The organism is Streptomyces siamensis (assembly GCF_039543605.1).
Lineage (GTDB): Bacteria > Actinomycetota > Actinomycetes > Streptomycetales > Streptomycetaceae > Streptomyces > Streptomyces siamensis.
Map to the genome: position 1 here is coordinate 57,672 of NZ_BAABKB010000009.1, position 56,150 is coordinate 113,821.

Genomic DNA, 56,150 nt, shown 5'->3' on the forward strand with positions numbered 1-56,150 from the left:
ATGAAGGGCGACGACACCGGGACCGTGATGACGGACGCCCCCGGCACGGCGGCGCGGCCCGCGACGGCCCCGCCGCCCGCCGCCCGGGGGCGCGCCCCACGCGGCGTACGCCTGTGGCGCGGCCTGACCCCCTGGCTCTTCCTCGCCGCCCCGCTCGCCCTGCTGATCACCTTCACGTACGCGCCCGTCGCCAACATGATCGCGTACAGCTTCACCGACTGGGACGGCGTCAGCCCCGACCTGCACTACACGGGCGCCGAGAACTACGTCGAACTCTTCACCCGGCCCGAGCTGTTCCAGGTGTTCTTCGTCAGCGGCTACTACCTGGCCGCCTCGGTCGTACAGATCGCCGTCGCCCTCTACTTCGCGACGATCCTGAGCTTCGACGTCCGCTTCCGGAACTTCTTCAAGGGCGTGCTCTTCTTCCCCTACCTCGTCAACGGCGTCGCGATCGGCTTCGTCTTCCTCTACTTCTTCCAGGACGGCGGCACCCTCGACTCCGTCCTCGGCCTGTTCGGACACCACTCCGACCGGGCGTGGCTCGGCACCCCGGTGTCCGCCAACACCTCCCTGGCCGGGGTCTCCGTCTGGCGCTACACCGGTCTGAACTTCGTGCTGTTCCTCGGCGCGATCCAGTCGATCCCGGGCGAGCTGTACGAGGCGTCCGAGCTGGACGGCGCCCATCGATGGCACCAGTTCCGGTACATCGTCCTGCCCGGCATCAAGCCCGTCCTCAGCCTCTCGGTGATCCTCTCCATCTCCGGCTCGCTGTCGGCTTTCGACGTGCCGTTCATCATGACGGGAGGCGCGACCGGCACGGAGACCTTCGTGATCCAGACCGTGAAGCTGGCCTTCCAGTTCAACAAGACGGGCCTCGCCTCGGCGGCCGCGGTCGTGCTGCTGCTCATCATCCTCGCGGTGACGTGGGTGCAGCGGCGCCTCGTCCCGGACGACAAGGTGGATCTCGTATGACACCGCCGGGAACCACACCCGCGGGCCGTCGCCGGGCCGCCCGCACTCTCACGTACCTGTCGCTCGCCGTCGCCTCCGTCGTCGTGCTGCTTCCGCTCGCCGTCGTCCTGCTGACCTCCCTCAAGTCCTCGAAGGAGATGGCGGACGGCAGCGGCGCGCTCGCACCGCCCGACGACTTCCTGAACTTCCACAACTACGTGACGGCGTTCCGGGACGGCGGGATGCCGGCGGCGTTCGGCAACACGGCCTTCATCCTGCTCTTCTCCGTCACCGGCACGGTGATCATCGGCTCGATGGCGGCGTACGCGATCGACCGCTTCACGTTCCGCTTCAAGAAGCTGGTGGTCGCGCTCTTCCTGATCGCCACGCTCGTACCGGGCGTCACGACACAGGTCGCGACCTTCCAGATCGTCGACGGCTTCGGCCTGTTCGACACCCGCTGGGCACCGATCGTGCTCTACATGGGCACGGACATCGTCTCGATCTACATCTTCCTGCAGTTCGTCCGGTCCATCCCCGTCTCCCTGGACGAGGCCGCGCGCCTCGACGGCGCCAACGCCTTCACCATCTACTGGAAGATCATCCTGCCGCTGCTCAGGCCCGCCGTCGCCACGGTCGTGATCGTGAAGGGGATCACCGTCTACAACGACTTCTACCTCCCCTTCCTCTACATGCCGTCCGAGGATCTTGGCGTGATCTCGACGTCGCTGTTCCGCTTCAAGGGGCCGTTCGGGGCGCACTGGGAGACGATCTCGGCCGGCGCGGTGCTCGTCATCCTGCCGACCTTGATCGTCTTCCTGTTCCTCCAGCGGTTCATCTACAACGGCTTCACCCGGGGGGCGACGAAATGAACGCGGGCCGGGCCGCCGTCCGCGGCCCGGCCCGCGGCCCCGGACATCCCCGGGGCCGGGGCGCCTCGGCCCCGGTGGTCGTCAGCCCTTGGGGGCCTTCGCCGAAAGCGCCGTCACCAGCACCGGAGCGACCTGCTCGACCTGCCAGGGCCGCGCCCCGTACCCGGTCAGCGCGGTGGCCACGGACGCCGGGTCCGGCGCCGCGGGCGGCTCCCAGCACACCCGGCGGACCGTGTCCGGCGTGATCAGGTTCTCCTGCGGCATGCCGAGCTCCTCGGCCAGCGCGGACACCGCGGCGCGGGCCGCGGACAGCCGCGCGGCGGCGGCGGGGTCCTTGTCGGCCCAGGCGCGCGGCGGCGGGGGGCCGGTCACCGGCTGACCCGGTTGCGGCAGCTCGGCCTCCGACAGCGCCCTCGCGCGGTCGACCGCGGCCTGCCACTGCTCCAGCTGGCGGCGCCCCATGCGGTGTCCGAAGCCGTTGAGCCCGGCGAGGGCGTGCACGTTGACGGGCATGCCCAGCGCCGCCTCGACGATCGCCGCGTCCCCGAGGACCTTGCCGGGCGAGACGTCCCGGCGCTGGGCGACGCGGTCCCGGGCCTCCCACAGCTCCCGTACGACCGCCATCTGCCGGCGGCGGCGCACCTTGTGCATCCCCGACGTACGGCGCCAGGGGTCCTTGCGCGGCGGGGCGGGCTCGGCCTGCGCGATGGCGTCGAACTCCTGCTGGGCCCACTCCAGCTTGCCCTGCCGGTCGAGCTCCTTCTCCAGGGCGTCGCGCAGGTCGACGAGCAGCTCCACGTCGAGCGCGGCGTAGCGCAGCCAGGGCTCGGGCAGCGGGCGGGTCGACCAGTCGACGGCGGAGTGTCCCTTCTCCAGGACGAAACCGAGCACGCTCTCGACCATGGCGCCGAGGCCCACCCGGGGGAACCCGGCGAGCCGGCCGGCCAGCTCGGTGTCGAAGATCCGGGTGGGGACCATGCCTATCTCGCGCAGACAGGGCAGGTCCTGGGTGGCCGCGTGCAGCACCCACTCCACGCCGGAGATCGCCTCGCCGAGGCCGGACAGATCGGGGCATGCGACGGGATCGATCAGCGCGGTCCCGGCGCCCTCGCGGCGCAGCTGCACCAGATAGGCGCGCTGGCCGTATCGGTACCCGGACGCGCGTTCGGCGTCGACGGCGACGGGGCCGGATCCGGCGGCGAAGGCGGCGATCACCCGCGCGAGCGAGGCGTCGTCGGCGATCACGGGCGGAATGCCGTCTCGGGGCTCAAGCAAAGGGATCGGCGCCGATTCGACGTCGTCCGGAGGGGCGCCTCCGGTGGTTCGCAGTGAGCTGTCTGCTGCGGTCTCTTGGGCGTCGGTCACCTGTCAAGGGTATCCGTGTATGGACAACGCCCGCCGACGGAACGTTCCGTCGACGGGCGTCTGAGGGTCGTAAACCAGTCAGGTCAGTGAAACATCCGGTTCACGGGTGGGGGACGGCTGGGGTCGGGGCGGGGTTCAGTGGATGATGCCGGTCCGCAGCGCCACCGCCACCATCCCGGCGCGGTCGCCCGTGCCGAGCTTGCGGGCGATGCGCGCGAGGTGGCTCTTGACGGTCAGCGCGGACAGGCCCATGGAGACGCCGATGGCCTTGTTCGACTGGCCCTCCGCGACCAGTCGAAGGACCTCGACCTCTCGTCCGGACAGTTCGCGGTAGCCGCCCGGGTGGCTCGGGGCACCCGGGGGGCGGCGGTGCATACGGGCGGCGGCCGAGCCGATCGGTGCGGCGCCGGGCCGGGTGGGGAGCCCGACGTTCGTTCGGGTGCCGGTGACGACATAGCCCTTGACGCCGCCCGCCAGGGCGTTGCGTACGGCGCCGATGTCGTCGGCGGCGGAGAGGGCGAGGCCGTTGGGCCAGCCCGCGGCTCGGGTCTCGGACAGCAGGGTGAGCCCGCTGCCGTCGGGCAGATGGACGTCGGCGACGCAGATGTCACGCGGGTTGCCGATTCGGGGACGGGCCTCCGCGACGGACGACGCCTCGATGACGTCGCGCACTCCGAGCGCCCACAGGTGGCGGGTGACGGTGGAGCGGACCCGGGGGTCGGCCACGACCACCATGGCGGTCGGCTTGTTGGGGCGGTAGGCGACCAGGCTTGCGGGCTGCTCGAGGAGAACGGACACCAGGCCTCCTGGGGTGCGGGACGGGACCGGCTCTGGGGATGGAGCCGGGACGAACCGTGCTTTCAAGGTCACAGACGTCTTCGGCACCAAACCCCTTGTCCTTTAGAGAATGATCACGATTTGGTGAGTAACAATCCGTGCAATTCGGACACGCGATCGATCATCCGAAGATCGAACCGAGTCGATCCGCGTCAAATCACGGCCGAAAGTGGCCGTATCGACAAAGAACCGGTAAGCGTGCGGTGAGAGACGGGCGCGTCGGCGTGCGGGGCCGAGGCCCGGCGGGCAGGGTCACCGCTGACGGCACCGGTACGCACCACGCCGACGGGAAGGCGTGGCGGAGCCGCCCCGAAGCGTGGCACGGCTGCGGAGCCGGCCCCGCGTGGCCGCGGCGCGACGGCTCACGACGAGGGCGGAGACGCACTCAGCGGGACTGCGGGCCCCGGCGCTGCGGAAGGGTGACGATCGACCCGTCGCCCGGCCCGGCCGGCGGGAGCCCGGCGACCTGGCACAGCAGGTCGCACCACGCCGCGAGGTGCGCCGCCGTGTCCGGGACGCCACCTCGTCCCTCGCGGGGCGTCCACGAGGCGCGGATCTCGATCTGCGAGGCGGCGGGGCGCTCACCGAGGCCGCCGAAGTAGTGAGAGCTCGCACGCGTGACCGTGCCGCTCGGTTCGCCGTACGACAGGCCGCGTGCCTGGAGCGCGCCGGTCAGCCACGACCAGCACACGTCGGGCAGCAGCGGATCGGCGGCCATCTCCGGCTCCAGCTCCGCGCGGATCAGGGTCACCAGACGGAAGGAGCCCTGCCAGGCGTCGTGCCCGGCGGGGTCGTGCAGCAGGACGAGCCGGCCGTCCGCGAGGTCCTCGTCGTCCGCGACGACCGCCGCCTCCAGCGCGTACGCGTGCGGAGCCAGCCGCTGCGGGGGACGCGTCGGGTCGATCTCGATCTCCGGCCGCAGTCGTGCGGCCCTCAGCGCGTCGACGGCCGCCCGGAAGGGCAAGGGAGCCGTCTCCACCGCATTCCGGTCCCCCTCCTTCGCGTCGTCCATTCCGCCAGCGCCGTCCGACAGTCGTCCCTGAGCCGCAGCCATGCGGGGAAGATTAAGGGGAACGGAGCCTTCGCGCAGGGAGAGACACCCGTGCGCGGGACCACTGTCCGGATCGTTCCGCGCGAACGCGCCCGCCCGCGCGCCGTGCGCCGGGGACCCGCACCGGGCCGGGGGAGGGCGGAGCCCGGGACCTGGACGCCCGTGCGCCGTGCGAGACTTTCCGTCGTGAGTGCCAACCACAGCCCCGCCGGGCAGCAGCCGACAGCCACGTACGAGTCCGCCTTCCTCAAGGCGTGCAGGCGCGAGCCCGTGCCGCACACGCCGGTGTGGTTCATGCGGCAGGCCGGTCGCTCACTGCCCGAGTACCTCAAGGTGCGCGAGGGCATCCCCATGCTGGAGTCCTGCATGCGGCCCGAGCTGGTCGCAGAGATCACGCTCCAGCCGGTCCGCCGCCACAACGTGGACGCGGCGATCTACTTCAGCGACATCGTCGTCCCGCTCAAGGCCATCGGCGTCGACCTGGACATCAAGCCGGGCGTCGGCCCCGTCGTCCAGAACCCGATCCGCACCCGGGCCGACCTCGCCCAGCTGCGCGACCTGACCCCCGAGGACGTCCACTACGTCACCGAGGCGATCGGTCTGCTCACGGCCGAGCTCGGCCCGACCCCGCTCATCGGTTTCGCGGGCGCGCCCTTCACCCTCGCGAGCTACCTCGTCGAGGGCGGTCCGTCCAAGAACCACGAGCACACCAAGGCGCTCATGTACGGCGACCCGCAGCTGTGGGCCGACCTCCTCGACCGCCTCGCCGAGATCACCTCCGCCTTCCTGAAGGTGCAGATCGAGGCCGGCGCCAGCGCCGTGCAGCTCTTCGACTCCTGGGTCGGCGCCCTGGCACCCGCCGACTACCGCCGGTCCGTCATGCCCGCCTCCACGAAGGTCTTCGACGCCGTCGCCGGGTACGGCGTGCCGCGCATCCACTTCGGCGTCGGCACCGGTGAGCTGCTCGGCCTCATGGGCGAGGCGGGCGCCGACGTGGTCGGTGTCGACTGGCGCGTCCCGCTCGACGAGGCCGCCCGCCGCGTCGGCCCCGGCAAGGCCCTCCAGGGCAACCTCGACCCGGCGGTGCTGTTCTCCTCCACCGAGGCCGTGGAGGCCAAGACCCGCGAGGTGCTCGACGCCGCCGCCGGTCTCGAAGGTCATGTCTTCAACCTCGGCCACGGCGTTCTGCCGAGCATGAACCCCGACGCCCTGACCCGTCTCGTGGAGTACGTGCACACCCAGACCGCCCGCTGACCGGGGGAGCCCCCTTCGGTTCACCGGCCCGCGCTCACGGCCCGCCGCCTCACCAGCTGTGCCGCGCCCGCCTGCCCCACAGCAGGCGGCGCGGTTCGGGCGGCGGCGGTGTGCCGGGACGCAGCGGCCAGGCGAGCAGCATGCCGGTGAGGAAGCCGACCACGTGGGCGGCGTACGCGACCGTTCCCGCCGTCGAGACGCCGCTCCCGGACGAGTACACCGCCTGGAGCACGAACCAGAAGCCCAGCACGAGCCAGGCCGGCAGACGCAGCGGCAGGAAGACCAGGAACGGGACGAGGACCCAGACCCTGGCTCTCGGATAGAGCACCAGATAGGCCCCGAGGACCCCGGCGATCGCTCCCGAGGCGCCGATCAGGGGGTCGCCCGATGCGTCGTTGAGCAGCGCGAAGCCGTAGGCCGCCGCATAGCCGCAGGCCACGTAGAACAGCGCGAAGCGGACATGGCCGAGGCGGTCCTCGATGTTGTTGCCGAAGATCAGCAGGAACAGCATGTTGCCCAGCAGGTGCAGCCAGCCTCCGTGCAGGAACATCGCCGTGAACACCGACAACGGCGGCGACTTGTCGTAGTCCGGCGGAGCCACCACACAGCCCACGCCGTGCGGCCCGGCACCGGTCTGCCCCGTCGGCACCAGCCGCTGCATCTGATGATGGATCAACTCCTGTGGCACCGCGGCGTAGTGGTCCAGGAACGCCTGGAGATGGCACAGCCGCGACAGTCCGCTGTCCCCCGCCGCCGAGCCGGCCAGGCCGGGAGTGTAGAGGAACACGAGGACGTCGGCGGCGATCAGCGCGTACGTCACATACGGCGTGCGGCGCACCGGGTTCACGTCATGGACGGGGATGACCACAAGGAACTAGTGCCCTGGATGCGAACCTCGAATGCGCGCCTCCGGGGCGTCCTGGCTGAACGCCACCGTGTTCTCGTCCGTATGTCTCCTCAACCGCCCGCGGCGCGGTGCAGACGTGACACGCGGAAGACGTGAGGACACAGGCGATGAACGACCGAGTTGCTCCTGCGATGCACGCCCTGCCCGACGGTGAGGCGGAGATCGCCCTGGTGCTGCACCTGCCGTGGGAGGACGTCGCCGCACTCGGCCAGGAGGCGGGTCGGCTCGCGGCGCGGATGCAGCGTCCGGTGACGCTCGACGAGGCCGTCAGCCACCGGTTGCGCAGCAGCAGGCCCGCTGCGCACGCGAAGCCCGCGCAGTCGCCGCCCGCGGTCGGCGCGCCGGCCTCCGTCTCGTCGTCCACGGTGCCGTCCGCGTCCATTTCCTCGCTGCCCGCGAGGCCGCCTGCGGAGCAGGCTCGGCAGGCCATCGACCGGATCAACGGGGGTGCGGGGCACGAGTCCGCGTAGGCGCGGCGCGTCGGGTCGCGGGGCGGGGCGGCGGGCGGGGCCTGGCGTCCGTACGGGACCGCGGGTTGTCGGTGGCTGGGCTTGCGAGCCCCGCGCCGCGGGGGGTGGGGTCCGTTGTGGACCGCGGGGCGGATTGTGGCTGGGCGCGCCGTTCCTCGCGCCCCTGGGGGCTGGCCTCTGTGTGGCTGTGCGGGTGCGTCAGTCCGCGCCGCGGGGGTCCGGTTCGTTGTGGACCGCGGGGCGGATTGTGGCTGGGCGCGCCGTTCCTCGCGCCCCTGAGGGGCTGGCGTCTGTGTGCCTGTGCGGGTGCGTCGTGGCTGGGCGCGCGGTTCCTGGCGATCCTCGGCTCGGGACTATCGGGTGTTGTTGCGTACGGCTGTGACCGCCTTGCGGGCTGCTACCAGGATGGGGTCCCAGACGGGGGAGAAGGGCGGTGCGTAGCCGAGGTCGAGGGCCGTCATCTGTTCCACCGTCATGCCCGCGGTCAGCGCCACCGCCGCGATGTCGACGCGTTTCGCCGCACCCTCACGGCCCACGATCTGCACGCCCAGCAGGCGCCCGGTGCGACGCTCGGCGAGCATCTTCACGGTCATGAGTGCGGCCCCCGGGTAGTAGCCCGCACGGCTCGTGGACTCGATGGTCACGGTCTCGAACCGCAGGCCCGCACGGAGGGCGTCCTTCTCGCGCAGGCCGGTGCGGGCGATCTCCAGGTCGCACACCTTGCTCACCGCCGTACCGACGACACCCGGGAAGGTGGCGTACCCGCCGCCCACGTTGGAGCCGATGACCTGCCCGTGCTTGTTGGCGTGCGTGCCCAGCGCGATGTGCCGTTCGCGTCCGGAGACCAGGTCGAGCACCTCGACGCAGTCGCCGCCGGCCCAGATGTCCGTGTGGCCGCGCACCCGCATCGCCAGGTCCGTGAGCAGCCCGCCGTGCTCGCCGAGCGGCAGCCCGGCGGCCTCGGCCAGGGTCGTCTCGGGACGTACGCCGATGCCCAGCACGACCACGTCCGCCGGGTACTCGGCGTCCTCGGTGGCGACCGCGCGCACCCGACCGTCGTCACCGGTGAGCACCTTGGTGACCTCCGCGTCGTCGACCATGGTGATGCCCAGGCCCTCCATGGCCGTGTGCACGAGGCGGCCCATGTCGGGGTCGAGCGTGGACATGGGTTCCTTGCCGCGATTGACGACCGTGACCTCGTAGCCGCGGTTGATGAGCGCCTCGGCCATCTCCACGCCGATGTAACCCGCGCCGACGACGACCGCCCGCCGGCCCTTTGTGCCGGCCAGCGTGTCCAGCAGGGCCTGGCCGTCGTCGAGCGTCTGCACCCCGTGCACGCCCGGCGCGTCCATGCCGGGCAGGTCGGGGCGGACCGGACGCGCGCCGGTCGCGATCACGAGCTTGTCGTACGCCGTCCACTCCTCGGCCCCGCTGTCGAGGTCCCGGGAGCGCACCCGGGCGCCCGCGACGTCGATCTCCACGACCTCCGTGCGCATCCGCAGATCGATGGCGCGCTCCCGGTGCTCCTCGGGCGTCCGCGCGATCAGTTGGTCCCGCTCGGAGACGTCGCCGCCCACCCAGTACGGGATGCCGCACGCCGAGTAGGAGGTGAAGTGGCCGCGCTCGAACGCCACGATCTCCAACTCGTCGGGTCCCCGCAGCCGGCGTGCCTGCGACGCGGCGGACATGCCCGCCGCGTCACCGCCGATCACGACCAGTCGTTCCCGGGCCCCGCCACTGCTGCTCGTACGGCTCATGTCCATGCGAACACGCTACGGGGGCCGGGCATTTCAGTCCTCCTCGCCACCCTTCGCCGAGCCGTCGGCACCCACCGGACGTGCCACGGGCAGGGATCCGGCGCCCGCCGCCGGGGTCGGGTGCGTGGCGGTGCGGCGCGGCAGCCGGGGCCGCACCAGGCGCACCCACACCAGGACGATCAGCGCCAGGCCCACCGCGAAGGGCAGCACCGCCCCGAACGCCAGGGTGATCCAGCGCAGCATCGTGACCAGCACGTGCCAGCCGCCGGTGAGCGCGTCCACGAAGCCCGGGTCCTCGTCCTTCTTCTCGGCCTTCTTCACCGGCGTCTCGGACAGCGAGAGCGTGATCGTGGCCAGACCGGTGCGGTCCTTCAAGGACGCCTGCCGGGCGAGCAGCGCCTCCAGGTCGGACTCGCGGCTGCTCAACTCCCCCTCCAGGGTCACCACGTCACTGAGCTTGGTCGCCTTGTCCATCAGCTCCCGGACCCGCGCCACGCTGGCGCGCTGGGACTTGATGCGGCTCTCCACGTCCACGACCTGGTCGGTGACGTCCTGCGCCTTGGCGGTCCGTTCGACGACCTTGCCCGTGCCCTCCAGGTCGGCGAGCACCTGCTCGTACCGGTCGGTGGGCACACGCAGGACGACGCGCGTGCGCTCGTGGCCCCGGCCGTCGCGGTTCGTGGTCTCGTTGCCGACGTAGCCGCCCGCGTCCTCCGCCGTGGCACGGGCGTCGTCGAGGGCCTTGGGCACGTCCTTGACCTGCACGGTCAGGGAGGCGGTGCGGATGATGTGGCTCGCGCTCACCTTGGGCGGCGCCGTGGCCCTGGATCCGTTCGAGCCGCCGCGACCCGTGGCGCCCGACTCCTCCTGCCGGGCCTGCTGGGCGGCGGCCTTGTCGTCGGCGGCGGCGCCACCGCCGGCCTTGTCCGCCGAGTCGTCGGCGCCGCTGCATCCCGCCAGGGCGAGCGCGGACGCGAGGAGCACCCCGACCAGGACCTGGGCGGGTCGTGCGGAGCTTCGTATGCGCATGTGGGCCTACCCCCGAGGGTCGTGTCGACTCGACTGACGCTCCTTCGACGCACGACCGGGCAGGGACGTTGGGCCCGGCCGGTCCCGATGCGGTCACGGTCAGGACTCGCGCCGGACACCGGAGGCGCGGCGGGCGGCGTCGGCGCGGTCTGAGAGGGTGGAGGCATGCGCGAAGAGGACACTCGTACGGGTTCGGGACATGTCGTGGTCGTCGGCGGCGGGATCGCGGGTCTGGCCGCCGCCCACCGCCTGCTGGACCGCGGCGCGCGGGTCACCGTCCTGGAGGCCTCGGACCGCGTGGGCGGGAAGCTGCTGCCCGGTGAGATCGCCGGCGTCCGGGTGGATCTGGGCGCCGAGTCGATGCTCGCGCGCCGCCCCGAGGCCGTGTCCCTCGCCCGCGTGACCGGCCTCGCCGACCGCCTCCGGCCGCCCGCCACCGCGACGGCGTCCCTGTGGAACCGCGGCACCCTGCGCCCGATGCCCAAGGGACACGTGATGGGCGTCCCCGGCACCGCGTCCGCGCTCGCCGGCATCCTGTCGGAGGAGGGCCTGCGCCGCATCGGACGCGACGCCGACCTGCCCCGCACCGAGGTCGGCGACGACGTGGCGGTGGGTGAGTACGTGGCGGCCCGCCTCGGCCGGGAGGTCGTCGACCGCCTGGTCGAACCCCTCCTCGGCGGGGTCTACGCGGGCGACGCGTACCGCATCTCGATGCGCCTGGCCGTGCCCCAGCTCTACGCCGCCGCCCGCACCCACACCTCCCTCACGGAAGCCGTCCGCGACATCCAGGCCGAGGCCGCCGCGGCGCAGCAGACCGGACCGGTGTTCATGGGCGTCGAGGGCGGCGTGGGGCAACTACCCCTGGCGGTCGCCGAGTCGGTGCGCGCACGTGGCGGCGAGGTCGTCACCCGGGCCGCCGTGTCGGAGCTGCGCCGGGTCGGCGGCGCAGCGGACGGGGCCACGGCCGGCGGGCCGCACGCCGGCTGGCGGGTCGTCGCCGGAGACCGCGTGCTGCACGCCGACGCCGTCGTGGTCGCGCTGCCCGCCGCGCCCGCCGCCGCCCTGCTGCGCGCCGAGGCACCCGCCGCCGCGTCGGAACTGGCAGCCGTGGAGTACGCCTCCATGGCGCTCGTCACCCTCGCCTACCGCCGCCGGGACGCCGCCCTCCCCGAGGGCAGCGGCTTCCTCGTCCCGCCGGTCGACGGGCACACCATCAAGGCGTCCACCTTCGCGTCCCAGAAGTGGGGCTGGATCGGCGAGGACGACCCGGATCTGCTCGTTCTGCGCACCTCCGTCGGGCGGTACGGCGAGACGGAGGTGCTCGGCCGGGACGACGCCGACCTCGTGCGGGTCTCCCGGCACGACCTGCGGGAGGCGATCGGCCTCGCCGCCGAGCCGGTGGCGACGCGGGTGACGCGATGGGACGACGGACTGCCGCAGTACCCGGTCGGGCACCACGCGCGCGTGGCCCGCGTCCGCGAGCACATCGGCAAGCTCCCCGGCCTCGCCGTGTGCGGCGCGGCCTACGACGGCGTCGGCATCCCGGCCTGCATCGCGAGCGCGTACGCGGCCGTGGACCAGCTCGGCGGCGACCGCGCCGGTCTGGACGCGCTCAGGGCGAACCCGGTGCAGAGCCTGCACGGCGGAGCGGGAGAATAGGCACATGAGTGACGACGCCCCCACCACCGAGCCCGGCAGGATCCCGAACAAGGGCAAGCTGGCCAAGGACCTCAACGAGGTCATCCGCTACACGCTGTGGTCCGTCTTCAAGCTGAAGGACGTGCTGCCCGAGGACCGCGCGGGCTACGCCGACGAGGTCCAGGAGCTGTTCGACCAGCTCGCCGCGAAGGACGTGACGATCCGCGGCACGTACGACCTCTCCGGCCTGCGTGCCGACGCCGACCTCATGATCTGGTGGCACGCGGAGACCGCCGACCAGCTGCAGGAGGCGTACAACCTCTTCCGCCGCACCAGGCTGGGGCGCGCGCTGGAGCCGGTCTGGTCGAACATGGCGCTGCACCGGCCCGCCGAGTTCAACCGCTCGCACATCCCGGCGTTCCTCGCCGACGAGACGCCGCGCGACTACGTCAGCGTCTACCCCTTCGTGCGCTCCTACGACTGGTACCTGCTGCCCGACGAGGACCGCCGCCGCATGCTCGCCGACCACGGCAAGATGGCCCGCGGCTACCCGGACGTACGGGCCAACACGGTCGCCTCGTTCTCCCTCGGCGACTACGAGTGGATCCTCGCCTTCGAGGCCGACGAGCTGTACCGCATCGTCGACCTCATGCGTCACCTGCGTGCCTCCGAGGCGCGGATGCACGTCCGTGAGGAGATCCCGTTCTACACCGGCCGTCGCAAGGACATCGCCGAGCTGGTCGCGGGTCTGGCCTGATCAGGGGGCCTGCCGGGCGGCCTCCCGCGCGTCGGAGCGCGCGGGGCCGGCGGGGTGCTGCGCGTCCCGCGGGCCCTTCGCGTGACCGCCCTGCCCGGCGGACTTCCGCTCCGACGGCTTCGGTTCCGCGTGCGGCGCGCACTCCGCGTGCCGCTCCGGCAGCCGGCCCGTCAGCAGATATGCCTCCAGATGACCGTTGACGCACCGGTTGGCGCCGCCCGCGACACCGTGCGTGCCCGCGTCGCGCTCCGTCACGAGCACCGATCCGGACAGCCTGCGGCGCAGCTCCAGCGCCCCCTCGTACGGCGTCGCCGCGTCCCGTTCCGCGGCCAGGATCAGGGTCGGCGGCAGCTCCCCGGGCAGCGTCCGCACCTCCAGCGGCTTCTGCCGCGGCACCGGCCAGTAGGCGCAGGGCAGGTTCATCCACACGTTGTCCCAGGTCTCGAACGGCGCCACCCGCGCGAGGCGTGTGTTGTCGCGGTCCCAGGTGCGCCAGTCGGTCGGCCAGGGCGCGTCGTTGCACTCGACCGCCGTGTAGACCGCGTTGCCGTTCTCCTGCTCGGCGGCCGCCTCCGGGTGCGGGCCCGCCGCCTCGATCAGCGGCTTCGGGTCGCCCTTCAGGTACGCCGACAGGGCCAGGGCGCGCTGCGGCCAGTAGTCGTCGAAGTACCCGGCCTCCAGGAACGCGCCCTGCAGCTGCGCCGGCCCCACCTTGCCGCCCGCGGGCTGCGCGGCGAGCTGCGCGCGCGCCTTCTCGTAGCTGTTCAGCACCTCCGCGGGCGTGGCGCCGAGCCCGTAGACGTCGTCGTGCTTGGCGATCCAGGTCCGGAAGTCCGTCCAGCGGGCCTCGAACGCGGCCGACTGGTCGAGGTTGTTCCGGTACCAGATCTTGCCGGGGGCGGGGTTCACCACCGAGTCGAAGACCATCCGGCGGACGTGCGAGGGGAAGAGCGTCGCGTAGAGGGCACCGAAGTACGTTCCGTACGAGGCCCCCATGTAGGTCAGCTTCGGCTCGCCGAGCGCGGCGCGCAGCACGTCCAGGTCGCGGGCGTTGTTGAGCGAGGTGTAGTGGCGCAGGCCGCTGCCCGAACGCCGGGCGCAGCCCTGTGCGTACGCCTTCGCCTCCGCGATGCGCTCCTTCTTGTACGACTCCGAGGGGAACGTGGGCGCCAGTGAGGGAGCCTTGACGAACTGCTTCGGGTCCTCGCAGGACAGCGGGGCGGAGCGTTCGACGCCGCGGGGTGCGTAGCCGACCAGGTCGTAGGACGCCGCGACGCGCTGCCAGTCGGGCAGGGAGCCGATCAGCGGGAAGTACATGCTGGACGCGCCGGGGCCGCCGGGGTTGTAGACGAGGGCGCCCTGCCGCGGCACCTTGCGCTTGGAGTTCTTCGCGTCCTTGCCGGTGGCCCGGGCCCGGCTGACGGTCAGCTTGATCTTCTTGCCGTCGGGGTGGGCGTAGTCGAGGGGCACGGTGACCGTGCCGCACTGGATGCCGCCGGGCAGGCCCTGTTCCTCGGCGCACCTGCCGAAGCGGATGCCCGCGGCGGCGGCACGCTGGGCGGCGACCGCGGTGCCGCGCGTCTCCGCGGAGCCGGCCGCGGTCCGCCCGGCCGGCGCACCTCCCGCTGCCGGGGCGCCGACGAGGGCGGTCAGGAGTACGGACCCTGCGGTTCCGTAGAGGACGGCGGCTCTCATCGGGCATCCCTTCAGCGCGTGGCAGCGACAAAGGGGATGTTTCGTTTGCGGGTTGGGGAAGTAAAGCACCGGCCGCCGGTGTCGGCCCCAATGACCCCGATGCGCCCCCGGGGGCGCCCCTCAGCCCCTTCGCGAGCTCCTCGCCGGCTCCGGGGGGACGGCGGTGGGCACCCGTCAGACGCTCGGGCCGCGGTCGCGGTGCGTGAGGGCGGCCCGCAGGTCGGGCTCGCCGATCGCGCGGATGCCGCGTACGGCCACGGAGGTGAGGTACGTACGGTCGTCGCCGGTGGCGTCGGTGTGCCGGGCGAGGGTGCCGAGCAGGCGCTGTCCGGCGGGGGAGGCCCAGCGCGTGTAGGGGTGCACCTCGATCCTCGCTATGGCGAGGCAGCTCAGTGTGAGGATCAGCGGGAGTGCGAACCAGACGGCGACCGGTACGTCGTTGCCGGTGCTCTGGGCGGGCAGCAGCAGGGCCACGGCGCCCAGCACCAGGACGGCGACCAGCGCGGCCTGGACCTGGCGGACGGCTCCGGCGACGGTGGTGCGGGCACCGTCGGGCACGGCGAGACCCGCGGCGACCAGACGGTCGGCGAGGCGGCGCACCGAGTCCGCGGCCGCGGCGGCCGCGCGCACCGGGGCTATCCGGGACTGGCCCTCCGGGCCGATGGCTCCGATGACGGAGCACTCCATCTCGTCGCGTCCCCGCGGGTCCACGACGGTCGCCCACCCGGTGTGCGCGAGCAGCAGGCGCCGCTGACGGGCCATGGACACCAGTGTCAGATCGGCGACCCGGGCCGGGCCGCCCGACAGGAACGCGGCCTCGTAGAGCGTCAGATCGTGACCGCGCGCCGCGTTCGCGTCGGCCGCCGCCGCGCGGACGGCGGCCAGGCACAGCCGGGTGCACGAGGTGCCGGCCGCGACCCAGGCCAGGAGCAGGAGAAGGACCCAGAACATGGCGTTTTTCTATGCGAACGGCCGCGCGGGCGCCATGGTTTGTTCACTATGTGGACGGAGTGTTGTGAGTATGTGACGTTCCGCTCCGCCGGTTCTGCTAGGAGGTGGCGGAGGGGTTGGGGCGCGAGGCCGCGGGCGGCAGCGAATACCCCGCGGACGGAGTGACCGGGGCCGGTGAGTCCGGGGACTGCGTCGGGCCGGGCGGGGCGGGGGAGTTGGTGAGCGGCGGCGGGCTCGCGGTGGCGGCGTCCTCGGCGAGGGCGTCGAAGTCGACGTAGCCGGTCGCCTCCAGGACCTTGATGTGGTCGAGCACCGTGGTGTTCGCGTCGTCGGCGAGGTCGCGCACCAGCGAGTTGCGGGTGTTCGCGCGGACCTGGGCGACCACGGAGAAGACCTTGCCGTGCGCCTTGCGCAGGAGGTTCGCGAACTGCCGGTCGTACTCGGTGCCGTGCGAAGCGTCGAGCGTGGCGAGCCACTGACGCTGCTGCGGATTGGGCTGGTTGGGCAGCTCCAGGTTCAGCCGCGCCGCGACGTCGCGGACCCGCGCGTCCAGGAAGGTGTGGCCCTCGATGAGGTGCTCGCCCGCCGTCCGTACGGCCTGGGTCGTGCCGCGCTCCTGCGCCTGCTGACCGGCGGGCAGCTCCCACAGCCCGGCCAGCCGCACCTTGGTGATGAACTCCCGGTCCAGCGCCGACAAGGGCCCGAACCGGGTCGACACGCTCTGGGCGTTCAGGGCGTCCAGGCCGGTGCCGGAGCGGTCCGCGTACGACCAGACCGGAAAGACCAGGGCGACGAGCGTCGCCGTGAGCCCCGCTATGACGAGCCCGGTTCCACTGATCAGTCCGGTGCGGCTGATGGATCGCATGGTGCCTCCTGCTTGCGGCACCGCACGCTAATGCGCTTCGGGTGCGAGTTGGCATATTACTGCGGGCGCTACGCCAACTGCCGTACGGGAGATTCGGGTTGGGTGCCGGGCGGAAGGCGACGGATGTGGTGGTTCGGGCGCACGTCATACCCCTGTGAAGCGGAGGAATCCGGACGTCCGCGGCGGGCTCACAGGATGGCGTGTTAATCCCGGCACACTCGGCGGCGGCACCCGGCCGACGCGCGTCTGCCCACCGACCCGGCGACGCCCCGCGCACGGCTCGGGGCGGCGGCACGTCCGCCGCGCGGCCGCACCCCGCGCTCCCCCGGGACCGCCGCGGCAGCCGGGTGCGATCGCCGCGCGGAGGGGTCAGTGGCGCAGCAGCACCCTGCGGGTGGCACGGGCCAGTCGGGCCGCCGGGCGTCGCGACAGCGGGGCGGGACCCGAGCGCTCCAGCCACCAGTCGCGCAGCCGGCGGCGCGCGGCCGCGTCCTCAGGGAGCCCCGCGAGGAGCAGATGCTCGGCGAAGTCGAGGGCGTCGCGCCGGTAGCCCCCGGTCATCGGATGCCGCTGGGCGTAGGCAAGGAACGCCGGCCGGTACTCCCGCGCCAGGATCTCCGGCAGCTCCCCGGCCACCTTCGCCACCACGTCCGCGCGCTTGGCGGCGAGCGCCCGCGCCTGCACACCGAGCCGCACCCGGTCGAAACCCTCGGGCACGGGGGTCCCGGCGACGAGCGCGGACAGCAGCGCGGCCTGCGCCAGTGCGAGCCGCTGCCGGGCCGCGGGGTCCTCGTCCGCCCGGTCGCCGCCGGAACCGGAAGAGGGCGGCCCCACCGGCCCGTTCGCCGGTTCCTCCACGCCCGCGGTGGAGCCCGTCGTGCCCTGGTCCGCCCGCGGTGCCTTCGCGAGCGTCTCCCGTATCGTCCCGATCTCCCGCTCCAGTTCGGCCGGCTCGGGGAAGTTCTCGTCGCGCTCCAGGAGGACACCCGGCGGGGACACCCGGGAGGCGAGGTCGGCGAGGATGTCCAGCACGGGCCGGGGTACCGGGTGGGCGTGGCTGTCGTGCCAGACGCCGTCGCGTTCGAAACCGCCGGCGACGTGGACGTAGGCGATGGCCTCCACGGGGAGTTCGTCGAGCGCCTTGGCGGGGTCCTCACCCCGGTTGACGTGGTTCGTGTGGAGGTTGGCGACGTCGATGAGGAGCCGTACACCGGTGCGGTCGGCCAGTTCGTAGAGGAACTGGCCCTCGGTCATCTCCTCGCCCGGCCAGGAGATCAGCGCGGCGATGTTCTCCACCGCGAGCGGGACCGGGAGCGCGTCCTGCGCGATGCGGACGTTCTCGCACAGCACGTCCAGCGCGTCCCGGGTGCGTGGGACCGGCAGCAGGTGCCCCGCCTCCAGCGGCTGCGACGCGGTGAGCGGCCCGCCGGCCCGCACGAACGCGATGTGCTCCGTGACGAGCGGCGAGCCCAGCGTCTCGGCCCGCTCGGCGAGCGCGGCCAGACGGGAGGCGTCCGGCCGGTCCGCGCCGCCGAGCCCCAGCGAGACCCCGTGCGGCACGACCGTGACGCCCCGCTCCCGCAGCCGCACCAGCGACTCGGGCAGGTGCCCGGGGCACAGGTTCTCCGAGACGGCCTCGACCCAGTCGATGCCGGGCATCCGCTCCACGGCCTCGGCGATCTCCGGCCGCCACCCGATTCCCGTCCCCAGTCGGCTCAGCTGCTTCATGGCCCCTCCTCCGTCACGGTCTCGACCAGACGCTGCGTGTCGTCCCCTCACGACGGACCCGTGTCCCCCGGTGTGACGAAGTCATGGCCCCGGGAACCGGGGCCGAATCCGTCACAGAGGACGTTCAGAGCAACATTTGAGGTTCCACGGGGTGGCCGACGGGCAGCCGGTCCCGTTCCGTGGCGTCCGCTCGGCCGGTGCCGATCGCGCCGTCGCCGCCGGTCGGACTCCCGGCGCCGGCGTCGACACCGGTGCCGGTCGTCGGGCTGCCGATGGCGTTGTCGCTGCCGGTGTCGGTCCCGCGCGGCGCCCGGCTCACCGGCCCGGAAGCGGCCATGCCTCCGGATCGCGGCCCAGCAGCCGCAGCGCCTCGTCCAGGGCGTCGGCGCCGGCCGGAACGTCGCGGGCCTGCGCGAAGGCGAAGCCCGGCCCCCGGAGCGCCGGGTCCGCCGGGACGCGCCGGGCGACGGCCACCGCCGCGTCGAGGACGGCGCCGGGCAGCTCAAGGCCGACGCCGAGCGTGGCGGCCACGTCCCACGCGTGCACCACGTAGTCGATGAGGTGGAAGCCGACGGCCCGCCGTCCGGGGAACGTGCCGCCGAGCTCGGGCAGGACGAACTCCCGCTCCGTGGCGTCCGGTTCGGCGAAGGCGTCGAGCACCGCGCTCGCCGCCTCCCGGTACGTGCGCCCCGGGTCGTCCGTGTCCGCGGGCTCCCGCCAGTGCGCCTCCTCGTGTCCCGTCCCGCGCGCGGCGGCCGCGAAGCCGCGGTGCTGGGCGGTCATGTGGGCGACGAGTGCGCGCAGGGTCCACCCCGTGCAGGGCGTGTCCCGTTCCCAGTCCGTCGCTCCGGCCCTCGCCAGGACCCTGAGCGACTCGTGCACGGCAGTCCGGTCGAGCTCGACGATGTCCGTTCCGGTCGTGGTCATGCCCCGAGCCTAAAACTGAGCGAACGGTCGTGCTACTTGTTTTCGCGCATCCCGTCGGTGCCGTCCGCCGCGTCGACGGCCGTACGGGTCAGGAGAGTTCGGCCACCCGCGACGGCTCGACCGCCGCCGTGCGCAGCCGGGCGGAGATCGCGACGCGGGCCCTGCGATACGCGTCCGCCTCGTCGCGCAGCACGGACACCGCGTTCGCGGCCTCCATCAACGCTATGAGCTCGAAGGCGAGTTGGGCGGCATCCGTGCCCGCGTGGAGCTCACCGGCCTCGCGGGCCTCGACGACGGCGCCCTCCACATGGTCCGTCCAGTCCCGCTGGGCACGCGCGACGGCGTCGTGCACCGGCCCCGACCGGGCGTCGAACTCGGCGATGACGCCGTAGAAGAAGCAGCCGCCCGGGAAGACCCGGCCCTCGGAGTACGCCAGCCACAGCTCGCACAGCCGCCGGACACGGGCGATCCCGGCCGGAATGTCCGCCGCCGGCCGGACGACCTGCTCGACGTAGATGCGGGCCGCCTCCCGCACCGTGGCCAGTTGCAGCTCCCGCTTGGAGCCGAACAGCGCGAAGACCCCGCTCTTGCTGAGCCCGAGCTCGGTCGCCAGACGGCCGACGGACAGCGCCTCCAGCCCTTCGACCGAGGCGATGTCGACGGTGCGGCGCAGCACCGACTGCCGCGTACGGTTGCCCCGTTCGACCCTGCCGTCCGGCCGGGACCCGGTCATCGTGACCTCCACATGCTCGTCCACGCGGGCCGCGGCCCGTCCCGGGCCCCGCTGGGGGCACGGCCGCGGTGCTAGCGTCGCAGCGCCGGGTGGTCCGCGACCACCGTGCAGGACCCCGGTGCGATCTCCGTGAAGCCCGCGTCGCGCACCAGCGGCAGCCCCGACGACGTGAGCGCGCGCCAGCGGTCCGGGTCCGCGGTGCGCACAGCGAGCGCGAAACCGGCGTCCCGCCAGGCCGCGCGCTCCTCGTCGGACAGCTCCCACCACGCCAGTTGGGCGCCGTGCCCCGCCTGCGCCATCGTCTTGCCGGCCGACATGTCGAGATCGGGGTTGAGCCACAGCACGGGCGCCGACGGACCGGCGTCCACCGGGGGCTCGGGGTCGTCGAGATCGGTGCCGGAGACCTGGAGCCTGGCCAGGTCCTTGGGCCAGCCGTCCAGCGGGACCGGCGGGAAGACGCGCACCTCCGCGGACTTCCCGGTCACCGTGATGCCCGGCAGCGCCGCGGCCCGCCGCCACTCGGCGCCGCGCGCCCGCCGCACCACCTTGCGGATCCGGGCGTCCTGCCAGTCCCGCATCGTCTGCGCCCATTCCCCGTCGTCCAGGGAGCGCCGGTCCGCGAGGATCGTCAGTACGGCCCGGGCCGCGGTCTCCAGGGCATCCGTACGCGCCGGGGGAGCGGCCTTCTCGATCCGCACGACCAGGGGCAGCACGAACTGCGGTGCCTCGTCGCGCGCGATGCGCTCGGTACGGAAGGGGCTCTCGTCGGCGGAGGCCTCGGAGCCCGGGGAGACGGGGGCGGCCTCGGAGGCCGGGGTCGCGGAGGTCGGGTCGCTGCTCACGCCCTCCAGTCTGCCAGGCGGAAGATCGGTTCCAAGCGGGCAGCCGGTCCTCGGCTCGCTCGGCTGCACGGCCGCCGCGCTGCTGCCCGTCGCCGCCTGGCTGGTCCGCGTCTGCGCGAGCGGCGAGCCCCCGGCGGCGCGCGCCCGCGCCGCGGCGGCCGTCGGGCCGGCGCGGCCCCACCTGGCCTGTCTCGCGGTCGCGCTCGGGGCGGCCGTGGTCCTCGGCGTGACGGCCACGCCGGCCGTCACGGTGATCAGCGATCCGACGGGCGTGGACCATCACCGTCGGGTGCCGTGGGCCGCGGCGGGCGGCGCCGGGCTGCTCGCGACCCTCGGGTGCGCGCTGCTCGGCACGGCCGTCGGCGCGCTCACCACCTGGCCACTGCTGCGCTCCCCGGGCCGCGCGGTCCCCGCGATGCCCCTCGCGGCGCTCCTGGCGCTCGTGCTGACGGGCTCGCCCGCCCACGCGGCGCTCACCGGACTGATCACGGGCTCACGGACCGGTACGGTCCCCGTGCCGCTGCTGCCCCTGACGGGCGCGGTCCTCCTCACGGCGGGCGCCCTCGCGGTGGCGTGCGCGCTCACCTCCCACCGGTCGCCGTGAACCGGCGGCCGACGGGGACGATCAGCCGGAGCAGGCCGTGCGCTGCGCCTCCTGCCACTCGCAGACCGGGCACAGCGTGATCCCCTTGTGCGACTCCGGGTACTCCGTGGGCTTCCGGCACAGCACGCACTCGGCGCGGGGGCCGTCCGCGGGGACGGCCGCGGGAGCCTCGGGGGCCTGGTCCGCCTGGGTGCCGCAGTAGTCGCTCATGCCCCCAGGGTAGGGCGCGGCTCGCGGGACCCGTCAGCGGTGACCGGCGGCCGTCTGCCCGATCAGTTCGGACACCTTCACGAAGCGGAAGCCCTGCTTGCGCAGTTCGGGGACGATCGTCCGCAGCGCCTGCTCGGTGGTCGGTGCGGCGCTGCGCGTGCAGTGCATCACGACCACGGAACCCGGCTTCACGCCCTCCAGCACCTGCCGGGCCACGGCGTCCGCGTCCGTCGCGAAGGCGTCACCGCTCACCACGTCCCACTGCACGGCGGTCACGCCGACCGCGCTCAGGGCGCGCAGCGCCCGCTGGTCGTAACAGCCGCCCGGGAAGCGGAAGTAGGGCATCGCCTTGGGCACCCCGGCCTTCTTGAAGGCGGCGTAGGCCCGCTCCACGTCGCCCCGCATGTCCGCCTCGCCCACGGTCGGAAGCCCGTAGCAGTTGCTGGTGAAGGCGTAGTGACTGTAGGAGTGGTTGGCGACCTCGAACAGCGGGTCCCGCCCGATGGCCCTGGCCTCCTGCGGATACTCCTCGGCCCACCGTCCGGTCATGAACACGGTGGCCGGGACCTTGAAACCGCGCAGCGTGTCGATCAGCTGGGGGTTGTCGAAGCGCTCGCCGGCCTCCGCGCGCGGCCCCTCGTCGGCGGTCATGTCGGCGTCGAAGGTGAGCGCGACGGTCTTGTCCTGGGTCCGGGGCCCGTTCGTGAAGACGGGGGTCAGTCCGGCGGGGCCCGGTGCGAGTGTGGGCGGCTTCGACGGCGCGGCGGCGGCCGAGGCGGACTGCCCGGGGCGGGCGGCGTGCTGGGGGGAGGGTCCACCGCAGGCGGCGAGCGCGGCTCCGAGGCATCCGACGGCACAGGTCACGGCGAATTGTCGTACTGAAATGGTCACATGATGAAACTATCTCGGTAAATGTGACTATTTGCTCCTTATGGGGCTGTGTCGTGCGCCCGCGGCCGTGAAGTCACTCGGCTGGAGCCGCGCACGCGTCCCGGTGACGGCCGCGCGCCCGTCGGTCCTGCGCGAAGGGCCGGCGGGCTCCCGGTGGTGGTGTCGTGCGAAGGGCCGAGGGGCCCCCGGTGGTGGTGTCGTGCGAGGGGACGACGGCCCGCGCAACGCCGCCGGGCGACCGGGAGCGTCGTGGAAGCGCGGACGGCCGTGCGTCGTCGCGGCTCAGGCCGCCTCGTCGAGCAGGTCGGCCGCTCGGGCGTCGACGACCCGCCGCAGACGGCTCAGCACCTCCCCGACCTGACGGGTCCCGGGGCGGCGGCCGTCGCGCAGCCGTAGCGAGATCTCGTCGGCGCCCTCCTTGGGGCCGATCACCGCCTGGTAGGGGACGAGGCGGTGAGCACGCACCCGCGCCGCCAGGGTGCCCTGCTCCGGGCCCGCGACCTGGGCCCGCAGCCCCTCGTCGAGACAGCGGCGCACGAGTGCCGCGGCCCGCTCGGCCTCGGCGTCGGAGACCGGCAGGGCCACCAGCTGGGTGGGGGCGAGCCAGGCCGGGAAGGCGCCGCCGTGCACCTCGATGAGATGGGCGACGGCCCGCTCCAGGCTGCCGATGACACTGCGGTGGACCATCACGGGCCGGTGCTTCGCGCCGTCGGGGCCGGTGTAGTGCAGGCCGAAGCGCTCCGGCTGGTGGAAGTCGACCTGCACGGTGGACAGGGTGGACTCGCGGCCCGCCGGGTCCGCGACCTGGACGTCGATCTTGGGGCCGTAGAACGCGGCCTCGCCCTCGACGGCCTCGTAGGCCACCTCCGCGCGGTCGAGGACCTCGCGCAGCACCGCGGCCGACCGGCGCCACAGCTCCGGGTCGGCGACGTACTTCCCGCCGGGGCCGGGCAGCGACAGCCGGAAGCGGGCCGCCCGCACCCCCATCACCTCGTAGGCCCGGCGGATCAACCCCAGCGCCGCGTCGGCCTCTTCGGCGACCTGGTCCGGGGTGCAGAAGATGTGCGCGTCGTTGAGCTGGATCGCCCGGACGCGGGTGAGCCCGCCGAGCACGCCGGACGGCTCGGAGCGGTACATGGCGCCCAACTCGGCCATGCGGAGCGGCAACTCGCGGTAGCTGTGCGCGCGGGAGCGGTAGACGAGCGCGTGGTGGGGGCACAGGCTCGGCCGCAGGACGACCTGCTCGCCGCCCAGGTCCATCGGCGGGAACATGTCGTCGCTGTAGTGCGACCAGTGCCCTGACATCTCGTACAGCTCGCGCTTGCCGAGCACCGGCGAGTACACGTGCCGGTAGCCGGCCCGTCGCTCGGTGTCGCGGACGTATTCCTCCAGGGCGTGCCGGACGGCCGCGCCGTCCGGCAGCCAGTACGGCAGTCCCGCGCCCATCAGGGGGTCGGTGTCGAACAGGTCCAGTTCACGGCCGAGTCGGCGGTGGTCGTGCACGGTGCTCTCCTCGCTCGGGGGAGGCGAGCGCCCGCACGACGAAGCCCCGGGGCGCTCGCCCCGGGGCTTCGGACTCAGTCAGCAGTCAGCGCGCCGGGACACTTTCCGGCGTCGTCGTGTTCATCGCGGCACGCTGCATGGTCCCGACCGTAACAAGGCGGCAGGGGCGCCGCACCGGATTTATCCGCCGCCCGGTACGTCACGGCCGGCGGGGTCGTCACGCCCGAAGATCCCGCCCGGGTCATCCTTCGGGTCACCCGGGCCCGCGGCGAGTCCGAGCTCGTCGGGTTCGGCGGTGAGTTCGAGCTCGTCGGGTTCGGTGGTGAGGCCGAGTTCGTCCGGTTCGGTGGTGAGGCCGAGGCCACTCGGTTCGGCGGCGGGCGGGAGTTCGTCCGGAGCGGCCGCCGGCCGGCGTCCGTCGGGCTCGGCGGTGAGTTCCCCGGGAGCGCCGGACCGCCCCGGCGCCGTGTCCCCGGCCGGGCGCGGCAGCTTGTCCGCGGGGGCCGCGGGAGCCGTCTGCCCCGCCTGCGCCTTCTCCAGGAACCTGAGGAGCTCCACCGGGAACGGGAGCACGAGCGTCGAGTTCTTCTCGGCCGCGACGGCCACCACCGTCTGCAGCAGCCGCAACTGGAGCGCCGCGGGCTGCTCGGACATCACCCCGGCGGCCTCCGCCAGCTTCCTGGAGGCCTGGAGTTCCGCGTCCGCGTTGATGATCCGGGCGCGGCGCTCGCGGTCGGCCTCGGCCTGCCGGGCCATGGACCGCTTCATCGTCTCCGGCAGCGACACGTCCTTGATCTCCACACGGTCGATCTGCACGCCCCAGCCGATCGCGGGGCTGTCGATCATCAGCTCCAGACCCTGGTTGAGCTTCTCGCGGTTGGACAGCAGGTCGTCCAGATCGCTCTTGCCGATGATGGACCGCAGCGAGGTCTGCGCCATCTGCGAGACCGCGAACCGGTAGTCCTCGACCTGGATGACCGCGTTCGCCGCGTCGACCACCTTGAAGTAGACGACCGCGTCCACCCGCACGGTCACGTTGTCCCGTGTGATGCCCTCCTGCGCCGGCACGGGCAGGGTCACGATCTGCATGTTGACCTTGTGCATCCGGTCCACGACCGGAACGATCATGGTGAATCCCGGCGTGCGCACGTTCCCCGCGAGCCTGCCCAGCCGGAAGACCACACCGCGCTCGTACTGCTTGACGACCCGGGCCGCCGCGGCGAGGTAGACCAGACCGGCCGAAGCCGTGGCCACGCACGCGACGACGAGTTCTTCGACCATGACGACCCCCTTCCGAGCCGCCCGGCACACCCGTCGAGTATGCCCAACATGTCCACTTTACGTCGTGGGGCCGGGCCGCCGTGCGGCGGCCCGGCCCGGTGCCGGAGCCCGCGCGGGGCGGGCTCCGGTGCGCGGTTCAGTGCCCTGGCGTGATCTTCACCGGCTCGACGCCCGCCGCGCTGTGCCGCTCCGACCAGGTCTCCAACGCCGTCCGGCACGCGTGGTCCAGATGGTGCAGTCCGGACAGGTCCAGCTCCACCGGCCGGTCCTGCGGCAGCGCCTCCAGGCTGTCGAGGATCTTCGGCAGCCGCAGGAACGTCGCGTTGCCCGAGAGGTACACCTGGACGGGGCCCGCCCCCTTGTCTATGACGTCGAGGCGGACCTGGGAGGCCTCCCAGGCCGTCTTGCCCACGGCGAGTGCCATCCCGATGAGGACTCCCTCGAACATGCTGACGGCGACGATCGACACCGCGGTGACGACGAGGACCAGCGCCTCGCCCCGGTGCTCGCGCCACAGCGACGCGATCTCGCGCAGCGGGATCAGCCGCCAGCCCGCGTGCACCAGGACGCCCGCGAGGGCGGGCAGCGGGATGACGCCGAGCGCGGCGGGCAGCAGCGCCGCGAACAACAGCAGCCACACGCCGTGCAGGACGCGGGAGGCCTTGGTCCGCGCGCCCGCCCGGACGTTCGCCGAACTGCGGACGATCACCGCGGTCATCGGCAGGGCACCGAGGATCCCGCAGACCGTGTTGCCCGCGCCCTGGGCCATCAGCTCCTGGTCGTACCGGGTCCGCGGCCCGTCGTGCAGCCGGTCCACGGCCGCCGCGCTGAACAGGGACTCGGCCGACGCGATCAGCGTGAAGGCGAGGATCGTGCCGAGGACACCGACACGCCCGAGTTCGCCGAACGCGTCGAGCGGCGGCGGCTGGACCGACTCCAGCAGACCGTGCACCTCGACCCTCGCGACGGGAAGCCCGAACACGGACACGGCCAGGGTGGCGAGGGCGACCGCGCCGAGCGCCGCCGGAACCGCGCGTACGCGCCGCGGCAGCCGGGGCCACAGCACCAGGACGACCACGGTGCCGGCGCCGAGCCCCAGCGAGACCAGCGCCTCGGTGCTCCGCACGGCGTCCGCCAGCGCCCCCGGCAGCCCGGTGATCTTGTCGAGCCCGGACGCCGGTGCCTTCAGGCCCGCCATCGAGTAGAGCTGGCCGGCGATCAGCACGAGCCCGATCCCGGCCAGCATGCCTTCGACGACGGAGACCGAGATCGCCCGGAACCAGCGCCCCAGCTTCAGGGCGCCCATGAGCAGTTGGAGCAGGCCCGTCGCGAGCACGACGACCCCGAGGACGGGGAGGCCGTACTCCCGTACGGCCTCGAAGACCAGGACGGTCAGCCCGGCGGCCGGCCCCGACACCTGGAGGCTGCTGCCGCGCAGCGAGCCGGTGACGAGGCCGCCCACGATGCCGGTGACCAGGCCGAGTTCGGCGGGTACGCCGGAGGCGACGGCGACACCCACGCACAGGGGCAGGGCGACCAGGAACACGACGACCGACGCGGCGAAGTCCTGCCGCAGGTGGGGGAAGGTCATCGTGCGCCGCACAGCGCCTCGAAGGTGTCGGTGTCCGGCCGCTGAGCGTGTACGGCATCGGTGTGGACCTCGTAGGTCGGCCGGTCCGAAGTGGGGGGAGGGACGATGGCGCCCGCGGTGTGCGGGTCGAGGAGCTGCCCGGGACGGGCGCCGGTGATCAGGGCCGGAACGACCCTGGAGTCGGAGCAGGTGACGAACAGCACCTGCGCGGACCGGCCGTGGGCGGGCGAGGCGAAGTCCTCGGGCCGCCGGCCGATGGAGCGGGCATGGTCGATGGGGGGTTGCATGTCGGATCCTCCTGGCGCGCCCTGTGGGCGCGTCGGCTTGCACAACGGAGCGTGGGGGGAATCGCTCCGCTCAGCATCGGAAGACCTGAAGCCCCTCCGGGGAGTGCGCGGCCGGGGATCTCGGCGTGCGGGGGTGCGAGGCGGCGCCCGGGACGAAGGAGTGCCCGGCCGCGGGGCCGTCCACCGGCAGGGGGTGCGACGGCGGTTCGGGTACGAGGTCCTCGTCGCGGGCGTGCCGACGGGCACCGGGGGCCGGAGTGGCCTTGTGCGGATGCTCGGTCTCGGCGCAGGCGACGGTCTCACCCCTGTGCGCGGACGCGAACGTATCGGCGGGGCCGAGGAGTTGCAGGAAGATCAGCACGGCGGCGAGCGCCGTGAACAGGGTCCGGGCCGTCCTGCCTCGTAACATGCGCCCCCCTTCCGGCGGTTCGCGCACGCCGGGAGTCGGCGCGTACAAGTACGTTAACCCGCCGAGTCGTTTGCGCGGTTAACTCCGCGTTTCACCCGCGAAGTGCGCCCGAAAGAGGTCGTGCAGTTGGCGTGATCCCGTGCTGGGGGGCCGTGACCCCGAGCGTGCCGTCGGCGGGCCGCGGCCCGGCCTCGGGGGCGCCCCCGAAGAGACCTCTAGTCGTGGACGATGTCCTTGGCGTCCCGGGCCAGCGCGGTGAGCCGGGAGATCGCGCGGAAGTACTTCTTGCGGTAGCCGCCGTTCAGCATCTCCTCGCTGAACAGCTGGTCGAAGGGCTTCCCGGAGGCGAGGACCGGCACCTCCCGGTCGTACAGGCGGTCGGCGAGCACGACCAGCCGCAGCGCCGTCGACTGGTCCGGGACCGGCTGCACGTCGGTGAGGCAGACGGCCCGGACGCCGTCCGTCAGGGCGCCGTACCGGCTGGGGTGGACGCGTGCGAGGTGGTCCAGCAGGTGCGGGAAGTCGTCCAGGGAGGCGCCGTCGGTGGCGTACGCGGTCTTGGTGACCTGCTCGTCGGAGAACGGTGCCGGGGCCTCGGGCAGCCCGCGGTGGCGGTAGTCCTCGCCGTCGATGCGCAGCGGCCGGAAGTGCGCCGACAGGCCCTGGATCTCGCGCAGGAAGTCGGCGGCGGCGAACCGGCCCTCGCCGAGCTTGCCCGGCAGTGTGTTCGAGGTGGCCGCGAGGGCCACGCCCGCGTCGACGAGCTTGCCGAGCAGCGTGGAGACCAGGACGGTGTCGCCCGGGTCGTCGAGCTCGAACTCGTCGATGCACAGGAGACGGTGCCCGGAGAGGGTCTGCACGGTCTTCTGGAAGCCGAGCGCGCCGACCAGGTTGGTCAGCTCCACGAAGGTCCCGAAGGCCTTGAGCGAGGGCTCCGCGGGGGTCGCGTGCCACAGAGAGGCGAGGAGGTGGGTCTTGCCGACGCCGTATCCGCCGTCGAGATAGACGCCGCGGGGGCCGGCGGGCGACTTCTTCGCGGCCTTGCCGAAGCCGAACAGCCGGCGCTTGGGGGCGCCTACAGCGTGGGCCCCGCCGAGTCCGCCGGCGAAGCCTTCGAGGACGCCTACGGCCTCGGTCTGGCTGGGCTGGTTCGGGTCCGGGATGTAGGTGGCGAAGCGGACCGAGTCGAAGCGCGGCGGCGGCACCATCTCGGCGACGAGCCGGTCGGCGGGGACGTGGGGCTCGCGGGCGCACAGTGACAGCGGAGCCGCTTCGGGTATCGGGCCGATCCCGGCGGCGGTGGTGGTGGACGACACGGTCACCCACTCTAAGCGCCGTGCCACACTGCACGTCATGCGACGCCTGTTCCCTGTGACCTATGAAACAGCAGCCCAGGCCCCGGGTGAGGCCCCTGTGACGGGTGCGACGGACCGGGAATGGGGGCTCGCGGAACTGGCCGAGGCCTACGCATACCCGGACGTCCGGGGGCCCTGGCTGCGCGCCAACATGGTCTCCACGCTCGACGGCGCAGCCCAGCACGACGGGCGTTCGCAGCCCATCTCCAGCGCCACCGACATGCGGGTCTTCGGGGTGCTGAGGGGCCTCGCGGACGCCGTCGTGGTCGGTGCGGAAACGGTACGCCAGGAGGGTTACCGGCCGGCCCGCGCGCGTGAGGCCTTCGCGGCCCTGCGGGAGGCCGCCGGACAGGGCCCCGCGCCCGCGATCGCGGTCGTCTCGGCCGGCCTCGACCTGGACTTCTCGCTTCCGCTGTTCACCTCGCCGCTGGTGCCCACACTGGTGCTGACCGGCGCCGCGGCGGACCCGGACAGGATCGAGGCGGCACGCGCGGCGGGTGCCCGGGTGGTGATCGCCGGGGACGGGGCGGGGGTGGACCCGGCCCGCGCCGTGCGGGCCCTGGGCGACCTCGGACTCACCCGGCTCCTGACGGAGGGCGGGCCCCGCCTGCTGGGGCAGCTGATCGCGGCCGGAGTGCTCGACGAGCTCTGTCTGACGGTGTCGCCCATGCTCACGGCGGGGGGTGCCCAGCGGATCGCCGGAGGGCCCTCGGTGGCGGTCCCGGCGCGGTTCGAACTCGTGTCCCTGCTGGAGGAGGCCGGGTTCCTGTACAGCCGATACCGTCGGCCCTGACAAGTCGGCGGAATGCGCCGTTCCGTTTATCTTCCGCTGGGCACACTAAAACGCGCAGCCCCCGCGAGATCACGGGGCAGGATGGTTTCAGCAGGGGGCCGGGACGGCCCACGGAGGAGAAGGGCGCCTGTCGTGTTCACAAGCGTATTGATGATCGAGAAGGCCCTGACGTCCGCCGACGTGGAGTTCGTCACCACCTTGCACGGTGACGAGCCGGTCGCCTTCCATGTGCTGCTCCAGCCCCGCGGGGACCAGGCGGACCGGCTGCTGCGGGCCATCGACGACGTCGCGCTCGGCGAACTGGACGAGGCCGCCCGCGAGGGCGAGACGCCCGAGGGCGAGGCCGCCGCCGACCAGGGGCAGCAGGCCCTGGACGTGTCACTGGTGGCGCTGCGTGCCACCGGCAGCGCGGCCGAGGGCCGGCTCGTCGAGGACCACCCGCTGGACGCCCTGAAGGCCCTGGTCGACGAGATCGACGCCGACGAGGTGATCGTGCTGACCGACCCCCACTACGTGGAAGAGTTCTTCCACCGGGACTGGGCCTCGCGGGCCCGCCACAAGGTGGGCGTGCCGGTGCTGAAACTCTTCTCGCACAGCAAGGCATAGGCTTGCCCCCGCGCGCTCCGGCGCCACCCGATCCGCAACACCTCTCGACCCGCTCGACGCATCCTGGGGAGACACACGCATGGCACCCGGCCTTCCTACCGCCATGGACCGACCGCACTTCATCGGCATCGGCGGAGCCGGGATGTCGGGCATCGCGAAGATCCTCGCGCAGCGCGGCGCCGCGGTCGCCGGCAGCGACGCCAAGGATTCCGCGACCGCCGAGGCCCTGCGCGCGCTCGGCGCGACGGTGCACATCGGCCACGCGGCCGACCACCTCGCCACCGACGCCACCTGCGTCGTCGTCTCCTCCGCGATCCGCGCCGACAACCCGGAGCTGGCCCGCGCGGCCGAGCTCGGCATCCCCGTGGTGCACCGCTCGGACGCCCTGGCCCGCCTGATGGACGGCCTGCGCCCGATCGCCGTCGCGGGCACGCACGGCAAGACCACCACGACCTCGATGCTCGCCGTGTCGCTGTCCTCGCTCGGCCTGTCCCCGTCGTACGCGATCGGCGGCGACCTCGACGCGCCCGGCTCGAACGCCCTGCACGGCGACGGCGAGATCTTCGTCGCCGAGGCCGACGAGTCGGACCGCAGCTTCCACAAGTACGCGCCCGAGGTCGCGATCGTCCTCAACGTCGAGCTCGACCACCACGCCAACTACGCGTCCATGGACGAGATCTACGAGTCCTTCGAGACCTTCGTGGACCGGATCGCCGAGGGCGGCACGCTGGTGATCTCGGCGGACCACGAAGGGGCGCGGGAACTCACGCGCCGGGTCGGGGGCCGCGACGTCCGGGTCGTCACGTACGGCGACTCCGCCGACGCCGACGTCCGGGTGCTCTCGGTGGTCCCGCAGGGACTCAAGAGCGAGGTGACCGTCCTCCTGGACGGCGCCGAGCTCACCTTCACCGTCTCCGTGCCCGGCCGCCACTACGCGCACAACGCGGTCGCGGCCCTGGCCGCCGGCGCGGCACTGGGCGTCCCGGCGTCCGAGCTGGCCCCGGCCCTGGCGTCGTACACGGGTGTCAAGCGCCGCCTCCAGCTCAAGGGCGAGGAGGCCGGCGTCCAGGTCGTCGACTCCTACGCGCACCACCCGACCGAGATGACGGCCGACCTGGAGGCCATGCGCGCCGGTGCGTCCGGCCGCATCCTCGTGGTCTTCCAGCCGCACCTGTTCTCCCGCACCCAGGAGCTGGGCAAGGAGATGGGCGAGGCCCTGGCCCTTGCGGACGCCTCCGTCGTCCTGGACATCTACCCGGCCCGCGAGGACCCGATCCCGGGCGTCACGAGCGACCTGATCATCCAGGCGGCACGGGCCGCGGGCGCGGACGTCACGGCGGTCCACGACAAGGGCGACGTGCCCGAGACGGTCGCGGGAATGGCGAAGCCCGGTGATCTCGTTCTCACCATGGGCGCGGGCGACGTCACGGACCTCGGTCCGGAGATCCTGGCCCGCCTGTCGAAGTAGCCACAGCGTTCGTGAGGGGTTGAGCTTCATGTCGTACGACGTCGAAAAGCCGGACGAGCAGTGGCGTGCGGAGCTGACCCCGGCCGAGTACGCCGTACTGCGCAAGGCGGGCACCGAGCCCGCCTTCACCGGCGAGTACACCGACACCAAGACCGAGGGCGTGTATTCCTGTCGCGCGTGCGGGGCCGACCTCTTCACCTCGACGGAGAAGTTCGAGTCGCACTGCGGCTGGCCCTCCTTCTACGACCCGAAGAACAGCGACGCGGTCGAGCTGATCGAGGACCGCTCGCACGGGATGGTGCGGACCGAGGTGCGCTGCGCCCGCTGTGGTTCCCACCTCGGACACGTCTTCGAGGGGGAGGGCTACGCCACCCCGACCGACCAGCGGTACTGCATCAACAGCATCTCGCTGCGGCTGGCGCCGGACGAGAGCTGAGCACGGCACTGCCCGGCAGGACCGGGAGCGGACCCGCCCGGCACCGGCCGGGCGGGTCCGCTCGCGTACGGCGCACTAGTCGGCGCGGAGCGTCTGTTCGGCCCAGATGGTCTTGCCCGAACCCGTCTGACGCGTGCCCCAGCGGTCGGTGAGCTGGGCGACCAGCAGGAGGCCGCGCCCGCCCTCGTCGAAGGTGCGGGCCCGGCGCAGATGCGGCGAGGTGCTGCTGGCGTCGGACACCTCGCAGATCAGCGCCCGGTCGCGGATGAGCCGCAGCTGGATCGGCGGCCCGCCGTAGCGGATGGCGTTGGTGACCAGCTCGCTGACCACCAGCTCGGTGACGAACACGGACTCGTCGAGCCCCCACTCGGCGAGCCGTTCGCCGACGTGCTGCCGGGCCGTGGCCACCACCGCCGGATCGGACGGCAGGTCCCACACCGCCACCTGGTCGGCGTCCAGGGCGCGGGTGCGGGCCAGCAGCAGGGCCACGTCGTCGGCAGGGCGCTCCGGGAGCAGTGCCTTGAGCACGTTGTCGCAGGCGTCGTCCAGATTCCCGGCGGGGGCCGCGAGCGCGCTGCACAGGGTGGCCGTGCCCGCGTCCACCTCCAGGTGGCGGGCCTCCACGAGCCCGTCCGTGTACAGAGCCAGCACGGATCCTTCCGGGAGGTCCAGCTCCGTGGACTCGAAGGGCAGCCCGCCGATGCCGAGCACGGGACCGGCGCTCACCTCGACGACCTCGACTTCTCCCTCCGGATAGAGCACGGCGGGCGGCGGGTGCCCGGCGGAGGCGATCGTGCAGTGCCGCGCCACCGGGTCGTAGACCGCGTACAGGCAGGTCGCGCCGATCTGGCCGCCCGGCTGGCTGTCGTCGGCCGTGAGATGGCCGACCAGGTCGTCGAGGTGGGTGAGCAGCTCGTCCGGGGGCAGGTCGACGTCCGCGAGCGTCCAGACCGCGGTGCGCAGCCGGCCCATCGTGACGGAGGCGTGGATGCCGTGCCCCACCACGTCCCCGACGACCAGCGCCACCCGGGTCCCGGACAACGGGATGATGTCGAACCAGTCGCCGCCCACGCCCGCCCGGGACAGCGCCGGAAGGTAGCGGGAGGCGAACTCCACCGCCGCCTGACCCACCATGGCCTGCGGCAGCAGACTGCGTTGCAGTGCCAGCGCGGTGGTGTGTTCCCGGGTGTACCGGCGCGCGTTGTCGACGCAGACGGCGGCTCGGCTGGCCAGCTCCTGCACCAGTGACACGTCGTCCTCGTCGAAGGGGTCGGGACTCCCCGTCGTGAGCAGCCGTACGAGTACGGCCACCCCGAGCGTCGTGCCGCGCGCCACCAGGGGTACGGCCATCAGTGAGAAGTCACAGTCCTCCGACTCCCGCGGCCGGGTGGCCCGGCTGTCGTGGCGGGCCAGCCAGATGTCGAGGCCCGGCTCGCCGCTCCTGGTGACCACCACCTTGCCGGTCGCCAGCGCGCGGGCGGGCGGCGAGGCCGGCGGATACACGTCCGCGGAGCCCAGAGCGATCGCCGCCTCCGGCACCCCGGCGGTACGCGAGTGGTGGGCGACGCGGCGCAGCTCCACATCGGCGCCCACCGCGCCGACGGAGGGTTCCTCCCCCCGCAGTACGGAGTCCAGCAGGTCGACGCTGGCGAAGTCCGCCATCCGCGGCACCGCCAGTTCGGACAGCTCCTGCGCGGTGTGGATCACGTCGAGCTTCGTGCCGATGCTGGTGGCCGCCTTGTTCAGCAGCGCGAGGCGCTGTCTGGCCCAGTACTGCTCGCTGCTGTCGAACGCGGCCGCCGCCACCCCGAGCAGGTCCCCCGCGGGGCCGCGCAGCGGCCACATCTCGGTGTTCCAGGCGTGCGTGCGCGTCCCGGAGGGGGCCCGCGTCCAGCTCTCGTAGTGCACCGGCCGATCGGTCTCCACGACCTCCTGAAGATGGCGCACGAAGCCGCGGCTGTGCTCCTCGTTCTCCACGGTGTCCGGGAAGAACCGGCCGACGAACTCGGCCTCCGCCCGGCCCATCAGCCGGGACGCCGTGTCGTTCATCAGCAGGTACCGCTGCTCGGTGTCGAAGACCGACATCGACACCGACGACTGCCGGAACGCCAGGTCGCCCAGGGCCCGGCCCCGGTCGTCCGGTGTCGCGGTGATCACGTATCCCGAGGCGTCACCCCGCTCGCCGAGCAGCGCCCACGCCCGCAGCGCCAGATCCGTGCGCCGCCCGTCCCGGCACCGCACAGCCACCACGCTTCCGCCGCTCGTCCGCAGCTCCTGCCAGGCCGTATCGGCGTCGCCGTCGATCAGCTCCGCCAACGGCCGCCCGTGGACCTCCTGGGCGGTGTGGCCCGTCAGCATCCGGGCACCGTCGCTCCAGCCCGTGACGACTCCGTGGGCATCCACCACCGCCATGGCGTCACCGGCCGCAGACCCCGCGGGCCTCGGCAATGTCACCATGTGTACAAGCATGATCTGATCGGGCAGTCCCCTCAACCGGGCCGGTCAGGTCCCCCGCCCGCCCGCCCGCACAACCGGTCCGGCGGGCGGGGGAGACGAGGCGGACGAGGCCCAACGCGCTTACCTGCGCGGCCTCTTGGGGACCCGGTGGGCGAGCCCCGCAGCCGTCCGCGGTGCGGCGTGGGCAGCCCGGCCGCCGCGGAGGGCGAAACCCCGCCGCCATCGCCGCACGCGCGGACCCGCTCCCGGTGGCCGCGAGGTCGGCGCGTCGTCGAACGCGGCACCACCGGACGCACCATGCTGACCTCGGCGGACGGCTTTGCGGGTGCGGGTGCGTCCGCCCTCGCGCGGCGGTGCCGGGCCTCCCGGAAGCCGGTCCCGAAGGCAGGCCCGGATCTCAGGGAGCACCATGGACGCCGACAACGAAGACCGCGAGCCGTCCCGCCCCGGGACCCGGCCGCACACCCCGGGCGGGGGAGCGGCCGGTGCCGCGGGCGAAGCCACTGCCGGCAGCGGGGGCGGGACCGGCGGGACACCCGACGGCGAGCCGGGCCGGACCAGCCCCCACGCCCCCGCCGAGGCCCGTGCCTCCGCGCTGCTGCGGCGTCCCCGGCTGTGGCTGTTCCCCACCGCCATGACCGGGCTCCTCGCACTGCTGCTGTCCCTGCTCTACATGGGCGGCATCGTGAACCCGAGCGGGCATCTGCACCATCTGCCCATCGGCATGGTCGACGAGGACCGGGGCCGCCCGCTGCCGGGGCAGCGGCAGAACCTCGGCGCGCAGATCACCGACAAGATCCTGTCCGGCGACGTCCTGGGCCAGGCCGGCTGGCGTCGGCTCACCCGTGCCCAGGCCCAGGAACAGATGGCCTCCGGGAAGATCTACGGCGCCCTGGTCGTCCCGGCGGACTTCACCGACTCCGTGGCCGCGCTCACCACGGCGAACGCGACGGTCCGGCCGACGATGACCGTGCTCACCAACCCGGGGATGGGCAGCCTGGGCTCCTCGCTGGCATCCCGGATCGGCACGACCGCCGCCCAGCAGGCTTCCGCGGCCGTCGGCAAGCAGCTGACGACGGCCCCCGCCACCGCGCGGGCCGGCGCCACCGAGCGACTGCTGCTGGCGGATCCGGTCCAGGTCGTCACTCAGGTGGGACGCCCCATCGGCACGCACAGCGGCCTCGGCCTCACCGCGTTCTACTACACCCTGCTGCTCGTGCTCGCCGGATTCCTCGGCGCCAACATCATCAACACCGGTGTGGACACCGCCCTCGGCTACGCCGACGGTGAGATCGGCCCCTGGCACACCCGCAGGCCGACCGTGCCGATCGACCGCACCCGGACCCTGCTGCTGAAGATGGCCATGACCGCCGGGATCTGTGTTCTCTCGGTCTCCCTCGTCATGGTGGCCACCGTCGCGATCCTCGGCATGGACGCCACCCGTCTGCCGTTGCTGTGGATCTACTCGTACTGCGCGAGCCTCGCGGTCGGCCTCGGTGTCCAGGCCATCAACGCGGCGTTCGGCGGGATCGGGCAGCTCGTCTCCATGTTCGTGTTCATCGTGCTGGGCCTGCCGTCGTCGGGGGCCACCGTCCCGCTCCAGGCCGTCCCCGGCTTCTACCGCTTCCTGTCGGTCTTCGAGCCCATGCGCCAGCTCAGCGACGGGGTGCGCGCCATCCTCTTCTTCGACGCGCGTGCCGACGCCGGTCTCGCCCGCGCCTGGACCATGATCGCCGTCGGTTCCGCCCTGGCCCTGCTCTTCGGCTTCGCGATGACCCGCTACTACGACCGCAAGGGGCTGCATCGCATGATCCCCCGCCTCGCCTGACGTCCGGTCAGGCGGCGTCGGCGGCCCGTCGGCCCGCCGCGCGTTCCGTCGTCCAGTACAGCAGCGCCAGTACGGGCAGGGCCGTGCCGAATGCGGCCACCGCGGGCCAGCCCGCCGCGTGGTATGCGACGGAGGCGAGTTGGGAGCCGAGCGCCCCGCCGACGAAGAAGATGGCGATGAACGCGCTGTTGAGCCGGGCCCGGGCGTCGGCGTCGAGTTGGTAGATGGTGTGCTGGCCGAGGATCAGGGTGCTCTGGACGGCCATGTCGAGCAGCACGGCGGCCAGGGCGAGCAGGACGATGTGGTGCCCGCCCAGCCCCGCGACGGCGAACGCGACGGCGGCGACGGCGAGGGCGACGCCGGTCATCGGCCGGGTCAGCCCCCGGTCGGCCCAGTGTCCCGCGACCGGCGCCACCACCGCACCGGCCGCCCCGACCAGCGCGAACAGGCCGACGCCGACGGGGGAGTAGTGGAAGGGCGGGCCGGTGAGGACGTACGAGACGGTCGTCCAGAAGGCGCTGAACGCGCCGAACATGGCCGCCTGGTAGAGCCCGCGCCGCAGCAGCGCCGGGTGGGTGCGCACCAGTCGCAGCGTGGAGCGCAGGACGTGGGCGTACGGGATCGTCGTGGTCGGTGCGTGCGCGGGCAGGGCGGCGCGCAGCGCCACGGCCAGCACGGCCATCAGGACGGCGGAGCCGAGGTAGACCACACGCCAGCCGGCCGCGTCGGAGACCAGGCTGCTGAGCGTGCGGGAGAGCAGGATGCCGGTGAGCAGACCGCTCATCACCCGGCCGACGATGCGGCCGCGTGCGTGATCGGGGGCGAGGCTCGCGGCGAACGGGACGACGATCTGGGCGACGACCGAGGTGGCCCCGGCGACGAGCGACGCGGCCAGCAGCAGGGGGAAGCTCGTCGCGAGGCCCGCCGCGACCAGGGCCAGCGTGGTGACGCCCAGCAGTACGGTGATCAGTCCGCGCTTCTCCAGCCGGTCGCCGAGCGGGACCAGGAAGAGCATGCCGATGACGTAGCCGACCTGGGTGAGGGTGATCAGCCCACCGGCCGCCGCGGTGCTGACGTGGAAGACGTCGCGCAGCGACGACAGCAGTGGCTGCGCGTAGTAGAGGTTGGCGACCGTCATGCCGGAGGCGACGGCGAGGAGGACGACCAGTCGGCCCGGTACGCCGTGTGCGGACGTGACGGCGGACGGGCTCGGGGACCTGAGCCCGGAGGATTCGGAGGATTCGGAGGATTCGGAGGATGCGGACACGGCACCTTCTCGGGAAGAGAACCGGCGGGGCGGTTCGGCGGAAACGCTGTCTGCTGGACGGGCGGCCTCCTTGCCGCCCGTACGGTCTCCTCAGCACCGGACGGGACGTGTCCCTTCCCCTGGCGCGGCGATGATCAGAGATATCGGTTATCTCCGACGGAGATGACGCGCGGGACGGCGGTCCGGGGCGCCGTTCTCGGAGGGCGCCCGGGCGGGCGCCCTCTCGCGGGCCGACCGGACTCAGGACGTCCCGCTCCGGGAGTGGCCGCACCCTGGGCTTGTCCCTCCCGCCGGCGACTGTCCTCAGGACGTCGTGCTCCGGGCCCGCCGTGCGCGGCCGTTCGGCGGGACCGCCCTCAGGTCATTCGGCGGGACCGCCCCCAGGACATTCGGCGTGACCGCGCCCAGGCCGTTCGGCGGGACCGCCCCCAGGACATTCGGAGGGATCGCGCTCAGGACATGTGGTGCAGCAGCGCGGCGACGGCCGGGGGTGCCTCCCCGCGCGGGCGCACCACCATGACCTTCCAGCTGGGCGCGTGCCGGTCGAAGCGGTGTGTGGCGAGGTCCGGGAACCGTGCCGCGATCGACGCCGGCATGATGCAGACACCCAGGTCGTTGCGGACGAGTTCGGACGCGGCGACGATGTCGTTGACCTCGAAGGTCGTCTCGCGCTCGACACCGGCGGCACGGAGCGCCCGGTCCACGCAGAGCCGGATCGCCCAGCCGGGCGTGAAGTCCACGAGCGGCAGCCGGGCGGCCTCGGCGAGCGTCACCGTGCCGTCGGGGCCCTCCCCGGCGAGCGCCCGCCCGGGTGCCGACACCAGGACCATCTCCTCGCGCGAGAGCAGCCGAGTCACCAGACCGCGCTGCTGCTGCCGGTCGAGCGCGACGACGGCCAGGTCCACCGAGCCCTCGCGCAGTGCCTGCCGGATGTCGGTGACGGCGGCCTGCCGCAGCCGGACCACCACGCCCGGATGTTCCGCGCGCAGAGCGGCCAGTGGGCGGTGCAGTTCGGCCCATACGCCCTGCATGGTGCCGACGGTGATCCTGCCCCGCAGCTGTCCCTGGACCGCGTCGACCGCCGCCCGCGCCTGCTCGGCGGCCCGCAGCGCGGCGCGTGCCGCCGGGACGAAGGCCTCGCCCGCCGCGGTCAGCGACACCCGGTGCGTGGTCCGGTCGAACAGCTGGGTGCCGAGTTCACGCTCCAGCGCCCGCACCGTGCCGGACACGGCGGACTGCACCACGTGCAGGCGCTGCGCCGCCGCGGTGAAGCCGCCCTCCTCGGCCACCGCGACGGCGACCTCCATCTGCCGCAGGTCCATGTACGCTCCGCTCCCGGTCCCGAAGCCGCGCCCCATCTCCGCCGGAGATGGACTTGTGCATCGATTGTCGCAGGCCCTGATCGCCTTCCGGCCGTCCACCGGCCGTCCACCGGTCGTCCGCGGGCCGGTCGCCGGACCGGAGGCCCGCTCGCCGGATCACCGTCCGGGCGGGCCCGACGGGGGCTCAGGAGCGCCGGCCGCCGTTGCGCATCTCCCGGGGGCTCAGCCCGTAGCGCTGCCGGAACGCGGTGCTCAGGGCGCTCGCGGAGGAGAAGCCCGAGGCGTACGCGAGGTCGGTGATCGTCAGGTGTTCGCAGTCGCCGCACTGGAGGCGCTCGCGGACGAGCCGGAGCCGCTCCTCGCGGATCAGGTCGCGGGGAGTGGTGCCCGCCCGTTGCAGGGCCAGCTGGATCTGGCGCAGTGACCAGCCGAGCGCGCGGGCCATGGAGGTACCCGTGAGGGCCGGGTCGGCCGCGTGGTCGCGGACGTAGCGGCGGACCATGGTCTCCACGTCGGACAACTGCCCGGTCGCGTCGGGGCGGTCGTCGCCCGTGGCGAGCATGCACAGCAACTCGACGATGCGGTCGGAGACGGCGTCGAACTGGGCGTCGGTGAGGACGTCGCGCTCGGCGTGCAGGTCGTTCAGCATGGAGCCGACGACCCGGCCGAGCCCCCTGGTCAGGTCGAGGCCGGTGGCCAGCGGGGACTTGCGGTTGAGGGGGCCGTCCACCTCGCGGGCGGGGATGGTGAGGATGTACGCCTGGGTGGTCGCGTCCTGGAGGCAGTCGAAGGGGGAGTCGAAGGAGACGAGTGTGCCGGTCCCCGGGGTGAGCCGTGCCTCCTGACCGTCCTGCCGCAGGACGATCCCGCCGGTGAGCGGGAGGAGTAACCGGTAGTCCCCGTCGGGGTCCTCGCGGACCTGGCGCGCGGTCCTGCTGTACTCGATCTCGTCGGACCGGAACCTGACGAGCTGGTACTTCTCGGTCCGCTGCCGGACGGTCTCGCCGCCGAAGTCGTCGGGGCGGGCGTACGTGAAGCCCATCCGGGACTGGTACGACCCGATGTGCTCGCTCCAGAAATCGGCCCGCTCACGCGGTGTCACCCCATGGGTCGACTGCGATTCCACGAGGTAGCTCCCCGCTGGCAACGGCACCTCAACTCCCGTGCTTTTGGCGGTAGTTACTCGGCGTCAGCCTACTGCACACGCCCCGTGCGCATGACAGCAACTTCCTTGCGCGCCGGGGCAAGAGCGGGCGCCGCCGCGCGGCTACCGTCGTGCGCCGCGTCAACTCGCGCCCCACCCACCACCCTTCCAACTCCTATGACTGCCACCCGTTCAACTCAGCTATGCATGCGGAGACTTGAGGATCCATGACCGAACGCCTACCGGAGGCAGCGTTCTGGTGCCTGGCCGTCGGCCTGCTCGCCGTCACCGTCCTGCTGCTCCGCCAGCGCGGCATCACCGCCCGGCAGCGCCGGCGGACCACCGAACTCGCGGACGGACTGCGGGCCCGCGAAGAGGAACTGCGTCATCTGGCCGCGGTCCGCCTCCCGGCCCTGGAGGACGCCCCGCACCAGGCGGGCCCCGCCGCCGGACTGCTGGACGCCCGGCTGGCCGACACGGACTTCGCCAAGAGCCTCGACAGCGTCGTCGAGCGGTTCTCCGGCGCCGTGGAGCACGCGCAGTCCCGCGCCGACCAGTCCGCCAAGGCCGCCCTCAAGGCGTCGATGCGCTCGATCCAGGCCCTCGCCAACGAGCAGCAGGTGTCCATCTCGGAGATGCAGGACCGGCACGACCACCCCGACGTGCTGCGCGACCTGCTCGAGATCGACCACACCAACGCCCAGTTCGGCCGCCGCGCGCAGGCCATCGCCGTCCTGTGCGGTTCCTGGCCCGGGCGGCAGCGCTCCACCTCCCCGCTGATCGAGGTCGTCCGCGGTGCGACCTCCCGCATCCGCGACTACCGGCGCGTGCGGATCAACGGGCAGGCGGACATCGCCGTCGAGAGCCGTGCGGTGGAGCCCGTCGTCCTCGCGGTCGCCGAACTGCTCGACAACGCGGCACGCCACTCCCAGCCCAACACGACGGTCGAGGTCAACGTCCAGACGGTGCACAACGGTGCCTGCGTGGTCATCGACGACGCCGGCGTCGGCATGGACGGGCAGGCCACCGAGCACGCCGCCGCGCTGCTGACCGGCCGGCACGCCGTGGACGTCACCCGCCTCGACGACCCGCCCCAGTTCGGCTTCGCCGTCATCGGCGTGCTCGCCGCCCGGTACGGATTCAGCGTCTCGGTGGACACCCGGTCGCCGTACGGCGGTGTCCGCGCCGTGCTCTTCGTGCCCGCGGCGCTGCTGACCCACATGGACCCCACGACGGTGGCGGCACCGCCGGCCGCGCCGACCCGCGGGTCGTCCCGGCCCGCAGCAACCGGCACGTCGCCGGATCCCGCCCCGGCCGCCCCTGCTCCCGCGCAGGCCGGACCCGCCACCCCGACCGAGGCGGCGTCCGCCGCCACCCCTGCCCGTACGACAGCCCGTACGGCCGAGACCGCGGAGGCCACCACGGCCGGAGGACTGCCCAAGCGGCGCCGCCGCACCCCTCAGGCGCCGGTGACCGCGACCGCCGGGGAGCCGCCCGCGGCCCCGGCCGAGGAGGTCGGCGGCCGGACCGCCGAGGAGAACGCGCGACGCATGGGCGCCTTCGCCCGGGGCACCCGCTTCGGCCGGTCCGCCCACGACACGTCCGCCGCCGAGGCCTCCCACCAAGCCCCCCACGAGAACGAAGGGAACACACAGGGATGATCGCCCCCATGACCAACGAGCTGGGGTGGATGCTCGACGAGGTCCTCAAGGTGCCGGAGGCGCGTCACGCGATCCTGCTGTCCGCCGACGGCATGCTCCGGGCGCACTCCGCGGACATCGGCCGGGACGACGCCGAACGGCTGGCCGCCGGCCTGTCGGGGGTGCAGTCGATCAGCCGCAGCACGGCCGAGTTCTGCGGCAGCCCGCACACCCCGTGGCGGCAGACCCTGATCGAGTTCGCCCACGGCTACGTCTTCCTCGTCGCCGCGGGGGAGGGAGCCTATCTCGCGGTGTCCACCACCGAGAACGTCGACATGGAAGCGGTCACCTACCGCATGCACAAGCTGGTCGACCGGCTCGGCAAGGAGCTGACCAGCCCGGCCCGGCAGGACACCGGCAGTCCGGCATGACACCCCGCCGCCGTCCCGGGGAGCGGCTCGTGCGGTCCTACGTCGTCACGGACGGCCGCTCCCACCCGTCCCGCAACACCCTCGACCTCGTCACGCTGCTGATCGCCGCCGACGATCTGCCCCTGACGGGACTGAGTCCCGAGAAGCGGCGGCTGATGGAGCTGTGCCGGCCCGGAGCGCTGTCGGTCGCCGAGGTGGCCGGACATCTGGAGCTGCCGGTCAGCGTCACCAAGGTGCTGATCGCCGACCTGATCGACAGCGGTCACATCGTCACCCGCGCGCCGATCCCGTCGGCCCGCCCCTCCGACACCCGCATCCTCCAGGAGGTGCTCGATGGGCTCCGCGCCCGCCTCTGACGACGTCCGCCCCCGGTCGGGCGGCATGCATCTGCCGGCGACCGTGCAGACCGCGGTCAAGCTGCTGATCGTGGGTCACTTCGCCGTCGGCAAGACCACCTTCGTCGGCGCCCTGTCCGAGATACGGCCGCTGCGCACCGAGGAGGTCATGACCCAGGCCGGCGCGCTCGTCGACGACCTGGCCGGGACCCGCGACAAGACGACCACCACGGTCGCCCTCGACTTCGGCCGCCTCACCCTCAACGACGCCTTGGTCCTCTACCTGTTCGGGACGCCCGGGCAGCAGCGCTTCACCGAGCTGTGGCAGGACATGACGCGCGGTGCGCTCGGCGCGCTCGTCCTCGCCGACACCCGGCGCCTGGACCAGTCCTTCGAAGTCATGGGTGTGCTGGAGGAGTTGGGGCTGCCCTACGCGGTGGCCCTGAACGAGTTCGACGACGCGCCCGAACACGGCCTGGACGAGGTGCGCGAGGCCCTCGACCTGCTGCCCTCGACCCCGCTCGTGCGCTGCGACGCCCGCGACCGGGTCTCCTCCACCGAGGCGCTGATCGCCCTCGTCGAGTACCTGCTCACCCGCACCGGCGAACTGGAGCACGCGTGACCGCCGTACCACCGGAGTCCGTACCACCGCAGACCGTGCCGGAGGACGCCCCGGCGCCGCGGCCCGCACCGTCGCAGTCCGTGCCGCCGCCCGGCTGCCCGGCCCACGAACCCATGTACGGACCGGAGTTCGCGGCCGATCCGGGCGCCGTGTACCGCAGGCTCCGGGAGAACGGACCGACCGCCCCCGTCGAACTGGCACCCGGCGTCCGGGCCACCCTCGTCACCGGGTACGAGGCCGCCCTGCACGTCCTGCGCAGCCCGGAGACCTTCTCCAAGGACCCCCGCCGCTGGCGCGACCTGGCCGACGGAACCGTCCCGATGGACAGCCCCGTCGTGCCGATGATGATGTACCGGCCGAACGCGCTGTTCACCGACGGTGAGGAGCACCGCCGGCTGCGCGGAGCGATCACGGACAGCCTGGCCCTGGTGGAGCCGAACACGCTGCGCGGATACGTGGAGCGCAGCGCCGACACGCTCATCGACCGGTTCGCCCCGCTCGGCACGGCGGATCTGCTCGGCGAGTACGCCCAGGTCCTGCCGCTGCTGGTGTTCAACCACCTCTTCGGCTGCCCCGCCGACTACGGGGTCCGGCTGGTCGAGGGCATGTCCGGGATCTTCGACGGGGTGGACGCCGAGAAGGCGAACGAACTGCTGAGCACCACCCTGCTCGACCTCGTCACGCTGAAGCGGGCGAAGCCCGGGCAGGACATGACGTCCTGGCTGATGGCTCACCCGGCCGCGCTCACCGACGAGGAGATGATCCACACCCTCGTCGTCCTGATGGGCGCCGGCACCGAGCCGCAGCAGAACCTCATCGCGAACAGTCTGCGGCTGCTGCTGTCCGACGACCGGTTCGCGGGCGACCTGTCCGGCGGGAGCCTCCCGGTGGAGGACGCCCTCGACGAGGTGCTGTGGTCCGACCCGCCGATGGCCAACTACGCCGTTCACTATCCCGTGCACGACGTCGTCTACGAGGGTGCGTCGCTGCGCGCCGGTGATCCGCTGGTGGTGAGTTTCGCCGCGGCCAACACGGACCCGGCGCTGACGAGCGATCAGCGGGCGGGCAACCGCGCCCACCTGGCGTGGAGCGCGGGCCCGCACAACTGCCCGGCCCAGAGTCCGGCGCGGCTGATCGCGGCGGTCGGCGTCGAGAAACTCCTCGACCGTCTCCCCGATGTCGAACTCACGGTCCCAGCCGACGAGTTGGTCTGGCGGCCTGGCCCCTTCCACCGTGCTCTCGCCGCACTGCCCGTCCGCTTCCCGCCCACGGCGGCGTCCGCGGCGCCGGACGCCGAGCCGCAGTCGCACCCCGGCGCCCTTCCGCTGCCGGTGGCCCCGCCGCCCGCCGTCGTGCCCGAGCCGCCGAAGAGCGGCTGGGCACGCCTGCTGGCCTGGTGGCGCGGGGAGTGATCAGGAGATCCGTACGGGGAGGGACCGGTGGCCGTTGGAGATGAAGGACTCCACCGGCCGCAGTTCCTCCCCGGGAACGGCGAGGCACAGGTCCGGGAAGCGGGCGAAGAGCGCCGGGAGCGCGACCCGGGCCTCCATGCGGCCGAGCGGGGCACCGAGGCAGTGGTGCACCCCGTAGCCGAAGGCGAGGTGCTCCTTGTCGGCGCGGGTGACGTCGAAGCGGTCGGCGTCCTTCCCGTGGCGTTCGGGGTCGCGTCCGGCGGCGGCGTACGCGGCGAGGATGGCCTCGCCCTTGCCGATCACCAGACCGTCCGGGCCGCCGAACTCACTCATCGGCAGGTCGTCCACCGCGTAGCGCAGCGGCAGACTGGCGACCGGCGCGTCCACACGCAGCGTCTCCTCGACCACGTCGTCCCAGGAGGCCCGCCCCTCACGCACGGCGGCGAGCTCACCGGGGTGGGTGAGCAGGGCGTGCACGGCGTTGTCGATGAGGTTCACCGTCGTCTCGTGCCCCGCACTGATCATCAGCACCAGGGTGTCCAGCAGTTCCTGCTCGCTGAGCCGGGTGCCGTCGTCCTCGTCGCGTGCCGCGATCAGCCCGGTGGTCAGATCGTCACCCGGTGACTCGCGCTTGGAGGCGACGAGTTCGGCCAGGACGCCGTACAACCGCTCGTAGGCGGCGGTCATCTCGCCCGGGTCGGCGGAGGTGTCGAAGATGCGGTCCACCAGTTGCCGCAGCTCGGGCCCGCGCTCCTCGGGCAGCCCGAACAGCTCGCTGATCACCTGGATGGGAAGCGGGTAGCAGAACTCCTCGCGCAGGTCGACGACCTGGGAGTCGCGGCCGGCCTCCGCGATCCGGTCCAGCAGCTGCGCGGTGATCTCCTCGATCCGCGGCTGGAGCGCGGCCGTACGGCGCGCGGTGAACGCCTTGGAGACCAGGATGCGCAGACGTTTGTGCTCGCCGCCGTACGCGGTGAACATGTTCTGCACGGCGACCCAGGTGAACAGAGGCCAGTCCGGGGTGATCTCCCCGCGGGCGAACCGGGGCCAGTGCTGCCGGGCGTCCTTGGACACCCGCGGGTCGGTGAGCAGCTGCTTCAGCAGATCCGGGCTGCTCACCGCCCAGGCCTCCACACCACCGGGGAGCGCCACCAGGGTGACAGGTCCGCCGTCCCGGACACGAGCGGCTTCCGAGTGAATGTCGCGGCCGGTCGCGTCTATCACTAAGGGGCTTGGATTTCCCACGGGGAGCCTCCCTGGCATTCGAACGTCATGACGGCAGGTCACGCTACGCGGGGGTACGGTTCCGCAGCGAGAGCGCCCGTCGCCCGGTGCGTACGCGGGCAATTTCCGTGCGCGTACCGACAAGTCGACCCGGCGCCGGGTCGACCTGTCGGGCTGCCCGGGCCTTGCCGGACCGCGGCGGGTCCCGACGTCGCACGGGCTCGGGGATCACGCGTGGCTGCGTCGCAGCAGGCGGCGACGGCGGGGCTCCTGGTCCGGGAGCCAGCCGAAGGCGAGACAGCTGCCGACGGCTCCGAGGAGGAGGCCGACGAGGAAGCCGCCCAGGTTGGAGGTGAGCCAGGTGCCGAGGGAGAGCAGGATGCCGACCAGCGAGTAGAAGAGGCGCTGGGCGGGGTTGAAGAGGATCAGCAGTCCGCACAGCACCATCAGGGTGGGCAGCAGGTAACCCGCGAGTCCCTGCATGCCGATGTGCAGGACGACCTTCAGGGACGCCTTCTCGGTGAGCAGGATCTCCGCTCCGGCCAGGGTGAGCAGCAGACCGCCCCAGAAGGGGCGGTGCGCTCGCCACCGGCGGAATGCCGACCGCGGGTTCCGGGGCGACGTCATCAGCAACCCTGGTCGCTGAAGCGGAGCTTGAGGCCGGGGAGCTTGAACACGGCGGCGGTGGTCGCGTAGTTGGTCTGCCGCAGGTTCGCGATGTGCACGGTGTCGGCCTGCTGGCTGAAGACGCCCTTGTTGCCCTGGACACCGGCCTTGCTGAGCGTGCTGGCGTCGTTGCCGATCTCGATGTTGTCGAAGGCCGCGTCGCCCGACAGCTCGGTGGAGTCGGTGGTGAGGTTGGTCGCCTGCACCTTGTCCGCACCGCTGCCCGCGGTGATGAGCAGGTTCGTGCCGCCCAGGTCGACGCTCTGGCACAGCTTGGTGAGTGTCGCGTTCTTGATAGCGGAGGTCACGACGAGGACCTGGCCGCCGGTGTCGCCGGCGTTGGGACTGTCCTCCGCCATGTTGTCGAGGTTGCCGAACTGCTCGAAGCCGGTGCCGTTCAGCTCGGTGGCGGTGACCGTGAACGGCATGCCGGAGATGGCGAACTGGACGCCGAGGGCGCCCTGCGCGGTGAGGATCATCAGTCCCGCGGCGACCGCGGTGGCAGGCACCGCCATCACCGCGGCGCGGCGCAGGCGGACCCGCCCGCGTCTGTCCGGGCCCTCGGCCGCGGAACCGCTTTCCGGGCTCTCGGGGGTGGAATCGTGGGACGCCGAGGCGTCCGAGGACGAGGCCATGTCTGCTCCCTGTGCACGTTCGATGCGGGTACGGGTTCAGTGGCGCGTTGTCCTGGCGCGGACAGCGGCTGCGGCGCACGCCCTCGTGCCTCCCGGTGGGCGCAAGGGCTTTCTCGTTACGCAGCAGTAGCCGCCGAGGAAGTTACCGGGGGTTACATTCATGGGTCAAGGCGCTTGTGGGAAAAGCGTGGCGGTTGTGCCCTGCCTGTGAACGGAGACCGGCCAAAAGGTCGCCTTCACGCTCAACTTCCGTACTGTGCCTTGACGTTGAGCGTTCACCAGGTCTACAACTCTGCCTTGATTCCCACGGACCCGTGGCGCCGGGTCCGTCGCGTGACGCGTGAGTCGCCTCCCGGACGCCGTCCTTCCACGGGCGGCGGTGACACCTCCGGACGCGCCGCGCCCCTCGTCCACTGCACCCCCCACCCCTGGCACCGGCACGGTCGCCTTCCCCTGAGCCGTGCCGGCGCCCGGCTGTCGCTGCCGGTCCGTGACGTACGGAGAAGGCGTCACGGACCGGCGGCGGATTCCCGCGCGCGGGCGACGAGCACGTTCGCGTCGCCCGCGCACCCAAGCCGCTCCACCCGCTCGCGTCGTCCCGCAGTTCCGCGGCGCCGCGTACCTGCGCGTCGTCCACACCCCCGAGTCGCCCCACCCGCTCGCATCGCACGCACCTGCGCGTCGCCCGCACACCGCAGCCAAGCCGCTCCACCCGCTCGCGTCGTCCCGTACGTCCGTGTCGCCCCGCACCCGCGCGTCGTCCGCACCTCCGCGCCACCTCCTTGTCGCCCCGCGCTGCCGCGCCGTCGGCGCGTCGGCGCGACGCCGCACCCCGTACCCCCGCGCCTCGTGCGCGGTCAGGCACCCACACCCCCCATCAGGAGAAGAGGCACCCCCATGCGCACTCGATCCCTCCTCGCCGTCGCCGGCGTCGTCGCCGCCCTCTCGGTCTCGGCGACCGTCCCCTCGTCCGCGGCCGACACCCCGGTGCTCACCACCGGCAGCGCGGGCGGAACCCCGGTCGCCGTCGGTGACGTCCTCAACGCGTCCCTGGCGAGCGGCACCGCGGCCACGCTCTACTCCAGCAGCACCGGCACGAGCGGGGTCTCCTGCTCCTCGTCGACCTTCACCGCCGCCGTCACCGACAACCCGGCGGCCCCCGGCACCGCGACCGAGTCGCTCACCGGGCACACCTTCGACAGCGCGAGCTGCACCAGCAACGTCGTCGGGGTGCTCGGCGTCACCGGCATCACGGTCGACAACCTGCCCTACAGCACCACCGTCTCCTCGGACGGCACCGTCGCCGTGGCGCCCGCCGCCGGTTCCAGCATCCAGACCACGGTCAAGCTGCGCACCCTGCTCGGCACCGTGACCTGTGTCTACCGGGCGGCGGGCCTGTCCGGTACGGCGAGCAACACCGACAACAGCATCGCCTTCACCAACCAGCAGTTCACCAAGTTCTCCGGCTCGTCCCTGTGCTTCGCCAGCGGCTGGTTCACCGCCAAGTACGCACCCGTGTCGGACACCAGCCAGGAGGGCGGTCCGACGGTCTACGTCAACTGACGTCCCGCCGCTCGCTCAACGGCGGCGCCGCAGCGTGACGGCGACGCCCGCGGTGAGCAGCAGTGCCGCGGCTCCCCCGGCGGCCAGAGGGAGCGCGGCACTGTGGTCCGACGTGCTGTCGGCCGCGGGCTGGAGGTGATCCGGACCGGCCGCGCCGGCCGGTGACGTGGTCACCAGGGTCGGTGAACCGGACGCCGGCGCCGGCGAGGCGGCCGTCCGCGACGGAGCGGGCGACTGTTTCGCCGGCGCGCCGGTCCGCCCGCTCTTGTGCGTGCTCGCGCCGCCCGCGCCGCCGGCGGGCTTCTCCGCGGGCGCCGGTGTCGCGCGGCCGCCGGTCAACACCACGTCCGAGCACGAGTAGTAGGTGTCCGTCGTGCTGGAGTTCTGCCAGATCGTGTACAGCATGTGCCGCCCGGTTCGGTCGGACGGCAGCTTCGCCTTGATGCGGTACGCGCCGTCGACCAGAGCCGGGTCGGTCGCGGTGGCGAACGGCCTCTCGGGCAGGTCGGACCACTTCAGCGGCCGCGACGGGTCGTAGCCCGGCTTCGAGAGGTACAGCTTGAACGTCCCGGTGTGCGGGATCGTCGAGCTGTAGCTGAGGGTGAGGCTCGCGCCGGGGGTCAGACGGGTCGACGGCCAGTCGGTGCGGGCGAGGTCGAGGCCCTTGTAGGCGGGCAGGCCGCCACTGCACAGCTTCCCGTCGGGGATCACCTGCCGGTCCCGGCCGCCGACACCCGCCACCCGGAGGTTGTCCCAGGCGGTGAAGGGCGCCCCGTTCGCGGCGATCGCGGCCTTGCACGCCGCGGTCCGCGTCATGCTCCCACCCTCGGGGGAGCAGGCGACCACCCGGCTGACCGGGGACGTCGGCGCGCCGTGCGCCTGGGCGGGCCCCGCGGCCCAGGTGGTGAGGAGCAGTGGAGCCGTCACGGCGACAGCGGCCGCGACGGCGGTGCGGTGGGCGGTCATCCGGGGGTCTCCTCGATACGTCGGCGAAGCGGTCCGGCCACCGTGCGGGGCGTGCGGAGGGCACTCCTCACCCGGGGCACCGTGAAGTACGGGACCGCGGAGCCGTGCGTTCAGCGGTGCGAGGGGCGCGAAACGTACCCTTCCCGGCCAACGGCCCTGGATCGAGGGTCGATTACCGGTCACATCGAGGGTTTCCCCTGTATCCCCCTCACCTTCCGCTTGCCTATCGTTCGGGCACAGCCGCCCCACAGGAAACCCCTCGCCGGGGCGCTCGCGCATGGCCGGCCACCGCGCCGCTCTTCCGGATCCGCACCCCCCGCCGCTTCGACGACGAAGCGAATCGACCGCTGCTCCGCGGCACCCCACGCCCCTCCGGAGCCGGCCACGAAAGGCAAGCCCTTGCGTCCCTCCCCCTCACCCGACGCCTCCCGCGAGGCGCCCCGCGGCACCGGCCGGAAACTGGTGTCCGTCGCCGCGATATCCGCGGCGCTGCTGGCCGTGACGACGAGCACGGTCGCCGCCGCCCAGACCCCCGACGCGCGGTCCACCACCGTCGCGGCCGAGGCCACGCCCCCCGCACCGGCCGCCGCTCCGGCCGAGCGCCTGATCGTCGGATACAAGTCCGCTGCCGCGGAGGCGACTTCGGACAAGGCCGCGGACGCCGACGCCGCGGCGAAGGGCAGGAAGGCGGGGGAGGACCTGGACTTCCGGCGCCGCCTGGGCACCGGGGCGGCCCTCGTGGACCTCGGCGCCGAGCCGACGAAGGCGGACGTCGCCGACGCCATCGCCCAGTACCGGGCCGACCCGCAGGTCGCGTACGTCGTGCCGGACCGCCTCAACAAGCCCCAGGCCGACCCGAACGACACCGAGTACGCCAAGCAGTGGGACCTCTTCGAGGCCACCGCGGGCATGCGGGTCCCCGGCGCCTGGACCACGTCCACCGGCAGCGGTGTGACCGTCGCCGTCATCGACACCGGCTACGTCGCCCACTCCGACGTCGCCGCGAACATCGTCGGCGGCTACGACTTCATCTCCGACCCGGCGGTGTCCGTCGACGGCGACGGCCGCGACAGCAACCCGGCCGACCCGGGCGACTGGTACGCGACCGACGAATGCGGTGCGGGCACCGGCTCCAGCGGCTCCTCCTGGCACGGCACGCACGTCGCGGGCACCATCGCCGCCGTCACCGGCAACGGCAAGGGCATCGCGGGGATCGCCTACCACGCGAAGATCTCCCCGCTGCGCGTGCTCGGCAAGTGCGGCGGCTACGACTCCGACATCATCGACGCCATCACCTGGGCCTCCGGCGGCACGGTGTCCGGCGTCCCGGCCAACAGCAACGTCGCCAAGGTCGTCAACATGAGTCTGGGCGGCCCGGGTGCCTGCACCTCCGCCACCCAGAGCGCCATCAACGCCGCGGTGAACCGCGGGACCACCGTCGTCGTGGCCGCGGGCAACGACAACGACAACGCCTCCCAGTACTCCCCGGCGAGCTGCAGCAACGTCATCACGGTCGCCGCCACCGGCCGCACCGGCTCCCGCGCCTCGTACTCCAACTACGGCTCCGTCGTGGACATCGCGGCCCCGGGCGGCGAGATGAGCACCGGCACCGCCAACGGCATCCTGTCGACGCTCAACTCCGGCACGAAGACGCCGTCCACGGAGTCGTACGCGTACTACCAGGGCACCAGCATGGCCACCCCGCACATCGTCGGCCTGGTCGCGCTCATGAAGTCGGCCGCCCCGGCCCTCACCCCGGCGCAGATCGAGACGGCCGTCAAGGCCAACGCGCGTGCCCTGCCCGGCACCTGCTCGGGCGGCTGCGGCGCCGGTCTCGCGGACGCGGCCAGGACCGTCCAGGCCGTGGCCGCCGGCGGCGGCTCGACCGGCGGCACCACCTTCACGAGCGCCGGCTCCGTGGCGATCCCGGACGCGGGCTCCGCCGTCGAGTCGCCGATCACCGTCGGCGGGCGCGGCGGCAACGCGCCCGCCGCCCTCAAGGTGGGCGTGGACATCACCCACACCTACCGCGGCGACCTGGTGATCGACCTCGTCGCCCCGGACGGCTCGACGTACCGGCTGAAGTCCTCCAGCAGCTCGGACTCCGCGGACGACGTCAGCGCGACGTACACCGTCGACGCCTCAAGCGAGGCCGCCGACGGCACCTGGAAACTCCGCGTCCAGGACGTGGCCGCCCAGGACACCGGCACGATCAACAGCTGGAAGCTGACCTTCTGACCCAGGTCACGCTGCTGATCTCCACGGGGGGAGGGGCCGGCCGACGCGCTCGCGTGTCGGCCGGCCCCTTCGGTCCGGCCGGTACGGTGAGCGACATGCCCGCACCCGCCGAGCCCGCACCCTCCGGCCAGCCCGCCGAGTCCGCCCCGCCCGTGGTCGTCAGCAACGTCGTGGGTTCGTTCCCCTGGAGCGTGCTGGCCGAGCGGCACCCCGCGCTGATCCGCCAGGTGCGCGGCGCCTTCCCGTACGGTCCCGGACAGCACCGTGCCCTCGACACCCTGCTCGCTGACTGCACCGAGGGCGTCGTCGAACCGCTCGGCCCCGAGGCCGCGGACCGGGACCAGTGGCTGGAGTGGGGCCGGGACCGGATCGGCCGGTCCTGGTTCGACGTGCCGTTCCTGTGGTCCGAGAGCTACTTCTACCGCCGGCTCCTCGAAGCCGTCGGGTACTTCGCGCCGGGCCCCTGGCAGGGCATCGACCCGTTCCGGCCCTTCAAGCTCGCGGAGCTCGACACCGCGGAGGCCGACGAGGAACTCGCCGCGCTCGACGAACTCGCCCCACGGCCGGCCGAGGAACAGGAGGTGGCCCTGCTGCACGGCTCGCTGTGGGGCAACCGGGCCGACCTCGGTTTCCGCCTGGGCGCCGCCTCGCAAGACACGCCGACGGCGTCCCGGCTCGTCGCGGACGACGGCGACGCGCTGCGCTCCCTGCTCCGCGGCGGCACCCTCTGCCTGGTCGCGGACAACGCGGGCCGCGAGCTCATCCCCGACCTGCTCCTCGTCGACCACCTCCTGCACCACGGCCGCATCACACGGGCCGTCCTGCACGTCAAGCCGTACCCCTACTACGTGTCCGACGCCACGACCGCGGACACCGTCGACGCGCTGCGCCGCCTCGTCGACGCGAAGGGAGCGGCCGGCGAGGCCGGCCGACGGCTCTGGGCGGCGGCGGCCGACGGCCGCCTCACGGTCCGGGCCCACCCCTTCTTCTGCGCCCCGCTGCCGTACGCAGACCTGCCCGACGACCTCCGCCGTGAGTTCGCCGCGGCCGACCTGACCGTCCTGAAGGGCGACCTCAACTACCGCCGCCTCATCGGTGACCGGCTCTACCCCGCGACCACGCCCTTCGCGGTGGCCACGGATCATTTCCCCGGCGCGGTGGCCGCACTGCGCACCCTCAAGTCCGACGTGGTCGTCGGGCTCGACGCCGGCACCGAGGCCGCGCTCGTCGCGGCCGAGGAGCAGCGCTGGCGCACCGGCGGCACGCACGCGCTGATCCAGGTCGGGCCCTGAGCGCGGACGCCCCCGTGGTCGTCACCGGACGCGGGGTCAGACCAGTTGCAGGGGAAGCGACTTGAGCCCGTTGATGAAGTTCGAGACGAGACGCCGGGGAGGTCCCGCGGTGCCCAGCGCGGGCGCCGCGCGAAGCGTCTCCTCGTACAGCACCCGTAGTTGCAGCCGCGCGAAGTGGGCGCCCAGGCAGACGTGCGGGCCGTCGCCGAAGGAGACGTGCGGGTTCGGTGCCCGGCCGAGGTCCAGCCGGTCCGGCTCGGCGAAGACACGCTCGTCACGGTTGGCGGAGGCGTGGAAGACGACGACCTTGTCGCCGGCCCGCAGGCGCCGCCCGGCCAGCTCGGTGTCCACGGCCGCCGTACGGCGGAAGGTGAGCACCGGCGGATGCCAGCGCAGCAACTCCTCGACGGCCGCGTCCGGTCCGACCCGCCCCGCGCGCAGTGCCGCGTACGCGTCCGGGTGTTCCGCCAGGGCCAGCAGGCCCCCCGGTGCCGCGCCCCGCACCGTGTCGTTGCCCGCGACGGTGAGCAGGAAGAAGAACATCTCCAGCTCCTCGGGGGCGAGTTCGGGGTCGGCCGCCAGTGTGGTCATCACATCGTCGGCGGGGTGGTTCTTCTTGAGCACGGCCAGCTGGTGGGCGTACTCGAACATGTCCCGCAGCATCGCCGGGGAACGCGGATCGACCGGCTTCCCGTCCGCGCCGACCGTCGTCGGGCCCGCCTCGTCCGGGTCCTGATAGCCGATGACCCGCCGCGTCCAGTCCAGCAGCAGCCCCCGGTCCCGCTCCGGCACGCCGAGCAGGTCCGCCAGATTCAGCAGGGCGTAGTCGTCGGTGACGGCGCCGACAAGATCGCACGTGCCGTCGCCCGCGCGGGCCTCCTCGACCGCCCGCCCGAGCAGCGCACGGGCCCGCTCGCGGGCCACCGCCTCGAACTGCCCGACGCGGCGCGGGGTGAACGCCCGGCTCACCAGCCGCCTCAGCCGTCCGTGGTCCGGCGGGTCCTGATTGAGCATCATGCGCCGGATGAACGGCAGGTCGCCGGGGGCCGGATCGCGGATCTGGGTCGCCCCGAGACACGAGGAGTACGTCGCCGAGTCCTTGAGCACCCGCACCACGTCCGCGTGCCGGGTGACCGCCCAGAACCCGGGGCCCGCCGGCCAGCCGAGCACCTCGCGCTCCTCCTGCCAGGCGACGGGAACGTGATCGCGCAGCGCACGGTAGGCGGCGTGGGGGACCCCGTCGGCGTACTGCCGGGGGTCGAAGACATCGGGCGGGTCGGGCAGGTGGGGCGGCTCAGGCGCATCCGATGCCTCCGCCGTGTCCCGCGGGGCCCGTGGTGTGGACGTCATACGACCACGGTGACCGGCCCGGTCCGGCGACGGCAAGGGGATCGCTGGACCTGCCGCGGTGCAGATCCGGGAGGTGCAGGGGCCGCCACCCAGGGGATTCACGCGATGGTGTGATCATGTCCAGGCCCGCGGGTGTCGTCCGCAGGCCGTGGGTAGGGCCCGGCCATGACGCAGCCGTTCCGACTCCCGCACTTCTACATGCCGTATCCCGCGCGGCTCAACCCGCACCTCGACGAGGCACGTGCCCACTCGGTCGGGTGGGCACGGGACATGGGCATGCTGGAGGGCTCCGGCATCTGGGAGCAGTCCGACCTCGACGCCCACGACTACGGGCTGCTGTGCGCGTACACGCACCCCGACTGCGACGGGCCCGCGCTGTCCCTGATCACCGACTGGTACGTGTGGGTGTTCTTCTTCGACGACCACTTCCTGGGCATGTTCAAGCGCACCCAGGACCGCGCGGCGGGCAAGGCCCACCTGGACCGTCTGCCGCTGTTCATGCCCCTGGACCTGTCGACGCCCGTGCCGGAACCGCGGAACCCGGTCGAGGCCGGGCTCGCCGACCTGTGGGCGCGCACGGTGCCGTCGATGTCGGCCGACTGGCGCCGCCGCTTCGCCGTCGCCACCGAGCACCTGCTGAACGAGTCGATGTGGGAGCTGTCCAACATCAACGAAGGACGGGTCTCCAACCCCGTCGAGTACATCGAGATGCGCCGCAAGGTGGGCGGTGCGCCCTGGTCGGCGGGGCTCGTGGAGTACGCCACCGCCGAGGTCCCGGCGTCCGTCGCACGGACGCGGCCGCTCCGGGTGCTGATGGAGACGTTCTCCGACGCCGTGCACCTGCGCAACGACCTGTTCTCCTACCAGCGGGAGGTCGAGGACGAAGGGGAACTCAGCAACGGCGTGCTCGTCCTGGAGACGTTCTTCGGCTGCACGACCCAGGAGGCCGCCGAGACCGTCAACGACATCCTGACCTCCCGGCTCCACCAGTTCGAGCACACCGCCCTCACCGAAGTGCCCGCGCTCGCCCTGGAGAAGGGGCTCACCCCGGGCGAGGTCACGGCGGTGGCCGCGTACACCAAGGGCCTGCAGGACTGGCAGTCCGGCGGCCACGAATGGCACATGCGCTCCAGCCGCTACATGAACGAGGGCGCGACGTCCGCAGCGCCCTGGCAGGCGCCGACCGGCCCCGGCACCTCCGCCGCCGACGTGAGCGCGTTGCTGGCCGCCGTCGCCGCGGAACGCCTGCGCGTCTACTCCCACCTGCCGCACCAGCGTGTGGGCCCGTCGCTGCTGCCCGACTTCGCCATGCCGTTCGAGGCCGAGCTCAACCCGCACCTCGACGCCGCCCGCGGCCGGCTGACCCCGTGGATGCACCGCATGGGCATGCTCGACGAGGGCGTCTGGGACGAGGACCGGCTCGCGGCCGCCGACCTCCCGCTGTGCGCGGCGGGGCTGGACCCGGACGCGACCGCCGAGGCCCTCGACCTCAGCTCCCAGTGGCTCGCCTGGGGCACGTACGCCGACGACTACTACACACTCGTCTTCGGGCACCGCCGCGACCTTGTCGCCGCGCGCCTGACCACCGAGCGCCTGTCCGCCTGCATGCCCCTGGCCGGTGAGGAGGTGCCCGTCCCGGCCAACGGCATGGAGCACGGCCTCGTCGACCTGTGGGCACGCACCACGGGCGCGATG

At 72.9% G+C, this 56,150-nt stretch carries 51 protein-coding genes and 2 pseudogenes (2 of these 53 cut by a window edge); 22 read left to right on the forward strand and 31 right to left on the reverse strand.

Going from position 1 to position 56,150, the window contains the following annotated elements:
* The 3 genes in view from ABEB03_RS16135 to ABEB03_RS16145 are tightly spaced (at most 26 nt apart) and all read left to right on the forward strand, a layout consistent with a single transcriptional unit that may run on beyond the window.
* On the forward strand, position 1 holds a 1-nt sliver of the coding sequence (locus ABEB03_RS16135; protein ID WP_345648474.1) for an extracellular solute-binding protein. The gene continues 1,322 nt to the left of window position 1, outside the view; only 1 of the gene's 1,323 nt is visible here; its start codon lies beyond the left edge, outside the window; only part of the stop codon is in view: it crosses the left edge, with 1 base visible at position 1.
* 26 nt (positions 2–27) lie between these two features.
* Complete coding sequence (locus ABEB03_RS16140; protein WP_425589248.1) at positions 28–972, forward strand: carbohydrate ABC transporter permease; 945 nt, start codon at positions 28–30, stop codon at positions 970–972.
* The gene (locus ABEB03_RS16145) at positions 969–1,823 is read left to right on the forward strand and encodes a carbohydrate ABC transporter permease (RefSeq protein ID WP_345648480.1); all 855 of its coding nucleotides are present in this window, start codon (positions 969–971) and stop codon (positions 1,821–1,823) included. Before ABEB03_RS16140 ends, ABEB03_RS16145 begins: the two co-directional genes overlap by 4 nt.
* Positions 1,824–1,904: 81 nt before the next feature.
* Here the strand turns inward: ABEB03_RS16145 and ABEB03_RS16150 are convergent, their stop codons facing one another.
* The 3 genes from ABEB03_RS16150 to ABEB03_RS16160 all read right to left on the reverse strand — a co-directional run bounded on the left by ABEB03_RS16150 (position 1,905) and on the right by ABEB03_RS16160 (position 5,079).
* The gene (locus ABEB03_RS16150; RefSeq protein ID WP_345648483.1) at positions 1,905–3,188 is read right to left on the reverse strand and encodes a ribonuclease D; all 1,284 of its coding nucleotides are present in this window, start codon (positions 3,186–3,188) and stop codon (positions 1,905–1,907) included.
* A gap of 135 nt (positions 3,189–3,323) precedes the next feature.
* Entirely contained in the window at positions 3,324–3,986 is a 663-nt protein-coding gene (locus ABEB03_RS16155; RefSeq protein WP_019073943.1) for a response regulator transcription factor, read from the reverse strand.
* Positions 3,987–4,410: 424 nt separating this feature from the next.
* On the reverse strand, positions 4,411–5,079 hold the full coding sequence (locus ABEB03_RS16160; protein WP_425589244.1) for a DUF3000 domain-containing protein: 669 nt from the start codon (positions 5,077–5,079) through the stop codon (positions 4,411–4,413).
* A gap of 183 nt (positions 5,080–5,262) precedes the next feature.
* Here ABEB03_RS16160 and hemE point away from each other — a divergent pair, with 183 nt between their 5' ends.
* Complete coding sequence (gene hemE, locus ABEB03_RS16165; RefSeq protein WP_345648489.1) at positions 5,263–6,330, forward strand: uroporphyrinogen decarboxylase; 1,068 nt, start codon at positions 5,263–5,265, stop codon at positions 6,328–6,330.
* A 49-nt stretch (positions 6,331–6,379) separates the two neighbouring features.
* On the opposite strand, the gene ABEB03_RS16170 is transcribed toward hemE, so the two are convergent.
* On the reverse strand, positions 6,380–7,198 hold the full coding sequence (locus ABEB03_RS16170; RefSeq protein WP_345648493.1) for a rhomboid family intramembrane serine protease: 819 nt from the start codon (positions 7,196–7,198) through the stop codon (positions 6,380–6,382).
* 146 nt (positions 7,199–7,344) lie between these two features.
* Here ABEB03_RS16170 and ABEB03_RS16175 point away from each other — a divergent pair, with 146 nt between their 5' ends.
* Entirely contained in the window at positions 7,345–7,707 is a 363-nt protein-coding gene (locus ABEB03_RS16175; RefSeq protein ID WP_345648496.1) for a hypothetical protein, read from the forward strand.
* A 353-nt stretch (positions 7,708–8,060) separates the two neighbouring features.
* On the opposite strand, the gene ABEB03_RS16180 is transcribed toward ABEB03_RS16175, so the two are convergent.
* Together ABEB03_RS16180 and ABEB03_RS16185 are read right to left on the reverse strand one after the other, a co-directional pair.
* Entirely contained in the window at positions 8,061–9,470 is a 1,410-nt protein-coding gene (locus tag ABEB03_RS16180; protein ID WP_345648499.1) for an FAD-dependent oxidoreductase, read from the reverse strand.
* A gap of 27 nt (positions 9,471–9,497) precedes the next feature.
* On the reverse strand, positions 9,498–10,493 hold the full coding sequence (locus ABEB03_RS16185) for a DUF4349 domain-containing protein (RefSeq protein ID WP_345648502.1): 996 nt from the start codon (positions 10,491–10,493) through the stop codon (positions 9,498–9,500).
* Between the two features lie 165 nt (positions 10,494–10,658).
* Between ABEB03_RS16185 and hemG the strand changes: the two genes are divergently transcribed.
* Complete coding sequence (gene hemG, locus ABEB03_RS16190; RefSeq protein ID WP_345648506.1) at positions 10,659–12,152, forward strand: protoporphyrinogen oxidase; 1,494 nt, start codon at positions 10,659–10,661, stop codon at positions 12,150–12,152.
* A gap of 4 nt (positions 12,153–12,156) precedes the next feature.
* The gene (gene hemQ / locus ABEB03_RS16195) at positions 12,157–12,888 is read left to right on the forward strand and encodes a hydrogen peroxide-dependent heme synthase (protein ID WP_345648510.1); all 732 of its coding nucleotides are present in this window, start codon (positions 12,157–12,159) and stop codon (positions 12,886–12,888) included.
* On the opposite strand, the gene ABEB03_RS16200 is transcribed toward hemQ, so the two are convergent.
* The 8 genes from ABEB03_RS16200 to ABEB03_RS16235 all read right to left on the reverse strand — a co-directional run bounded on the left by ABEB03_RS16200 (position 12,889) and on the right by ABEB03_RS16235 (position 20,629).
* A complete protein-coding gene (locus ABEB03_RS16200) occupies positions 12,889–14,583 on the reverse strand; it encodes an alpha/beta hydrolase (protein WP_345648513.1) in 1,695 nt (564 codons plus the stop codon).
* Positions 14,584–14,757: 174 nt separating this feature from the next.
* The gene (locus ABEB03_RS16205; RefSeq protein ID WP_345648516.1) at positions 14,758–15,534 is read right to left on the reverse strand and encodes a TIGR04222 domain-containing membrane protein; all 777 of its coding nucleotides are present in this window, start codon (positions 15,532–15,534) and stop codon (positions 14,758–14,760) included.
* Positions 15,535–15,631: 97 nt separating this feature from the next.
* Positions 15,632–16,399 carry a DUF4142 domain-containing protein gene (locus ABEB03_RS16210; RefSeq protein WP_345648519.1) on the reverse strand — a complete coding sequence of 256 codons (768 nt, stop codon included), beginning with the start codon at positions 16,397–16,399 and terminating at the stop codon, positions 15,632–15,634.
* Between the two features lie 369 nt (positions 16,400–16,768).
* Positions 16,769–18,127: an MbnB/TglH/ChrH family RiPP precursor modification enzyme gene (locus tag ABEB03_RS16215; protein ID WP_345648522.1), complete on the reverse strand. Its 1,359-nt coding sequence runs from the start codon at positions 18,125–18,127 to the stop codon at positions 16,769–16,771.
* A gap of 124 nt (positions 18,128–18,251) precedes the next feature.
* Positions 18,252–18,464, reverse strand: a complete 213-nt coding sequence (locus ABEB03_RS16220; protein WP_345648525.1) for a hypothetical protein — start codon at positions 18,462–18,464, stop codon at positions 18,252–18,254.
* The gene (locus ABEB03_RS16225) at positions 18,443–19,054 is read right to left on the reverse strand and encodes a TIGR03086 family metal-binding protein (protein ID WP_345648527.1); all 612 of its coding nucleotides are present in this window, start codon (positions 19,052–19,054) and stop codon (positions 18,443–18,445) included. Before ABEB03_RS16225 ends, ABEB03_RS16220 begins: the two co-directional genes overlap by 22 nt.
* A gap of 88 nt (positions 19,055–19,142) precedes the next feature.
* Complete coding sequence (locus tag ABEB03_RS16230) at positions 19,143–19,787, reverse strand: TetR/AcrR family transcriptional regulator (protein ID WP_345648530.1); 645 nt, start codon at positions 19,785–19,787, stop codon at positions 19,143–19,145.
* A gap of 71 nt (positions 19,788–19,858) precedes the next feature.
* Positions 19,859–20,629, reverse strand: coding sequence for an aminoacyl-tRNA hydrolase (locus ABEB03_RS16235; RefSeq protein WP_425589245.1), 771 nt, complete (start codon positions 20,627–20,629; stop codon positions 19,859–19,861).
* A gap of 19 nt (positions 20,630–20,648) precedes the next feature.
* Here ABEB03_RS16235 and ABEB03_RS16240 point away from each other — a divergent pair.
* A pseudogene (locus ABEB03_RS16240) lies at positions 20,649–21,233 on the forward strand (ABC transporter); the annotation flags it as partial.
* A 21-nt stretch (positions 21,234–21,254) separates the two neighbouring features.
* Here the strand turns inward: ABEB03_RS16240 and ABEB03_RS16245 are convergent.
* The 8 genes and pseudogenes from ABEB03_RS16245 to zapE form a co-directional block, all read right to left on the reverse strand.
* Entirely contained in the window at positions 21,255–21,443 is a 189-nt protein-coding gene (locus ABEB03_RS16245) for a hypothetical protein (RefSeq protein WP_345648533.1), read from the reverse strand.
* A gap of 33 nt (positions 21,444–21,476) precedes the next feature.
* Positions 21,477–22,334, reverse strand: coding sequence for a polysaccharide deacetylase family protein (locus ABEB03_RS16250; protein ID WP_345648536.1), 858 nt, complete (start codon positions 22,332–22,334; stop codon positions 21,477–21,479).
* Positions 22,335–22,616: 282 nt separating this feature from the next.
* Positions 22,617–23,837: a threonine--tRNA ligase gene (thrS, locus tag ABEB03_RS16255; protein ID WP_345648539.1), complete on the reverse strand. Its 1,221-nt coding sequence runs from the start codon at positions 23,835–23,837 to the stop codon at positions 22,617–22,619.
* A gap of 180 nt (positions 23,838–24,017) precedes the next feature.
* Positions 24,018–25,118 (reverse strand): SPFH domain-containing protein, encoded by a 1,101-nt coding sequence (locus tag ABEB03_RS16260; protein WP_345648543.1) that lies wholly within the window; start codon positions 25,116–25,118, stop codon positions 24,018–24,020.
* 136 nt (positions 25,119–25,254) lie between these two features.
* A complete protein-coding gene (locus tag ABEB03_RS16265; protein ID WP_345648548.1) occupies positions 25,255–26,709 on the reverse strand; it encodes a SulP family inorganic anion transporter in 1,455 nt (484 codons plus the stop codon).
* A 59-nt stretch (positions 26,710–26,768) separates the two neighbouring features.
* A pseudogene (locus ABEB03_RS16270) lies at positions 26,769–26,996 on the reverse strand (carbonic anhydrase); the annotation flags it as partial.
* Positions 26,997–27,066: 70 nt separating this feature from the next.
* Positions 27,067–27,405 carry a hypothetical protein gene (locus ABEB03_RS16275; protein WP_345648550.1) on the reverse strand — a complete coding sequence of 113 codons (339 nt, stop codon included), beginning with the start codon at positions 27,403–27,405 and terminating at the stop codon, positions 27,067–27,069.
* A gap of 215 nt (positions 27,406–27,620) precedes the next feature.
* Positions 27,621–28,760 (reverse strand): cell division protein ZapE, encoded by a 1,140-nt coding sequence (zapE, locus tag ABEB03_RS16280; RefSeq protein ID WP_425589246.1) that lies wholly within the window; start codon positions 28,758–28,760, stop codon positions 27,621–27,623.
* Here zapE and ABEB03_RS16285 point away from each other — a divergent pair.
* The 4 genes from ABEB03_RS16285 to msrB all read left to right on the forward strand — a co-directional run bounded on the left by ABEB03_RS16285 (position 28,759) and on the right by msrB (position 32,063).
* Positions 28,759–29,553 carry a pyrimidine reductase family protein gene (locus ABEB03_RS16285; protein WP_345648556.1) on the forward strand — a complete coding sequence of 265 codons (795 nt, stop codon included), beginning with the start codon at positions 28,759–28,761 and terminating at the stop codon, positions 29,551–29,553. The two genes, zapE and ABEB03_RS16285, sit on opposite strands and share 2 nt — an antisense overlap.
* A 132-nt stretch (positions 29,554–29,685) precedes the next feature.
* Positions 29,686–30,159: an indole-3-glycerol phosphate synthase gene (locus ABEB03_RS16290; RefSeq protein ID WP_345648559.1), complete on the forward strand. Its 474-nt coding sequence runs from the start codon at positions 29,686–29,688 to the stop codon at positions 30,157–30,159.
* 79 nt (positions 30,160–30,238) lie between these two features.
* On the forward strand, positions 30,239–31,627 hold the full coding sequence (gene murC, locus ABEB03_RS16295) for a UDP-N-acetylmuramate--L-alanine ligase (protein WP_345648562.1): 1,389 nt from the start codon (positions 30,239–30,241) through the stop codon (positions 31,625–31,627).
* Positions 31,628–31,655: 28 nt separating this feature from the next.
* A complete protein-coding gene (msrB, locus tag ABEB03_RS16300; protein ID WP_345648565.1) occupies positions 31,656–32,063 on the forward strand; it encodes a peptide-methionine (R)-S-oxide reductase MsrB in 408 nt (135 codons plus the stop codon).
* A 75-nt stretch (positions 32,064–32,138) separates the two neighbouring features.
* Here msrB and ABEB03_RS16305 read toward each other — a convergent pair whose 3' ends face one another.
* Positions 32,139–34,520: a SpoIIE family protein phosphatase gene (locus ABEB03_RS16305; protein ID WP_345648568.1), complete on the reverse strand. Its 2,382-nt coding sequence runs from the start codon at positions 34,518–34,520 to the stop codon at positions 32,139–32,141.
* A gap of 409 nt (positions 34,521–34,929) precedes the next feature.
* Between ABEB03_RS16305 and ABEB03_RS16310 the strand changes: the two genes are divergently transcribed.
* On the forward strand, positions 34,930–36,348 hold the full coding sequence (locus ABEB03_RS16310; protein ID WP_345648570.1) for a YhgE/Pip domain-containing protein: 1,419 nt from the start codon (positions 34,930–34,932) through the stop codon (positions 36,346–36,348).
* Between the two features lie 7 nt (positions 36,349–36,355).
* Here the strand turns inward: ABEB03_RS16310 and ABEB03_RS16315 are convergent, their stop codons facing one another.
* The 3 genes from ABEB03_RS16315 to ABEB03_RS16325 form a co-directional block, all read right to left on the reverse strand.
* Positions 36,356–37,486 carry an MFS transporter gene (locus ABEB03_RS16315; protein WP_425589249.1) on the reverse strand — a complete coding sequence of 377 codons (1,131 nt, stop codon included), beginning with the start codon at positions 37,484–37,486 and terminating at the stop codon, positions 36,356–36,358.
* Positions 37,487–38,067: 581 nt separating this feature from the next.
* The gene (locus ABEB03_RS16320; protein ID WP_345648576.1) at positions 38,068–38,937 is read right to left on the reverse strand and encodes a LysR family transcriptional regulator; all 870 of its coding nucleotides are present in this window, start codon (positions 38,935–38,937) and stop codon (positions 38,068–38,070) included.
* A 184-nt stretch (positions 38,938–39,121) separates the two neighbouring features.
* On the reverse strand, positions 39,122–40,063 hold the full coding sequence (locus tag ABEB03_RS16325; protein ID WP_345648579.1) for an AraC family transcriptional regulator: 942 nt from the start codon (positions 40,061–40,063) through the stop codon (positions 39,122–39,124).
* A gap of 245 nt (positions 40,064–40,308) precedes the next feature.
* Between ABEB03_RS16325 and ABEB03_RS16330 the strand changes: the two genes are divergently transcribed.
* From ABEB03_RS16330 to ABEB03_RS16350, 5 genes are all read left to right on the forward strand, one after another.
* Positions 40,309–41,742, forward strand: coding sequence for an ATP-binding protein (locus ABEB03_RS16330; RefSeq protein WP_345648581.1), 1,434 nt, complete (start codon positions 40,309–40,311; stop codon positions 41,740–41,742).
* Positions 41,739–42,152 carry a roadblock/LC7 domain-containing protein gene (locus ABEB03_RS16335; protein WP_028800745.1) on the forward strand — a complete coding sequence of 138 codons (414 nt, stop codon included), beginning with the start codon at positions 41,739–41,741 and terminating at the stop codon, positions 42,150–42,152. The genes ABEB03_RS16330 and ABEB03_RS16335 overlap by 4 nt, the downstream gene beginning before the upstream one ends.
* Positions 42,149–42,508, forward strand: a complete 360-nt coding sequence (locus ABEB03_RS16340) for a DUF742 domain-containing protein (protein ID WP_345648583.1) — start codon at positions 42,149–42,151, stop codon at positions 42,506–42,508. The genes ABEB03_RS16335 and ABEB03_RS16340 overlap by 4 nt, the downstream gene beginning before the upstream one ends.
* A complete protein-coding gene (locus ABEB03_RS16345) occupies positions 42,486–43,109 on the forward strand; it encodes a GTP-binding protein (protein ID WP_345648585.1) in 624 nt (207 codons plus the stop codon). The genes ABEB03_RS16340 and ABEB03_RS16345 overlap by 23 nt, the downstream gene beginning before the upstream one ends.
* 113 nt (positions 43,110–43,222) lie before the next feature.
* A complete protein-coding gene (locus ABEB03_RS16350; RefSeq protein ID WP_345648739.1) occupies positions 43,223–44,521 on the forward strand; it encodes a cytochrome P450 in 1,299 nt (432 codons plus the stop codon).
* On the opposite strand, the gene ABEB03_RS16355 is transcribed toward ABEB03_RS16350, so the two are convergent.
* From ABEB03_RS16355 to ABEB03_RS16365, 3 genes are all read right to left on the reverse strand, one after another.
* A complete protein-coding gene (locus ABEB03_RS16355) occupies positions 44,522–45,766 on the reverse strand; it encodes a cytochrome P450 family protein (protein WP_345648587.1) in 1,245 nt (414 codons plus the stop codon).
* Between the two features lie 207 nt (positions 45,767–45,973).
* Entirely contained in the window at positions 45,974–46,372 is a 399-nt protein-coding gene (locus ABEB03_RS16360) for a DUF6114 domain-containing protein (RefSeq protein WP_345648590.1), read from the reverse strand.
* Positions 46,372–47,046, reverse strand: coding sequence for a DUF6230 family protein (locus tag ABEB03_RS16365; protein WP_345648593.1), 675 nt, complete (start codon positions 47,044–47,046; stop codon positions 46,372–46,374). The genes ABEB03_RS16360 and ABEB03_RS16365 overlap by 1 nt, the downstream gene beginning before the upstream one ends.
* 897 nt (positions 47,047–47,943) lie before the next feature.
* Here ABEB03_RS16365 and ABEB03_RS16370 point away from each other — a divergent pair.
* Positions 47,944–48,609: a Tat pathway signal sequence domain protein gene (locus tag ABEB03_RS16370; protein WP_345648597.1), complete on the forward strand. Its 666-nt coding sequence runs from the start codon at positions 47,944–47,946 to the stop codon at positions 48,607–48,609.
* 15 nt (positions 48,610–48,624) lie between these two features.
* Here the strand turns inward: ABEB03_RS16370 and ABEB03_RS16375 are convergent, their stop codons facing one another.
* A complete protein-coding gene (locus ABEB03_RS16375; RefSeq protein WP_345648600.1) occupies positions 48,625–49,575 on the reverse strand; it encodes a lytic polysaccharide monooxygenase auxiliary activity family 9 protein in 951 nt (316 codons plus the stop codon).
* 399 nt (positions 49,576–49,974) lie between these two features.
* Between ABEB03_RS16375 and ABEB03_RS16380 the strand changes: the two genes are divergently transcribed.
* Both ABEB03_RS16380 and ABEB03_RS16385 read left to right on the forward strand, forming a co-directional pair.
* Entirely contained in the window at positions 49,975–51,813 is a 1,839-nt protein-coding gene (locus ABEB03_RS16380) for a S8 family peptidase (protein ID WP_345648602.1), read from the forward strand.
* A gap of 95 nt (positions 51,814–51,908) precedes the next feature.
* On the forward strand, positions 51,909–53,105 hold the full coding sequence (locus ABEB03_RS16385; protein ID WP_345648604.1) for a damage-control phosphatase ARMT1 family protein: 1,197 nt from the start codon (positions 51,909–51,911) through the stop codon (positions 53,103–53,105).
* 36 nt (positions 53,106–53,141) lie between these two features.
* On the opposite strand, the gene ABEB03_RS16390 is transcribed toward ABEB03_RS16385, so the two are convergent.
* Positions 53,142–54,455, reverse strand: a complete 1,314-nt coding sequence (locus tag ABEB03_RS16390; protein WP_345648607.1) for a cytochrome P450 — start codon at positions 54,453–54,455, stop codon at positions 53,142–53,144.
* Between the two features lie 165 nt (positions 54,456–54,620).
* Between ABEB03_RS16390 and cyc2 the strand changes: the two genes are divergently transcribed.
* Positions 54,621–56,150, forward strand: the 5' portion of a protein-coding gene (gene cyc2, locus ABEB03_RS16395; RefSeq protein ID WP_345648612.1) for a germacradienol/geosmin synthase Cyc2. Its footprint extends 630 nt past the window's final position; only the first 1,530 of its 2,160 coding nucleotides appear in the window; its start codon is at positions 54,621–54,623; its stop codon lies off the right edge, out of view.

Bases quoted from the DNA above. Each gene is read 5' to 3' on its own strand.
- ABEB03_RS16140 (WP_425589248.1), top strand. From the start codon at position 28: ATGACGGACGCCCCCGGCACGGCGGCGCGGCCCGCGACGGCCCCGCCG.
- ABEB03_RS16145 (WP_345648480.1), top strand. From the start codon at position 969: ATGACACCGCCGGGAACCACACCCGCGGGCCGTCGCCGGGCCGCCCGC.
- ABEB03_RS16160 (WP_425589244.1), bottom strand. From the start codon at position 5,079: ATGGCTGCGGCTCAGGGACGACTGTCGGACGGCGCTGGCGGAATGGAC.
- ABEB03_RS16175 (WP_345648496.1), top strand. From the start codon at position 7,345: ATGAACGACCGAGTTGCTCCTGCGATGCACGCCCTGCCCGACGGTGAG.
- ABEB03_RS16180 (WP_345648499.1), bottom strand. From the start codon at position 9,470: ATGGACATGAGCCGTACGAGCAGCAGTGGCGGGGCCCGGGAACGACTG.
- ABEB03_RS16185 (WP_345648502.1), bottom strand. From the start codon at position 10,493: ATGCGCATACGAAGCTCCGCACGACCCGCCCAGGTCCTGGTCGGGGTG.
- hemG (WP_345648506.1), top strand. From the start codon at position 10,659: ATGCGCGAAGAGGACACTCGTACGGGTTCGGGACATGTCGTGGTCGTC.
- hemQ (WP_345648510.1), top strand. From the start codon at position 12,157: ATGAGTGACGACGCCCCCACCACCGAGCCCGGCAGGATCCCGAACAAG.
- ABEB03_RS16200 (WP_345648513.1), bottom strand. From the start codon at position 14,583: ATGAGAGCCGCCGTCCTCTACGGAACCGCAGGGTCCGTACTCCTGACC.
- ABEB03_RS16205 (WP_345648516.1), bottom strand. From the start codon at position 15,534: ATGTTCTGGGTCCTTCTCCTGCTCCTGGCCTGGGTCGCGGCCGGCACC.
- ABEB03_RS16210 (WP_345648519.1), bottom strand. From the start codon at position 16,399: ATGCGATCCATCAGCCGCACCGGACTGATCAGTGGAACCGGGCTCGTC.
- ABEB03_RS16215 (WP_345648522.1), bottom strand. From the start codon at position 18,127: ATGAAGCAGCTGAGCCGACTGGGGACGGGAATCGGGTGGCGGCCGGAG.
- ABEB03_RS16220 (WP_345648525.1), bottom strand. From the start codon at position 18,464: ATGGCCGCTTCCGGGCCGGTGAGCCGGGCGCCGCGCGGGACCGACACC.
- ABEB03_RS16225 (WP_345648527.1), bottom strand. From the start codon at position 19,054: ATGACCACGACCGGAACGGACATCGTCGAGCTCGACCGGACTGCCGTG.
- ABEB03_RS16230 (WP_345648530.1), bottom strand. From the start codon at position 19,787: ATGACCGGGTCCCGGCCGGACGGCAGGGTCGAACGGGGCAACCGTACG.
- ABEB03_RS16245 (WP_345648533.1), bottom strand. From the start codon at position 21,443: ATGAGCGACTACTGCGGCACCCAGGCGGACCAGGCCCCCGAGGCTCCC.
- ABEB03_RS16260 (WP_345648543.1), bottom strand. From the start codon at position 25,118: ATGGTCGAAGAACTCGTCGTCGCGTGCGTGGCCACGGCTTCGGCCGGT.
- ABEB03_RS16265 (WP_345648548.1), bottom strand. From the start codon at position 26,709: ATGACCTTCCCCCACCTGCGGCAGGACTTCGCCGCGTCGGTCGTCGTG.
- ABEB03_RS16275 (WP_345648550.1), bottom strand. From the start codon at position 27,405: ATGTTACGAGGCAGGACGGCCCGGACCCTGTTCACGGCGCTCGCCGCC.
- ABEB03_RS16285 (WP_345648556.1), top strand. From the start codon at position 28,759: ATGCGACGCCTGTTCCCTGTGACCTATGAAACAGCAGCCCAGGCCCCG.
- zapE (WP_425589246.1), bottom strand. From the start codon at position 28,760: ATGACGTGCAGTGTGGCACGGCGCTTAGAGTGGGTGACCGTGTCGTCC.
- murC (WP_345648562.1), top strand. From the start codon at position 30,239: ATGGCACCCGGCCTTCCTACCGCCATGGACCGACCGCACTTCATCGGC.
- msrB (WP_345648565.1), top strand. From the start codon at position 31,656: ATGTCGTACGACGTCGAAAAGCCGGACGAGCAGTGGCGTGCGGAGCTG.
- ABEB03_RS16305 (WP_345648568.1), bottom strand. From the start codon at position 34,520: ATGGTGACATTGCCGAGGCCCGCGGGGTCTGCGGCCGGTGACGCCATG.
- ABEB03_RS16310 (WP_345648570.1), top strand. From the start codon at position 34,930: ATGGACGCCGACAACGAAGACCGCGAGCCGTCCCGCCCCGGGACCCGG.
- ABEB03_RS16315 (WP_425589249.1), bottom strand. From the start codon at position 37,486: ATGACGGTCGCCAACCTCTACTACGCGCAGCCACTGCTGTCGTCGCTG.
- ABEB03_RS16320 (WP_345648576.1), bottom strand. From the start codon at position 38,937: ATGGACCTGCGGCAGATGGAGGTCGCCGTCGCGGTGGCCGAGGAGGGC.
- ABEB03_RS16330 (WP_345648581.1), top strand. From the start codon at position 40,309: ATGACCGAACGCCTACCGGAGGCAGCGTTCTGGTGCCTGGCCGTCGGC.
- ABEB03_RS16335 (WP_028800745.1), top strand. From the start codon at position 41,739: ATGATCGCCCCCATGACCAACGAGCTGGGGTGGATGCTCGACGAGGTC.
- ABEB03_RS16340 (WP_345648583.1), top strand. From the start codon at position 42,149: ATGACACCCCGCCGCCGTCCCGGGGAGCGGCTCGTGCGGTCCTACGTC.
- ABEB03_RS16345 (WP_345648585.1), top strand. From the start codon at position 42,486: ATGGGCTCCGCGCCCGCCTCTGACGACGTCCGCCCCCGGTCGGGCGGC.
- ABEB03_RS16350 (WP_345648739.1), top strand. From the start codon at position 43,223: ATGTACGGACCGGAGTTCGCGGCCGATCCGGGCGCCGTGTACCGCAGG.
- ABEB03_RS16360 (WP_345648590.1), bottom strand. From the start codon at position 46,372: ATGACGTCGCCCCGGAACCCGCGGTCGGCATTCCGCCGGTGGCGAGCG.
- ABEB03_RS16365 (WP_345648593.1), bottom strand. From the start codon at position 47,046: ATGGCCTCGTCCTCGGACGCCTCGGCGTCCCACGATTCCACCCCCGAG.
- ABEB03_RS16370 (WP_345648597.1), top strand. From the start codon at position 47,944: ATGCGCACTCGATCCCTCCTCGCCGTCGCCGGCGTCGTCGCCGCCCTC.
- ABEB03_RS16375 (WP_345648600.1), bottom strand. From the start codon at position 49,575: ATGACCGCCCACCGCACCGCCGTCGCGGCCGCTGTCGCCGTGACGGCT.
- ABEB03_RS16385 (WP_345648604.1), top strand. From the start codon at position 51,909: ATGCCCGCACCCGCCGAGCCCGCACCCTCCGGCCAGCCCGCCGAGTCC.
- ABEB03_RS16390 (WP_345648607.1), bottom strand. From the start codon at position 54,455: ATGACGTCCACACCACGGGCCCCGCGGGACACGGCGGAGGCATCGGAT.